Genomic DNA, 57,671 nt, shown 5'->3' with positions numbered 1-57,671 from the left:
CCCTGAAAAATATGGGATATATCAATCGGTAGGGGATACAGTTGGCCCGGGAGGCATTAGCAGGGCGCTAAGAACAATCCCGTTGTATGTAGAAATTGCTGAAAGAATAAAAGAGCATTCACCAGAGGCTTGGGTCATCAATTATACAAATCCGATGAGTCTATGCACAAGGACACTTTACGAAGTCTTTCCAGAAATTAAGGCTTTCGGCTGCTGTCATGAGGTTTTTGAAACACAGCATTTATTGGCAGATATGGTTCGGGAAATGCTTGATATAGAAGTGGTTTGCCGTAAAGACATTAAAGTCAGCGTATCGGGTATTAACCATTTTACATGGATTAGCAAAGCAACTTATAAACAGTTCGATTTAATGCCTTTATATAAGCAATTTGTTGAAAAGTATCAAGATACGGGATTTGAAAAAGAAGCAGGAAATTGGAGAAATAGTGTGTTTAACTCCTGCAATCGGGTTAAATTTGATCTATTCAAGAAATATGGAATGATTGCTGCTGCAGGGGATCGTCACCTAGCCGAGTTCATGCCCCCAATTTATTTAAGTGATCCTGAAACTGTTGAAAAATGGAAGTTTCATTTAACTTCTGTTGATTTTCGAAAAAAAGATCAAGAAAAGAAAAGGGAAGAAAACCAGAAGATCTTTAATGGAGAGCTGGATGTGACAGTAGAACCTTCTGGAGAAGAGGGGGTAGATGTTCTCCTGGCCCTTTTGGGATTAGAGGATTTAGTAACAAACGTTAACATTCCAAATCAAGGACAGATTCCGAACTTGCCGAAAGGCGCGATTGTAGAGACTAACGCTCTTATCCGCAGAGATAGTGTACAGCCAACTTTAACTGATGAACTGCCTCTCGATATCACGAACATGGTTCAAAGGCATGTTCTTAACCAAGAAGCAGTGTTGCAGGCCGCTTTAAATAAAGAAAAGACGTTGGCACTTAATGCTTTTGTCAATGACCCTTTGGTAGCGGCGATTCCTCGTAATAAAGCAGAGGCTTTATTTGAAGAGCTTGTCTTGAGTACAAAAGCATTCCAGTTGGGATGAGTTAGGCGAACCATTCGTTGAAAATATGGGGGGGTTGAAAAATGGTTCAGGAGCAAGTAGTGATCGAAAAAAAGGAAGTTTTAAACTATATTAATCTATTAATGGATAGTCTATCAACTATTAAGGATAACACAGGGGAGTTTTTACTAAACTTCGATGGGTTAATTGTAGATGACAAGAGCTGGAATGTCTGGAACTGGCCCCAAGGTGTTGGTTTATATGGAATCTATAAATATTATCAGCTGACTCGAGATCCAAAGGCAATTGCTATTATTACAGATTGGTTTAAAGCGCGATTTGAAGAGGGAATTCCACCGAAGAATGTAAACACAATGGCCCCTTTATTGACATTGGCTTTCCTGTATGAGGACACGAACGACAGAACCTTTTTGCCTTACCTAGAGGATTGGGCAGAATGGGTCATGCGTGATATGCCGAGAACAAAAGAAGATGGGCTGCAGCACATGACGTACGGGCCTGAAAATAAAGACCAGCTTTGGGACGATACATTGATGATGACTGTACTACCATTAGCTAAAATAGGGAAGCTCTTAAACAAGCATGAGTACTTGGAGGAAGCTAAAAAGCAATTCTTGATCCACATAAACTATTTAAGTGACCGAAAAACAGGCTTGTGGTTCCATGGATGGACGTTTGAGGGAAATCATAACTACGCTGAAGCACTTTGGGGAAGAGGAAATTGTTGGATAACCATTGCAATTCCAGAGATCATTGAAATTCTTGAATTAAAAGAAGGAGATTTCCTTAGAGAATTCCTTATTAACACATTGAATAGGCAGGTTGATGCGTTAGCAAAGTATCAAGATCAAAGTGGGTTATGGCATACGGTGATTAATGATGAAAGCTCATACCTTGAAACTTCAGCCTCCGCAGGGTTTGCATACGGAATCTTAAAGGGTGTCCATAAAGGCTATATATACCAAGAATATAAGGAAGTAGCATACAAAGCGATTCATGGAATTATTAGGGAAATTGACGCAAAAGGGGTACTACAGAAGGTCTCGGTCGGTACAGGTATGGGAGATACAATGGATTTTTATAAGGAAATTAAGCTTACGACGATGCCATATGGTCAGTCCTTGGCAGTTCTCTGCCTAGCTGAATTCTTGCATGACTATAACTAAATAAGGAGAAGGAAAAATGATTAGAAAAGCTTCTGTTATGTATGTGAACAAAGACAGCTATGCTGAGTACAAAAAATGTCATGACGATATTTGGCCTGAAATGATTGAGGAATTAAAAGTGCACGGTGCTAATAACTATTCTATCTTCTTGGAAAAGGAAACGGGGAAACTGTTCTCATATCTTGAGATTGAAAGTGAAGAAAAATGGCAGCAAATGGCTGAAACAGCGATTTGCAAAAAATGGTGGAAGTATATGGAGCCGCTTATGAAGACTAATCCAGATAATAGTCCCGTTTCAATTAAATTGGAAGAAGTGTTTTATATTAAATAGTGGTTTTTTTGTAAGTTATTGAATTTTCCATATAGAAAATCAGTTGGTGTGGGTGGAAATCTTAAAGCTCCTGCTAAAATGGGAAATTACCAGAAGATACCTGAATATGCCCAGTTTACAGACAATGCCCCAGGTAATATTGTGCGCTAGGTGTTTCGTGTGAAAAAATTTAAATTATAAGGGAGAAGTGAAAAATGGAAACTCGCTACGCTCACCATCCAGAAGATATGAAAAAATACACAACAAATGAATTAAGAAGAGAATTTCTCGTCGAAACACTATTTGAACCAGGCCAGGTCCACTTGACCTATACACATGTTGACAGAATGATTTTCGGAGGAGTTACTCCAGCTGAAGAAGAATTAACCATCAAGCTTGATAAGCAATTGGGTGTAGAGTATTTCCTTGAGCGTCGTGAGCTAGGAATTATCAATATTGGCGGAGAAGGTTTGGTAGTCCTTGATGGCACAGAATATAGGATGGAAATGCGAGATGGCCTCTATGTTGGAAGGGGAAATAGGGAAGTTTTATTTCGCTCCAAGGATGCTAGCAATCCAGCCAAGTTTTATATCAATTCCACTCCTGCACACCATACGTATCCAACAGTGAAAATTGATATTAAGAAAATCGACCCTCTTCATATGGGAGCTCCTGGAACATTAAATGAGCGAAAAATTTATCAATATGTCCATCCAAATATTTGCGAGAGCTGCCAGCTACAAATGGGCTTGACCATGCTTGCTCCGGGAAGCGTTTGGAACACGATGCCTTGTCATACTCATGAACGCCGGATGGAAGTCTACCTTTACTTTGATATGGAACCTGAAACCCGAGTTTTCCACTTCATGGGTAAGCCTGACGAAACAAGACATCTAGTCATGAAAAATGAACAAGCAGCTATTTCGCCAAGCTGGTCCATCCACACAGGAACTGCCACAAGCAACTACACTTTTATTTGGGGTATGTGCGGAGAAAACATCACGTATGGTGATATGGACTATATCAAGATGGAAGAATTGCGATAAAAACAACGTTTTTTGGAGGTTTAATGGAATGACCAACGATCTAAACTCATTTTCACTGAATTACTTTAGTTTGGCCGGACAAGTCGCAATCGTTACTGGAGGTAATAAAGGATTGGGGCAAAGCTATGCTGTTGCACTCGCAAAAGCAGGTGCAGACCTCTTTGTTGTAGCAAGAAGCGAGGATTGGGAAGAAACAAGACAATTAATCCAAGAAACGGGACGTAGGGTTGAGTTTTTCCAAGCGGACCTTAGCGATAGAAAAGCAGTTAAACAAGTGGCAGCAGAGTGTCTGAAAGTATACGGAAAAATTAATATACTTGTTAATAATGCAGGCACCATCCGCCGTGCTCCGCTATTGGAATACAAAGAGGAAGACTGGGATGCGGTATTAGAAGTCAATTTAAACTCGCTGTACCTTCTAAGTCAGGAGGTTGCAAAGGTGATGGTTGAACAAAAGAGTGGAAAGATCATCAATATTGCTTCAATGCTCTCTTTTCAGGGCGGGAAATTTGTGCCTTCATACACGGCAAGTAAGCATGCCGTGGCTGGTCTTACAAAAGCCTTCGCAAACGAGCTGGCTGAGCATAATATCCAAATCAATGCAATAGCCCCTGGCTATATTGCAACGGCGAACACTGCGCCTATTCGCGCAGACGAAAAACGTAACGCAGAAATCCTCTCACGCATTCCTGCGGGCCGCTGGGCAGATCCGGCAGACCTAATGGGTGTGGTCGTATTCTTATCAAGTAAAGCCTCAGATTATATGAATGGACATATTTTAGCCATCGATGGCGGTTGGTTAGCAAGATAAACCTACTTGAAAATTTGTTAGTAAAAAAACCGTACCAAGAATGTGATGGTACGGTTTTAACTTTATTAAATAATGGAAGGTGATAAAAGTGAATCTAGGAATAAGAGCGCATGATATTGAAAATCGACCATTGGAAGAGCTCGTGAATGAAATTTCATTTAAAGGACTAACTTCCGTACAGCTCGCTTTAAGTAAATCTTTCCCGACCATTTCTCCTGAGGCAGGAAGTCTCTCTCCTGGATTGGCCTACCATATAGGCAGCGCGTTTCAGAGGAAGGGTATCCAGATTGCAGTATTGGGTTGCTATATTAATATGATTCATCCGGATAAAGCCGAACGGATTAAAGGTTTGGATAGGTTCAAGGAACATATCAGATATGCGAGAGATTTTGGCTGTAGCATAGTTGGAACCGAAACTGGCAACGTGAATGCAGAAATTACTTTTACTGTTGAAAATTTTGAGGAAAAACCTTTTTTCGAAGTAGTGGAAAGTGTGAAGGAGCTTGTCGCCGAAGCAGAAAAATTTGGAGTAATAGTAGGGATTGAGGCCGGTGTGAATCATCCTATCTATTCATCAAAAAGAATGAAAAGGCTCCTAGATAGTGTGGATTCAAACAACCTTCAAGTTATATTTGATCCAGTCAATTTATTGACAGTTGATACTTACAATAATCAAGAAGAAATTTTTAGAGAAGCAATTGAGTTATTCGGTGACAGAATTGTTATCCTCCATGCCAAAGACTTTGTTGTTGAGGATAAAACATTAAAGCCGGTTCCAGTTGGTAAAGGATTGTTAGACTACGATGCACTTCTAGGCTTAATTAAAACAAGAAAACCATTTATTAATATAGTAATGGAGGATACGAGGGAACCTTTTATTGATGAGAGTATTGCTTTTTTGAGAGAGAAATAGTAAAAGTTCTACCAATTCAGCCCTTTATCTAAAGGGCCTTTTTACTGTTATTTGAACAAAGATAACTGTTTTTTAACTAAGTAATTATCAGAATATATTATACAATTGTAAGTGCTTTCATTTTAAAAGGAGGTGAAAAGCTGGGACTGCATCTTAGAACAGACAGAAGAATCATTAAGAAGAAGGGAATGGTACTTATTGGTTACAAAGAGTAAGGGTAAATTTAGAAGAATTAATTCATTACTTCTTAGTTTGTTTTTGGTTATATGCAGTATTCCTATTTCACCACAAGGGGCAAGTGCTGAAGAAGATGCGAATCTAATAAAAAGGTTCGATTTTGGCACAACGGAAAGTTCTGTTATGGAAGGATACACCCAAGTCACTCCTGAAACAGCTTACACAGAGGAGTTGAAGTACGGATTTGCTGATTCAACGAAGGTTACAGCAACTGACAGGAGTACTTCTGATCCTATAAAATCCGACTTTGTCTCGGCTATCGGAACTAGCTTCAATGTTGATCTCGAACCCGGAAACTACTCAATTGCAATAATAGCTGGGGATGATACTGAACAAACAAATATAGGAATTAAGGCTGAAAATATTCAGAAGATTCAGGATATTGTTGTTGCCAAAGGTGAATTCATTGAGCGCACTTTCGATATCGCGTTAGTGGAAGATCAGTTAAAGATCGAACTAACAGGGAGTGCTCCGAAAATTAATGCCCTAGTGATTACTAAACTTCCAGAACAGAATGCTGGAGAAATTTCAAGTGTGTATATTGCAGGTGATTCTACTGTACAAACATATGATGAATATTGGAAGCCTGAAGCTGGCTGGGGACAAATGATTTCTCGCTTTTTCAGTACGGATGTTACATTTGAAAATAACGCAATCGGGGGAAGAAGCACAAAGTCATTTATTAATGAAGGCAGACTGGATGCTATTTTAAGAGAAATCAAACCAAATGATTATCTCCTCGTTCAATTTGGCCACAATGATGCGACCATTAGCAACCCAGATAGATATGCATCGGTTCCAGATTATAAAAATTATTTAAAGACTTATATTAATGGAGTCCGTCAACGAGGCGCAACGCCAATCCTTGTAACGCCAGTCGGAAGACGTGACTTTAACGCGCAGACAGGGAAATTCAATGTTAGTTTCCCAGAGTATGTAAAGGGCATGAAGGAAGTAGCGCAGGAAATGGACGTGGACTTAGTTGATCTAAGCACTCTTAGTGTAGCTTACTATGACTCTATCGGACCAGAGGGGACTCTATCAGTATTCCTCCATACAGCACCAGGTATCTATCAGGCTTTCCCTAATGGATCGCAGGATAATACCCATTTTCAGGAGTATGGTGCGATTCAGCTAGGACGATTAGTATCTGGTGGTATAAAGGATTTGGATATTCCGCTGTCAGCATATGTCCAGGATATTGAAGTACCTTCAAAAGTACCGAGCAAGCCAACTGGCGTCACCGCAAGCGGCATTAGTAATGCAGGTGCTCAATTGAATTGGGAAAAAGAAGAAGGAGCGGATATCTATAAAATCTATAGAAAGCTTTCAACAGACAGTGAGTATTCATTAATAGGAACATCGACTCTGCCAAGTTTCAACATAACTGGTATGGAAGAAGCCCAAACATACCATGTTGTTGTTTCTGCTGTTAACGGAAAAGGTGAATCCGAGTACTCAGAAGTTGTTACGATTACGACAAAAAAGCAACATTGAAGTTCGACTTTGGCCTTGCTGGTAATCCCATTGAAGGAGGGTATACAGGAGTGAACCTTTCTACTCTTTATACACCTGAAAGAGGGCATGGTATCGTCGATGCAACAGGGATGATTGGACGTGACCGTGGAACTGGTGGGAATCTACTCCGTGACTGGCTGGGCTATTTTAATGTTGGTTGGAAATTTAATGTAGATCTACCTAACGGGCTGTACTCAGTTAAAATATATGTAGGTGATTTTACTGGAAGTGCAAGAACGACAATACAGGTTGAAGGCCAGGATTACGGCCAAGTTTCAGCTCCAAGAAACAATTACACATCCAAAGTTGTACCACAGGTTTCAGTGAAGGATGGGCAAATGAATTTTGCATTCGCTGGTTCAACAGGAATCGTAAATGGACTTGAAATTACGCCGATTTTGTCCGCACCTTCAGAACTGAAGGTAACGAACCTGTCACTAGATCCTGATCAACCTGTTGTTTCGATTACATGGAAACCGGTTGAAGAAGCAGTAAACTATAACGTCTATCGTAAAACAGAAGGAGCAGCTGAGTTTGTAAAGGTTGGCAACACAACTTCCAATACTTTTACAGATAAAACTGTTGATGTTGGAATGGAATATGAGTATACAGTCACAACAGTTGATAATGCAAAAGTGGAAACAGTTCCTTCCCTTCCACTTATCGTTTCAATGATTGACCCTGATCAACCTGCTCCGAACGCACCAACGAATTTAGTGGTCGGAAAAGTAAACAAGAATGATCTTACAATCAGCTGGGATAAAACTGAAAGTGTTGTATCGTACAATATATACCGCTCAAAAAAGCAAAATGGTACCTACGATTTTATCGGGAAAACAAAACAGACTTCCTACAAGGATGAAACAGTTTTGACGACGATTCCTTATTTTTATAAAGTGGCAGCGGTAAATGCTGGGGGCGTTTCCACACTTTCAGAAAGTCTGGAAACGCCAGCTGTTACGGTTTTAAAGAAGCAGATGGAGGATATTAACCGTGCGCCAGCTGCTATCAAAACCGCTGGCGGAGTTCTTGTCAGCTGGAGAATGCTTGGAACCGACCCAGAGAACATCAGCTTTAATGTGTATAGAGATGGGATAAAAGCCAATGGTGAACCAGTTACAAAAAGCACCACTTTCGAAGACAAGGATGGAAAAGCAGACTCTGTTTATGAAATTCAGTCAGTGATCGATGGTAAAGAAAAGAAAGTACAAAATAACATTAAAGTGCTTAGCAACAACTACTTGGATATTCCACTCCAAAAACCGAAGGACGGTGTAACGCCACTTGGTGAACCATACTCCTACAGGGCAAATGATGCCAGCGTTGGGGATTTGGACGGTGATGGAGAATACGAATTGATACTGAAGTGGGACCCAACGAATTCAAAGGATAATTCTCAGGCTGGCTATACAGGAAATGTATACGTAGATGCCTATGAAATGGATGGTACGCTCATGTGGCGCATTGACCTTGGGAAAAACATCCGTGCGGGTGCCCATTATTCGCCGTTCTTGGTTTATGATTTTGATGGTGACAGCAAAGCAGAGATTGCCTTTAAAACAGCAGATGGAACGATAGATGGTCAAAGGAATGTCATTGGTAGGGCAGATGCTGATCATCGAAACAGCACCGGTTATGTTCTACAAGGCTCAGAATTTTTAACGGTGTTTGAAGGGGCAACCGGAAAGGAACTTGTTACAACCGAATATGAACCGCAACGTGGGGATGTTTCTTCATGGGGTGATGCATATGGTAACCGGGTAGACCGTTTTCTAGCAACCGTAGCATATTTGGATGGTGAGCATCCAAGCATTGTTATGGCGCGCGGCTATTACACAAGAACAGTACTAACTGCTTTTAACTTTAAAGACGGGAAACTGTCGAAGTTATGGACATTTGATTCAAATCAGGAAGAGTACAGAGATTATGCCGGTCAGGGTTATCATAGTCTAAGCGTGGCAGACGTTGATAAAGATGGTAAAGATGAAATTGTTTATGGCCAAATCGTTATTGACGATGATGGAAAAGGACTTTATAACACGGGATTAGGTCACGGTGATGCCTTGCATGTAAGTGACCTTGTTCCAGACAGACCAGGTCTTGAAGTATTTGCTGTACAAGAACACAAGGATGCTGAATACGGCTACGATATGCGTGATGCAGAAACTGGTGAAATTATTTGGGGAGTTAAAACAGGTCAGGATACTGGCAGAGGACTTGCCGCTGATATTGATCCAAGATATAGCGGAGCTGAAGCCTGGGCCATTTCAGGTGAATGGAACAGTAAAATTGGCGGACTTCATTCCTCTAAAGGTGAAAAAATTTCGGAAAGCATTCCTTCCTCCAATTTCGCGATTTGGTGGGATGGTGACCTACTTCGGGAACTGGTTGACCATAATTGGGAGGCAGAAAAAACAACAGGGGTAGGAACGATAGACAAATGGGATTATAAAAATAATAAATTAGAGAACCTGCTAACAGCAAAAGGTACTCTTTCCAGCAATGGAACAAAAGGAAATCCGGTCTTGCAGGCTGACTTGTTTGGGGATTGGCGTGAAGAAATTATCTGGAGAACAGATGACAGCAATGCATTAAGAGTCTACATGACCACCGAAGATACGGATCATCGCATATATACGCTGATGCACGACCCTCAATACAGAATGTCGATTGCTTGGCAAAATGTCGGCTATAATCAGCCACCGCATCCAAGCTATTTCTTAGGGGAGGGTATGTCAAAACCTTCTGCACCTAGTATTGATGTGGTTAAACGAGCAGATGTTACCGCACCTGAAACGATTCATGAAATTGATGGTGAAAAGAACAACGACTGGTACCGTGAACCCGTCAAGGTTAATTTTACTGCGGATGATAGCAATTCTGGAGTAGAAGCAACGTATTATACGCTAAATAATGAGGAAGTAAAAACAGGTAACTCTGTTACGATTGAGAAGGATGGAAAGCATTCTCTGACCTATTGGAGTAAGGACAAAGTAGGAAATGAAGAGGCGAAAAAGACTATTAAAATCAATCTTGACCAAACAGCTCCTGAGATTACTTTTTCTGTAAAAGATGGAACAGAATTTGGAGTAAATCAGCTTGTAACTATTTCTTCTAAAGCTGAAGATAAACTATCCAGAGTAGATTCCTCAACAAACGTGGAAATCTCAAAACGGGCCTACCAGCTTAGCTTAGGGGCTAATTCTTTTTCCGCCAACGCGGCTGATTTGGCTGGCAACAGTTCCGAGGAAACGATCAGTGTTATGATAACAGTTAATTATGACAGCCTTGGTGAATTAACAGGGCAGTTCCTGAAAGAAAGCGGGGCTGAAGATAAACTACAACCCTTCATTTCCAAACTAACTGCTGCAAAAGACTCAGAGGCGAAAGGAAATATAAAAGTAAGAAATGGACAGCTCGGCGCCTATGTGAACCAAGTAAAAGCTCAAAGTGGCAAAGCTTTAACAGAGGAGCAGGGGCAAGTTTTAATTGAATTGGTACAATCTTTAATGGAATAAAAGTAATTTAGAACGAACTTACCTCATCTATGTTTGGCACAATTAAGGGGAACGTCTCGAAATTACAGTCCGCAATACCACTTATTTCAAGAGAAGATGTTTGCGTATTATGCAAGCATCTTTTTTTGAGATTTCTATTCAAGGTAAATTTCAAGTATGAGGGTGAAAGGTGTACTGAATTTTATAAAGTCGACGATAAACTATTCATTACTTTTGCAGGTGATCGGCAAGCTATGGGTAAGTTGCCCTAACAACTTTGAGACTTGATGAAACAAAATTCCCATTTAAGGCTAATCTATCAATCTTTGTTCTTAAGGATAGGTATAAGACTAACTTACCATTTTGTCTATTTACAAAACTTTCACAATAGCGTTACAAATATTAAATAATTCTTGTCTAACATGTTAGTTGAATACAGAGGAGGGCTAAAAATGAAAGATTCTAACCAAAGTTCAGAAAAGTTTGATCGCAGAAGTTTTTTAAAGAAATCAGGAAAAGGCGTAGGGATTGCGCTTGGTGCTTCAATTATCAATACATTCCCAGTGAATTTCGCATCCGCACAGTCTAACAAGTTATCGTATCCTTTTACTCTAGGAGTAGCATCAGGTGATCCATTGCCAGATGGTGTGGTTTTATGGACAAGGCTTGCACCAGATCCACTAAACGGAGGCGGTATGCCTTCCCATCCTTATCCAGTACAATGGGAAATTTCCATCGATGAAGATTTTAAAAAAGTCGTCAAAAGAGGAACAGAGGTTTCGAAGCCTCAGCTTGGTCATTCTGTGCATGTTGAGGTAGATGGTCTAACACCTTCAACATGGTATTACTATCGTTTTAAGTCACGCTCTGAAATCAGCCCTGTAGGCCGAACTAAGACAACACCTGCCTTTGATAGTCATGTAGATGAACTGGTATTTGCGTTTGCTTCTTGCCAAAATTGGCCAACCGGGTATTACACAGCTTATCAACATATGGCAAAAGATGACCTGGATTTGGTTATCCATTTAGGGGACTATATTTATGAAGGTAGACATAACTCTAGCGGTGTACGGCCAATTGATAAGGATTTTCCTGAAATTTACACGATTGACGATTATCGCAACCGTTATGCTTTATATAAGTTAGACAGTGATCTCCAAGCTGCCCATGCCAATTTCCCATGGCTTGTTACGTTAGATGATCATGAAGTGGATAATAACTGGGCGGGAGATCTTCCCCAAGACCCGAATAAGCAGTCTAAAGAAGATTTCCTAAAGCGAAGAGCTGTTGCTTTTCAAGCATATTACGAACATATGCCGTTACGCCGTTCTTCCTATCCAAATAGTAGCAGTATGCAAATATACAGACGGACAACTTATGGTAATTTAGTTGATTTTAATCTTCTTGACACTCGTCAGTACAGAGATGACCAAGCTGATGGAGATGGTTGGGGACCTCCAACTCCTGAATCTATGGATCCTTCTAGAACTATACTCGGTGAAAAGCAGGAGAATTGGTTATTAGATGGTCTGGTTGCATCCAGTACAAAATGGAAGGTTCTTGCACAACAAGTATTTTTCGCTCGACGAGATTATGGATTTGGTCCCGATGCTGAACGATATGGAATGGATTCGTGGGATGGCTACCCTGCTGCACGCCAACGAATTGTCGATCATATAAGTGAGAACAACATTTCGAATACTGTTGTACTAACAGGTGATGTTCACTCAAGTTGGGCAAATGAAGTAAAAACAAACTTTGATGATAGTAACTCCAAGAATGTTGCAGTTGAGTTTGTCGGAACGTCCATTACCTCTGGTGGTGACGGATCTGACCAAAGAGATGATACAGCACAAATTCTTCAAGAAAATCCACATATTAAATTCTTTAGTAACCAACGTGGTTATGTTCGTTGCAAATTAACCCAACAAAAATGGCAAACGGACTATATGGTTGTTCCATTTGTATCTAAACCAGGTGCACCAATAGAAACACGTACTTCATTCATTGTGGAAGATGGAAAATCAAGTTTGCAGCAAGTAGGGAAAGAGGTAGCTACTCCAGTTTAATAATTGATTTATCAATATCTTTTTAATTACTAGTACTCTGTCATTTTTTATTAATCATTTTTTAAAGTCAGGAATTCCTTAAAATTTACAGATGGGTTTCTTATGAAAATGGTGCAGTTAAATTAATTGAAGGTTTAGGTTTTACACTGAACAACAACAACCTACAATGATTAAAGAGGGAAAATTACTCGATTAACGATGAGCAGCACTGAATAAATGAGTCATAGTTAAAAGGCATTGTTAAAAGTAATAATGCCTTTTTTGCTATTATTATTTTAGAATGGAGCATGACCATGTGGATATTAATAGAAGTTTTGGTACGAATATTACTGGAACAAGTACAGACGCTAAAAACATTACAATAGACATTTTAAAGAAATATTATTTAATAGCAGAGTAAAGGCAGGGAATTTATTTATAAATATAATTTTAAAATATAAGATGGGACCTAAATGAGTGAATAGAACAATATTGATTAGGGAATTCAACGAGTGTATGCTTTTCGAACTTGAAGATTTAAAATCCCTATCTTTCTCTATTGGAACTATCACCTGAAAAACAATTGATTTAGTAAAGTAGGTAATTGAATCTATCCTAACGGCTATATATAGAATACCCGCCAACATTTTCAATCAAGTTTGTAGCATGTTTCCCATCCAAATCAGCGATCCATAAATCACCTGATTCTGATGCGATATCTGTTTTTCTTATCCACGAAATTTTATTAATTTTCGGAAAGTAGTCAGGTTCATAATCACCAACACCTTCTAGCGGTGTCGTTACTTTTGTAGTTTTGTTCTTCGTGATGTCTATTGAATATAAAGAAGGTTTTGGTCGTTTATTCGAATCATTTGACCAATCGCTTTCCTTCACCCTTGAAACAATAACTGACTGATCATTTAGCCAGGTAAATCCCAACTCTGCAAAGTTTGGAGGTGTAAGTTTTAAAGACTTAAAACTAGGCAGTTCTGTAATCTTCATATCCTTATTTTTAAACCCAAATACAATTCTCCCGCCTCCAGCGATATATCCTAAAAGATTTTTTTGAAAGGCCCATTTAGGGTTGTCCAAATGAAGGATAACTTCGTCTACCACTTCAAAATCTTTACCATCCATAGAGATAACACACAATATGTTGCTATCCATCGACCATGAAGCGGTTGGACTAACGATAAAGGATATCCATTTCTGATCAGGTGAAAACTCAAAAGAACTTGCGTAGATAGAAAGAATTTTCACATCCCCTTTTGACAATTCATTTGGGATAACAAAGAATGATTTTGCATTTTTTGTTTTATCGATATGCTTTTTAAAATCGTTTAATGAAATTTTATAAAGGATCGGATTTGTCCAGCCATCTGGCTTTTTGGTCGATCCAGTCGAAGCAATAAAGCCTTTACCATCTGGCATCCAATTATAATCAGCCACCCCTGATGCAGCATCAAAGTAACGGTTCAAGTCTGAAACATGTAATCCGCCTTCCATTTGAAAAGCAAGGATGTTTTCGTTAGGAGACCATTTAGGATTGTTGCCGCTGTAGTTAATCTTTCGATGTTCTTTTGAATCAATGTTATAAACCCATAACCCTAAGTGGACCTGTTCGTCACCTTCTACAAGACCTTCTTTTTGATAAGATATCCACTTGCCATCATAGGACCATTGTGGAGGATAGGAAGCTGCGACATCTGTAATTTTTTCTTCGGTCCCGTTGATCTTTGTCCATAAGAATCCTTCTCTTATGAAAGCTACCTTAAATTGATTATTTATTGCTTCGGCCTTAATTAAAACCGGAAAAGCTAGGATAATAAAAGCTAAAATAATTATTAAATATCTTTTGTGCATTTCTCTCACATCCATTTCTTATGTGTCCTTATTATCGGCAACGGTGAATGTGATTATGAAAACCTTTAAACAACTTGTAGCATAGCAACTCGATATACCCATATACTACTGAAGAACTTAGGAGGATGTAATGTCAAACAAGTCGCTTGTCTTTACAGATGGGGGATCTGCAGGGCATGTTACACCCCCTTTGCATCTGTCCCAGTGATCGTTGCAGCAAATCACTATGTACACCTATTTTTATTCATGAAAGTGATATGACACCAGGATTAGCAAATAGAATCTCGCAGAAATTTGCTACGAAAATTTTCACTTCCTTTGAAGAGGCCGTGAAGAATTTTCATAAAAACAATACGAAAAGACTGCAGGCATTTATGAATACCTGCAGTCTTTTCGTATTGTTTATGATGTTTTTTTCAATGGGAAAATATTATCATCTGATTGATTTTTGATTTTTTTTCGATATACGATTTTGGATAATGTGATACTAAATTCATATAAAACGAATAGTGGTACGATAACCAATATATCTGAAATTATATCAGGTGGAGTTATAAAAATAGCTATAAGGGTCAGTAAAAAATAAGACATCTTTCTAGCTTTTGAAAGAAGCAGCGGATTAATGATACCAATTGAGGTAAGAAACATGACAATTAGTGGAATTTCAAATAATATTCCAAACGGCAGTGTTAAGTTAATCATGAATTTGGAATACTTTTCGGCCGTAAACATGGTTTCAAACTGCCCTTTAGCTAAGGATAATAAAAAGTTAAGTACAATTGGATACACAACAAAATACCCAAATGATAGTCCTGTTATAAACAAAGTAAACAATCCAGGAATGTAGGCTAATGTTGTTTTTCGTTCTTTTTCAGTTAGTGCTGGTTTTACAAATAACCACGCTTGATAAGCAGCAATTGGAATGGTCAGTGCAATCGCAATCACTCCTGAAATCATAAAATATACCCAAAGGATTTCACTCGGTCCTAATAATGCTAAATCACGATTGAGATCACGGATAAGCCACTCGTAAATTTCCTGCACATAAATGAATGATCCAAATAAAAAAATGATAAAAGCGAGTAATGTAAAAATTAGCCGTTTCCTTAATTCCCCAAGGTGATAAACAAAAGTTAACTCTTTATTTTTCATATAAGGTTCTCCCATTATAAATTAAGAGGAAGATGTAAACACGGAGTTCACATCTTCGACACTCTTACTTAGAATGACCATTATCTTCTTTTTCGTCTGACATTAATTCCTTTGCTGAGCTTTTAAATTCTCTTAATGTATTACCAAATGCACGCCCAATTTCAGGTAACTTAGATGGTCCAAATACGATGAGAGCAATGATTAAAATTAGAATTAAACCAGGTACGCCTATATTTTGTAACATGTTGTTTCCTCCATAATTATTGTTTTTTTATCATAGGGATTGGTAAGAAATATAACCTTTATTTTATTAACTTTTTACCAGTTTTTCTTTATTTTCATTATTTAATGGTAAAGGATTCATACTTTGATCATTCGCTGTTAAATCAATTCCATAGTCCTTAGCGAAAACCATATGTGTTTCAACAAGTACACCCTCCTTATTTTCATCTAAATTAAATACTCTCGCTCCACGTAGTCTATTTCTATCAGCACCAGAAAGACCGTACGTACCGAAACCAGTGTTACCAGCATACCCAAGCAGAATTCCATAATAGTTGCCACAATAGGTGTTTATATGATCATGTCCGCAGAAAACTCCTTTAACGTCTCCTCTTTCTAACATAGCTGAAAACAAACCACTGTTTACCGGTCCTGGACATTCATCTTCATTTCGTTCTCCTACTATATTATGCTTTGCAGCTGCAAGATTATGGTTTGTCACTGTTCTACCATCTACACTTCCGTACCACATAAAACGATGTTCCCATAGAGGGATATGAATGAACACGAGTGAAGGTACTTTATAACCGTTTTGCTTCTCCAGTTTTTTTGACTGCTCATAATACCAATTAACTTGATTAAAACGAAGCCAGTCCCAAGTAGGATATCCTTTAAAATCTTGCCCAGCTATTTGTGCTGGAGCATATCTTCCACTATCAAGAAGCCAAAGATTAAACGCTGCTTTTTTGCCTTTTGATTGTCTAATGATGAGGTTCATGTTTCCTGTTCCAGTAAGACCCTTTTCTCCAGGTTCGTTCATATTATATTTGTACTTCATATAGAACTTCAGCATGTCACTCTCATCCATCCCACTCTTGGATGTAGAGTCTTCATCATGATTTCCAAACGTAACCGCCCATTTAATCCCTCTTTTTTCCATTGGTTGAGCTACATTATTTAGGGCTTGTTTCATCTCTAATTCCGTATCACAGCCTCCTGTAATATTGTCACCGTTTAGAACAACAAAATCCGGCTTCTCTGAGTCAAGAACTTTCTCCATAAGTTCAAGTGTTCTACGATCAATTCGTTCATCATCTTGAGTATCATTAAATTGTACGACTTTAAACTTTCCATCTGAGTTGAAGTTAAGCTTAGCATCTTCATTATTTTCAGCATGTACAGTATTAGTAAATAAATCTCCTGGCAATCCAGTAGTCGCAAGCGTTAAAGCGAGTGTACTCATGCCTCCTATTTTTATAAAACTCCTTCTGTCTAACCCTTTGTTTGGATCCTGATTACTCATTAAAAAAACCTCCAATTTTTTATATATAATTGATAGAGCTTAACAATAGATAGGGGTAATAGTAAGGGAGAAAACTTGAAGTTATGCAATGCAAACATTCATTAATTAAAATTGAGATGATGCGACTATTCCCGTTAGCTACATTTTGATCATAGTATAAAAATATTGATAGATTATTAATCATGCGAGAAAGGTAAGTAAAGAAAACAAAGAAATAGCAGAAAACAAAAAAACCAAAGAAAACGACACAAATAGCCTTCCTAAGAGAAAATACTTAGATTTTATAGGAGAAAAGATAGATGAAAAGGTTGTTTTTTGCTTTTGTTTTACTTTTCATTTTTGTTTAATTTACAAAAGTTAATATTTTCGTAGTCTTTATTTTATATTCAGATCTTATACTAGATTGAAACAAAACAAATCAAAACTGTGGATGCTTGGGAGGACTATATGAGTAAGTCTTTAATTACAGAAAGGTATCGAGCAATAATAAGAGAACTTGAGATAAAAAATAAAATTAGTGTAGTAGATTTAGCAACAAAATTAAACGTAACACCTGAAACGATTCGAAAAGATTTAAGTGCGCTTGAAGATAAAAAGAAATTACGGAGAATCCATGGTGGTGCTATTCAATATTTTGGGTTGATTAAAGAGCCTCATTTTAATAAAAAAGTCAGCATTTCTCATAATCAAAAAAAATCGATAGGAGAAGTTGCCGCATCTTTCATTATGAATGGTGAAACAGTTGTACTAGATGTGGGATCTACAACCTTGCATATTGCATATTCGATTAAAAATGTGAAAAATGTCACGATTGTAACCAACTCTTTAGCGGTAGCCGAAATATTAAATAATAAATTAGAAAATCAATTATTTGATGGAAAAGTAATTGTACTTGGAGGTACGACTAATCCGCTGCAGCGTTCAATCAGTGGATCAATAACCAATCTTTTATTAGAACACTTTTATTTTGATAAAGCTTTTATTTCATGTGGAGGAATCAACAGGGATGGAATATGTGATTTCAATATTGATGAAGCAGCTGCATCTACTATTATGATGAAGAGATCGAAACAAGTTTATGTTGTTGCTGACTCTTCCAAAATTAATCAGAGGGCTTTTTTTCATATAGGGTCATTCTCATCAATTGATTGTGTCATTACTGATCAAGAAATGCCCTTAGATTGGTCTAAAGATGCTTTGCTTAGGGGCCTAGATTGGATAAAAGCAGGTGACATGAATGAGAATTGATTACCATGTACATCTTGAAGAAGGTCCTTATTCATTTAGATGGTTAGAAAAAACCTATCATAACCTTCTTCAAGGACAACCATCAACAGAAAATAAGCATTCTAAACAATGGCTCAGTGAATCATTACAAAGGTTGACAGAAAGAGTGACAAAAGGTGCATACAATCCCCTTTGGCTTGATCTATATCTAGAGAATGCGAAAAAGAAAGGAATAAAAGAAATAGGGATTGTTGATCATCTGTATCGCTTTACAGATTGTAGAAAGTACTTCGAAAAAAATATTTTGCTCGATGGAAGTCGGATCGGAACGATACAAAAACAATGGTTAGATCTTGTTATGACAGAAAGTATGGATCACTTTGTAGAAGCGATTTCAAATAGTAAAGAAAAATGGGCAAAGCATGGCGTACAATTAAAAGTAGGAATAGAAGCTGATTATTTTGAAGATGGTGAAGACGAATTATCTGAATTGCTTAGTAAGCATAATTGGGATTTTATTAATGGGTCTGTTCATTTTGTTAATGGATGGGGATTCGATAATCCTCAAACGAAAGATGAATTTGAAAAATATGATTTAAATGCATTATATGAAAACTTCTTTAGAATAGTTGAAAAAGCAACAAGAAGCGGTTTGTTTGATTTTATTTCTCACTTGGATAATTTAAAAGTCTTCAGATACCGTCCTAATGAAGATAAATTGTTACCCCTTTATAAAAAGATAGTAAAAGCTTTAAAAGAAATGGATGTAGCGACAGAGGTTAATGCAGGCTTATATTACCGTTTCCCGGCAAAAGAAATGTGTCCAAGTGAAACATTTCTAAATTTGTTAATTGAGGGAAATGTTCCATTACTGATTTCCTCTGATGCACATTTCCCAGAGGATTTAGGTGCTTTTATAAATGAAAATATAGAGATGTTGTATCAAAAAGGGGTGAGGCAAATAGCTACCTTCGAAAAAAGAAAACGTATAATGATGCCACTGAGGAATTATAGTCTAAATAATTAGTCACTTTGCTTTCAAACATAGATATGAAAATAAAAAGGAGAGTATTAAATGCAAGAAACAACTTCATTAAAAGACCTTTTACAACGCTTAGAGGAAAAGCTATTAAAACCTGAAGTCCGTTCCTCTATCACCGATTTAGAAGAACTACTTTCCGATGAATTTTTGGAATTTGGTAGCTCTGGAAATATCTATACAAAACAAGATTGCCTCAATGGATTGGCTCTTTCTAAAATGACTCTTCATGATTTTGAACTAAAGCAGCTGTCTGAGGACACAGTGTTAACGACGTATCGTATTTTTAACGAAACCAGAGAACTCCATACTTTGAGAAGCTCAATCTGGAAGTTGACTAGTGGAAAGTGGCAAATGTTTTTTCATCAAGGGACACCTACTAAGGGATAAAGTCGCTAACATAAGATCACTTAAATTCTAATAAACTATATACAAATATTAGAAATAAGTGATACTATAAGAAAAATTAAACGCGATGAAGAGAAGAGTAGGTAAGCTAATTATCTCAAAGAGAGCTCCGGTAGCTGAGAAGGAGTGATAATGGTTTATTGAACCAAGCCTCAGAGCAGCACATCGGAACCTTTGGGGGATGGTGTGACAGGAGCTCCTGTTATAGAGCTAATGTATACGCAATGCATTTGTTCTTTCGTACAGGATCAAGTTCTTGTACATGGATAAGCGCTGCGACATCCAGCTACAGCGCCTAGCCCCGACGCACAGGACGTGCTAGTGCAGTCAATGCGACAGGACGTCGCGTTTTTGACTGCCTCGAGGTCATAAGCCAATTATAAATTGAAGGGAAAACCACCTTCTATTTATAATCGTCTTATGCTTGTCGGGTCTGACCAAGGCGCCTCCGCTTTTGAACGTTGCCGTACTTAATAAGGTTAATAGAGTGATCTATTAACAAACTGGGGTGGTACCACGATTTATAAAATCTCGTCCCCAAGACGTTTGTCTTGGGGGTGGGATTTTTTTTATTGGGCAAAAAATTGATGAGGAGGAATTGCAATGGATATAAAAAAAATAGCAGAGTCATGGAAGTATCCTTCTATTTTATTATTTGGTATAGGTATTTCAAATATTGGAGCATGGATCTATTTTATTGCGTTAAATTTAATTGTTTTTAATATGACTGGGTCAGCTTTTGCTGTTGCGCTCCTCTATATAATTCGGCCCTTGGCTACTTTGGTAACAAATTTTTGGGGTGGTAGTGTGATTGACCGCCTCAATAAAAAATATTTTATGATCGTTCTTGATACCATTCAAGCAGTGCTCATAGGTAGTTTAGCTATTGTTTCTTCTTCCTTATCGATGATTTACCTGCTTGTCTTTTTGATCAGCATGGCTACTTCTCTCTATCGTCCTACTTCAATAACATATCTAACAAAATTAATTCCAACTGAACAAAGACAAAGATTTAATTCTTTACGAAGTTTAATTGATTCTGGAGCTTTCTTTATAGGGCCTGCTGTTACCGGGTTACTATTTGTAATCGGTACACCTACAACTGCTATTATAATTAACGCGATCGCTTTTCTCTTTTCAGCACTTGTAACACTGCTGATGCCGAATCTCGAAAAAAATGGGACTTCTGATACACCAATTAAAAAACTATCTTTCAAACTATTAAAGCAAGATTGGAAAGTAGTTCTAAAATTTAGTCGTCAGCATTTGTATGTAATGACCATTTATTTTTTGTTTAGTGCGTTTATTGTCATGCAGACAGCTTTGGATTCACTTGAAGCAGCATTTTCAAAAGAAATACTATCTTTATCTGATAGTGATTACGGTTTTCTCGTAAGTGTTGCGGGTGCAGGGATTTTGGTAGGAGCGATGATTAATACACTGTTTGCGAAAAAGTTATCTATCTCTCATCTAATTGGTTTGGGTTCCGTAATTGTTTCAGTGGGCTACATCATCTATGCTTTTTCAGATGGTTTTTTGATTGCATCAGTTGGATTTTTTGTCCTATCATGTGCTAATGCATTCGCAAACACTGGGTTTACTACCTTTTATCAAAATAACATACCTGTAGAAGTGATGGGGCGGGTAGGAAGTGCTTATGGACTTGTTGAAGCATTTTTAGTAATTGTTGTGACAGCTGTCTTTGGGATATTAGCGCAACTAGTTTCGATTCAGTTTGTTGTGATTGGCGGAGCATTTATTATGCTGGGATTGACGATTGTTTTGTTTACATTCAATTTTCGATCAATAAAACCTATAAATATAGAGGTTAAAGGATTAGAGACATTTGAGTAAAAAAAGATGAGATTTTACTTGAAATGGAGTGAAAATTTGTTGAACTGCCTTGAATAAACAAGGCAGTTAGATTAGTCAGTCTACAGAGTTTTATAATAAAGGACTGTTGTATGTAGTTCCCCATTAGCTGATTTAGCGAAAAAAGGGATTCGCCCAGCTTCCACAAAACCAATTTTTTGGTACAGTAAATTCGATGAGTCACCTTCTCTTGTATCAAGAACTATAAGAGTTCTTTTTTCTTGGTTTGCTCTTTCTTCAATTTTTTCCATTAACGATCGCCCAATCCCATTACGTCTAAAATGAGGATGTGTCATTAATTTTGCTACTTCGGCTCTATGGCTTCCATTCTCTTTGGTGGATAGATGCAGCTGGACACTGCCAACTATCTCGTTGTTTAATTTAGCAATATATAAAATCACTTCGGGTTTTAAAAGTGTGTGCCAATAGTTTTCTGCCTCCGGTAGCTTCATAGGAGGTAGAAATCCAATAGATGCTCCGTCTTCAACGACCCTTACTAATAGTTCTGAAAGTGAAGTTATATGTTCTCCAATTGAGGTTATTTCTTCGACTTTTAGCTCATTTAACAATAAAAACACCATCCATCCTAATATGATCATAAGTATTTCGATTAAAGAGTACTAAATTCCTTTTCTAGTAAAAATTCAACATAAAGTTAGTCGAAAGTATTTACACTAATACTATTTGAGTGTTCTATCGGTTGTTAGAATCCCCTATTAATACAGGGAGTGTGCCACATCAATAAACCGTTTTAACCCAACACTTAGTTGTTTTTCATTAGCATAGGAATAGCTTAAACGAATCCATGATGATCGTTGTTTTAATGGATCACAAACCTGACCTGGCACAAAGGATATAGACTGCTCGATGCTTTTTGTTAATAATAATTCAGTTGAGATTTTTTCAGGGAGCTGTACCCACAAATTTAGGCCGCCTTTTGGGCTGGTCCATTTCCAGTCTGTTACAGCAAGTTCATCTTCCATGATTTCTTTACGAATTTCTAGGGCGATGCGAAGTTTCTCCAAGTGTTGCTGGAGTCTAAGTGATGAAAAGTAATGGAGAAAAATCTTTTGATTGAGAAGTGGTGAGCCATTATCTGTTAAAGATTTCACTGTTATAAGTGAATTCATTAGTGATGATTGACAAATTACAGTCGCAATTCTCAAACCAGGTGAAATATATTTTGAAAAACTCCGGATATAAATGACAGAGCCTGCAGAATCGTATGTGTAAATTGGAGGTGGAGGGTCTTGATCAAAATAAATATCATGATAGGCGTCATCCTCAATTAAAAGACACCGATTTTGCTCAGCTAATTCTACTAATTGTTTGCGCTGCTTGATTGGAACCGTATAGCCGGTAGGGTTATGGAATGTTGGATTGAGATAAAAAAGACGAGGTTTATATTGTTTCATATAGTGCTCTACCTGTTCTAAATCGTACCCGTATGGGTGAATATCTACCGTTACAATATGTGCTCCTTGAGCTCTAAAAATATCAATTGCAGCACTATAGCTTGGTCGTTCAAATAAAACGGTGTCTCTCGGTTTAATGAAAGCTTGAGAGATTAAGTGTATAGCTTGCTGTGAGCCAGAAGTGATTAGCAAGTCATTTGCACTAAGGTGAGTTTTGTAGTGGTTAATAAAGTATTGAGTTAATCGTTCACGAAGCTCTAAATCACCTTGCACAGTTGAGTAGGTTGCAAGCACTTTTGGATAAAGATCAAACACTTTTTTTACGTAATCTGAAAAGTAGTGATTAGGCAACAGGTTTGGATCGAGTAATGCCTGAGAGAAATGATAGGTAACTGGTGCTTGATGAATTTCAGATAAATGGTTTTTTTGAACGTAAGCCGATACAATTGGATTGTCAGGATATTCAAGACTTTTCGTCATATTTGACTGAACATAATAGCCGGATTTGTCCTTTGAATAAACTTTGTCATGCTGTTTCAACAATTGATAAGCCTTTAAAACTGTTAATCGATGAACATTCATTTCAGCTGCTAATTGCCGGATGGAGGGAAGTTTATCTTGCTCTTTCCATTCATTACGCTGAATTCGGTTTAATACATAATCATAAACTTGCTTGAAAAGGTAATCATCTTTCATCGCGTTGCTCACTTCAATCCCCCCTGTTAAAACGATTTTAACACGAGTCTTTCCATTCTGTTCTACCTTTTTTAAACTGTTCTATCTCCTTCCTTTTATGATTGAGAAGAAAAGGAGGAGTACACTTGGTTGTTGTTAATTATTTACTCATGTGTTTGATTTTTGGAACGACATTTCTTGCGATAAAAATTGGTGTTGATGCAGGAGTCCCTCCGTTTTTTTCAGCAGGACTTCGGTTTTTTATTGCAGGTTTGCTGCTGTTTTCTTTCATGGTATGGAGAAGAAAAACGACGATAACACTTTTTTTTTGGAAAGAGATGTTTTTTACAGGTATAGGCTTAACCTTTGGAACTTTTGCCACATTGTACTGGGCAGAACAGTATGTGACCTCAGGGATTGCAGCTATTTTATCTGCAACAGGTCCGATGATGATTATGTTGATTCAGACTTTTGTATTGAAGCAAAGGGGAAGTCGAACAGCTATCATTGGTTGTGTTGTAGGGGTCATTGGTGTGACGTTGCTAATTTTACCTAGTTTTTCAATCGTGATTAATCCCTACTGGATGATTGGTTGTATTGCCATTATTATCGGAGAAGTTTTTTACGCATCTGGGACAATTTATACGAAGCATGTTATTCAAACATTTCAAACAGTCTCACCAATTGCATTAAATGCAGCACAAATGATGCATGGTGGAATTTTATTATTAATCCTATCATTTTTTACTGAGAACATTGAGTTTGAGTCTATTATTACCAAAAGTTCAATTGGCTCCCTTATTTATTTGATTATTTTCGGCTCAATGGTGGGGCATAGTCTATACTATTGGCTTGTCACAAAGACGAATCCTGTATTTCCGTCTACCTGGCTTTACATTTCACCATTAATTGCGGTTGTACTAGGAGTGATCTACTATCATGAATATTTTTCATGGTTAACAGGGATTGGTGCTCTAACAATTATTGTGGGAACTCTTTTAGTCAATTTCGAAACTTTACGAGGTTTGCTAAGGGGAAAGAGTTCTCACATTCAGGATGTGGAAAAATTAGCTGAATAGACTCGATTAGAAATACAAAAGCTATAAAAAAGGAGTTGTGCACTATGGAAGAAAATAATAAAACGAATTACTTAACACCGGTAACTAATAAAAAACAATTTACCATTCAAACGGACGGTACTTCACCAAATCAAAAAAGCATTCCGGGAGATTCAGTTGATGAACATAAAAATTTAGAAGTAGCAAATGCGATTATAAGTGGCGATGAAATAAAACAGCAGAATGAGAATCTTTAGATCAACGGAATAATAACAAAGCAAAAGGAGTTGCTAAGGCAACTCCTTTTTCCTAGCAACAAACTCAAGGTTGGGTTGATATGCTTTTGTGTATGACTCAGGGTGTTTTCATCATAATCCTCCACATAGAAGAATTGATTACATAAACTTGGTACAAAAGGCACTAAAAACAAGCGGTTAGAGCCCTTACATAAAAGCTCTATACTTGTCTTACTAAATATTTTCTTTTAACTATTTATAGAAATATATAATAACACTTAGTATAATAAGTATATGTTATGTTATTAATTGTTAAGGGTGAGCGAAAATTAAAAACGAACCATTGTATCAGCAGATAAAAAATAAAATAAAAGAACAAATTCAAACAGGGAAATTACGTGTGGGAGATCGTGTGCCCTCTGAAAAAGAATTAACCGAGCAATTTCATGTTAGCCAAATTACCACTAAAAATGCTTTAGGAGGTCTTGCTGAAGAGGGAATTGTTGTAAGGAAAAAGGGGAAAGGCACGTTTGTATGTGAGAGTAACCTAACGAATACAAACGGTGTGAAACTAGCTAAACTTAAAGGGCTGATTGGTTTAATTCTTCCTAGTATGAAGACGAAAATTGAACAGGAATTTGTTAATCATATTGAAAAATATGTATCTAAAAATGGGTTTAACTTATTGATAAAAATAACGAGGGAATCACAATTTGAAGAGGCAGATGCTATTGAGATGTTTCGAAAAATAGGTGTCGTGGGAATGATCATTTTTCCTACAGAAAAAGAAACATATAACGAAGCAGTTCTTAGACTAACTTTAGAAAAATTCCCATTTGTTTTAATTGATAGGTATATGAATAATATAAGAACCTATAGTGTATCTTCTGAAAATGAAAAAGGAACCTATGAGGCAATTTCTTATTTACTAGATAAAGGTCACAAAGATATTGGACTTGTTACACCAATCATAACGAACACAGTAACTGAAGAACGACTCCGTGGTTTTGAAGATGCATTTTCGAAGCGAAATATAACTATTAATAAAAATTTAAGGTCTGTATTGAATTTTAGAGATATATCAGAATATGAAACACCAGTAATAATTAAGGATTTCATAGAGTCTAAACAAGAAATTACTGCAGTTTTTACAATGAATGCAGAACTAGCGATGTATACAAATCTAGCAATAAGAGAAATTAGGAAAAAGACTGCACGTAACATAGAACTTGTTTCTTTTGATTTTTCCGGAATAACGGGTGTGTCATATGTTCAACAAAACATTAATGAATGTAGTAAACAAACAGTGAGATTAATAAAAGAACAAATAGAAAGTGAATATGACCCGAAAAGAATATTTGTGCCAGTAAAATTAATTATAAAAGCAGATGAGGAAAGTTTAGAAGTAGTAAATTGATATCTTGAATTTGATAATATCCCTATGCATGAGACAGGAAATTCCTGTCAGATACATGGGTTTTTTTATTTTAAGAAATTTGTACTCTTCTATTTAATGTAAATAAAAGAACCGCTAATCACTTAATATAAAAAGTATAATTTATACTAAATTTAGTATACTATTTCAGGTTTGTTTATTGTAAAATTCAGAATGTAAGCACTTTCTTTTAATGAATCTATCTGAAATTAAATAAGTACCTAATATTTTAATAAAGTTAGACAAAGGAGACATATGAAATGAAAAGTATAAAAATCCCAAGAAGCGAATATCCACGCCCGCAATTTGAAAGAGCAGAGTGGATGAATCTAAACGGTGAGTGGAATTTCAAATTTGATAAAGAAGCTAAAGGTGAAAAGGAACAATGGTACAAAGAAACAAATTTTGATAAAAAAATAGTTGTTCCTTTCACATATGAAACAAAATTAAGTGGAATTGGAGAGGAAACATTCTGTCCGAATATATGGTACCAAAGATCCATAACAATACCTAGTGAGTATGAAGATAAAGACGTCGTACTTCATTTTCAAGCAGCTGATTACATAACAAAGTTATGGGTGAACGGAATATTTGTTGGTGAGCATAAAGGAGGTCAGATTGCATTCTCTTTTAATATTACTGATTATACAAAAAAATCTGATTCCCTAAACATTGTGGTAAAGATTGAAGATAGCCAGAGCTGTTTTCAACCACGTGGAAAACAAAGGTGGTTAGATAGTAGTTATGAATGCTGGTATGTCCAAACAACTGGGATTTGGCAAACTGTATGGCTTGAGTTTTTAAATGAAGTAAATGTTCAAGCTGTTAAAATAACGCCTGATATTGATACCGAATCAGTTGAATTTACCTATGAAGTTTCAGGGGATATTAATCAACCATTAGTCATAAGAACTTCGATAACTTTTGAAGGGCAGCCGATAAAAGCATTTGATCTAACAGTTAACCGCCCAAATCATACAATCAAGACGAATATTGCAAGTGAGTTTCACCATTGGAGAGTTGTCCAATGGAGTCCTCAAGCACCTAATTTGTATGATGTAGAATTTACTTTATACAGGGATGGAAAGGCTATAGATAAAGTACAGTCATACTTTGGTATGAGAAAGATTTCTGTAGAAAACGGTAATGTACTACTTAACAATATTCCTCTATACCAAAAGCTTATTCTGGACCAAGGATATTGGGAAGAGTCACATTTAACCCCACCTACTGATAAAGCAATCATTGATGATATTGAGAAAACATTAGAAATGGGCTTTAACGGGGTTAGAAAACATATGAAGGTTGAAGATCAACGATTCCTTTATTGGGCTGATAAAAAAGGACTCCTCGTTTGGTCTGAAATGGCTGCAACTTACGAGTTTTCTGATGAGGCTGTTCAAAACTTTACAGAAGAGTGGATTGAGGTAGTTAAACAACACTATAACCACCCAAGTATCATTACATGGACCCCATTTAATGAATCTTGGGGTGTGAAAAATATTTATACAGATCGTAAGCAACAAAATTTTACAGAGGGAATTTATCATCTTACAAAAGCAATAGATAGCATGAGACCGGTTATTGTGAACGATGGTTGGGAGCATACAGTATCAGACATTATCACTTTACATGACTATGTAGAATATGGTGATGAATTCTTGACTCGCTATGCAAGTAAAGACAAGGTTGTTAGCAATGATATTGCCTTTAATAATTTTAAACATGCGATGGCACAAGGCTATGAATATAAAGGACAGCCAATCATCATAAGTGAATATGGCGGTATTGCATTTAATTCAGAAAAAGGATGGGGATATGGGAATCAGGTAAAGAGTGAGGAAGATTTCCTACATCGCTATGAATCTATTACTCAAGCAATTAAAGATACTCCATATATAAGCGGATTCTGTTACACACAAATTACAGATGTACAGCAAGAGGTGAATGGACTACTGAATGAAGATAGAACCCCTAAGGTTGAATTAAAGAAGATTAAGGACATTAATTGTAAATAATTGATTGTAACGAAAAGGAGAATTATATGACGTTTCGACAAGAGTATCCTCGCCCACAATTAAAGAGAAAAGACTGGTTAAATTTAAATGGTGAATGGGATTTTGAATTTGATGATTTGAATATAGGATTAGAAGAAAAATGGTTTAAAAAAAACAGAGAGTTCAAACAAAAAATAAATGTTCCTTTTGCATATCAAACAAAACTTAGCGGAATTGACGATCCTACTTTTCACGATTGGGTGTGGTATAGTCGTGAATTCGAAGTTCCAGAGTCGATGAATGGCAAGCAAATCGTATTGCATTTTGGTGCTGTAGACTATCGGGCAATGGTGTACATCAATGAAAAGCTAGTGGGTTCTCATGAAGGTGGTCACACATCCTTTTCATTCGATATATCAAACTATCTACAAGATGGAAAGCAATCACTTGTAGTAAGAGTTGAAGATCCTTCTACAGATGAAACCATTCCTAGAGGAAAGCAATACTGGATTGAAGAATCAGCAGCGATTTGGTATACAAGGACTACTGGTATTTGGCAAACTGTATGGTTGGAAGCAGTGAACAAAACTCATATAAATAAGGTTAGGTTCACACCAGATATAGACAAAGGTGATATTCATATTGATTTTGAAATTTCAGGAGACTATCTAAATAAAGATGTAGAATTTGATATCACCTTTAATGGAGAAAGTGTAGCAAGTGAAACGTTAAAAGTACATGAAGTTTATACGAAACGTTCTATTAATCTCTATAATCAAAAAATTTTTAGAACGGGCTTCCACCATGTCGGATGGAATTGGACACCGGAAAATCCGAATTTATTCGACGTTGTGATTCGTTTAAAAGAAGAAGATAGGCTTATTGATGAAATTAATTCTTATTTTGGTATGAGAAAAATTCATACAGAAAACGGAATGGTTTATTTAAACAACAAACCTTATTATCAAAAATTAGTCCTGGATCAAGGGTATTGGCCGGAAGGCTTGTTAACGGCTCCTACTGATCTAGATTTAAAGAAAGATATCGAATTGTCTAAAGAAATGGGCTTTAATGGTTGTCGAAAACATCAGAAGGTTGAAGATCCTCGCTTTCTTTATTGGGCAGATCAACTAGGGTTCTTAGTATGGGGGGAATGTGCTGCATCTCCATCGTATAGTGAAGACGCTGTTGCCCGTTTAACAAAGGAATGGATTGAGATCATTGATCGTGACTACAATCATCCATGTATTGTGACATGGGTACCCATAAACGAAAGTTGGGGTGTTCCATTAATTTGCAATAATGATCAACAAAAGCACCATTCGTTAGCAATGTATCATTTAATCCATTCACTTGATACAACACGATTAGTTATATCAAATGATGGTTGGGAATTAACGAAGACAGATATCTGTGCAATTCATAACTATAATCATGGACAAAAAGATGAAGTTGAAAAATACAACGCCTTTCGGATTGATCTATCAACTACTGAAGAATTACTATATTCACGACCAAACGGTAAAAGGATTTATACTGAAGGATTCTCACATGAGGGTGAACCTATTCTTTTAACGGAGTTTGGGGGTATTGGCTTTAAAGTAGGGGATGAAAGTGGGTGGGGCTATACATCTGTTACAAATGAAGAAGATTATCTAAGCGATTATGAACGAGTAATGAAAGCAGTATATGAATCTAGTTCATTACATGGTTTCTGTTATACACAATTAACAGATGTAGAACAGGAAATTAACGGTATTTTGACGTATGATCGTAAACCGAAATGTGATTTGAATAAAATAAAGGACATTAATAATAGGTGGCATGCACAAGTTGTAAAGTAAAAACTATTTATATTCTTGTAATTAAAGAAAATTAATAGCAAATTGAATACAGTCGTATGTACCCATTCAGTTATAAACACATTATTCCTTTAGTTAGTAGAAGCAATAAATAAGTGTGTGATCTCTTTTGACTGGAACTCTATTGTTTTTCAGTCAAGGGATTCAAATATAGTAGGATAGTTTTAGAGAGATAGGTAGAAAAATGAAAACGCTTTAACTATTGAGAGGAGGAATTAGAAGTTTAAACGGTTTATGTCAAATAACATTGAAAATCGGGGGTATAAAAATGAAGAAAAAAACAGCTTTAATGTTCTCATTACTATTTATATTCATCTTTGCATTAGCAGGGTGTAGCTCATCAGGTTCATCAAAAAATGAAATTGTCTATTGGAATCCTTTTACAGGGCCAGATGGTGAAAATATGAAGCAAATAGTGGATGCATATAATAAGACAGACCCAGAAATGAAGATTAAAAACGTATCAATTGGTGCGGATGATATGTACACAAAAATCCCGACCGTTGTAAATTCAGGAAAAGGTATTCCTGATTTAACAGTAGTCCATGCTGAAAGAATTAAAATGTTTAAGGAAAATGATATGCTTTCTACTTTTGATGATCAGCTAGATAGTCACCCTGAGATTAAGGCAGGAAATTATGTGCCAGCTGGATGGAATATTGGTGAATTAGATGGAAGTAGATACAGCGTTCCTTTAGATGTACACAGTTTTGTTATGTATTATAATAAAGAACTTGTTGAAAAATATGGTCCAAATGCTCTAGAAGATAATGTCATAACATTTGATGAAATGAGAGAAATGGGTGAATTATCGACTAAAGATGGTATTAAGCCTATGGGTATAACTTGGACTAGACCGATTTTCTTATCTATATACCATCAATTAGGCGGCGACATCACAAACGATGGTGAGACACCAACACTTAATACACCTGAAGCAGTTGAAACGTTAGAATTATTAAAGTCATTTGTAGACGATAAGCTTACACAAAAAGATGGTGAAGATCCAGGTCAGCTATTTAGAACAGGAAAAGCAATCTTCTATCCAGAAGGGATTTGGATGCAGAATAGCTTGAATGAATCTAAAGATTTAAATTGGGGATTAACTAACTTTCCTCAAGTTTCACCTGATAAAATTGTCAACTGGACCTCCTCTCACCAATTCGTTATGTTAAAAAGCGAAGAGAGATCTGAAGAGAAAACAGAAGGCATTATGAAATTTCTTGATTATGTAAGAGAGAATTCTTTACCTTGGGCTGAAGCTGGACAAAATCCAGCAGCATTAGAAACACTGGATGATCCAAAATATCAAGATCTACCACAATCGTTTTTACTTAAAGATCCAGAACTACAAAAATCACTAAAAATCTTTGATTATAAATACAATGGATTTGTAGTTGATGAAATTGATAAGCTTGTTGGTGATGCAATTTTCGGTAAATTAGAAATTGAAAAAGGACTAGAAGCAGCTCAAAAAGCAGTTGAAGATAAAGTGAATACTAAAGCCAAAGAATAATAAACTACTAGTTCGTAAATAGGAGTTTAGCTACCCTGATATAAATGAAACTATGGAGGATTCCTATTATTATGAAAAATAGGAGTTCTCTCTCTATTCGATAAAAAGAGAATAGGAGTTAACTAGTATGAATAATTTAGGTGTGAATAAAAAAGCTAATTTGTCTCCATCGTTAATAAATAGTCCAAGTTCAGGAAAAGGATTTAATATATCTCCCTATATATACATTGGTCCTCATTTAGTGTTGTTTTTAATATTTTTCTTGATGCCCACTTTATATGGTGTTTACATTTCATTTACTAACTGGGATCTAATTAGTGAACCCGAATTTGTAGGGTTAGCCAACTATAAAGAGTTATTATTTAATCAAGAATCTTTATTTTACGATCAACTTCGTACAGGTTTGTTTAATACATTTAAATTTGTACTTTTTACTGTACCTGCTTGTATTGCTGTTCCTTTACTCTTAGCTGCGGGTCTTAATGCGAAACCAAAAGGAATGAAATTTTTCCAGGCATTATTTTATGCGCCAACATTGTTTTCAGTTTCAGCAGTTATGATTATCTTTACGATGCTATTTCATGTTTCATACGGACCAATTAATCATTTTTTTGATACTGATACAAACTGGGTAGCTACTCAGCCTTACGCTTGGTTTACATTAGTTATTGTAACGGTGTGGTGGAGTATAGGAGCGAATATGATCATATACCAGGCTGCACTTAACGGGATATCTAAAGATTTATATGAAGCAGCCTCAATAGATGGAGCAGGAAGTATTCAAAAGTTCTTTAAAATCACTCTTCCAAGCATAAAGGCTCAATTATTATATACAGTAGTTATCACTACAATCGCTCAGTTTAACGTATATGGACAACCGCTAATGTTAACTAAAGGCGGACCAAGTAGTTCTACCTCAGTTTTATTAATGTATATCCAAGAGAATGCATTTGGTTCTGGAATATCTATTGCGGGAATTGCTTCTGCGATGGCTGTTATATTAGGGTTATGTATTATGGTCGTATCTGCAATCCAATTCTTCTTATTAAGACAACGTAATTAGGAGGTGCTTTTCGTTGAATAAAAAACCAGTTACAAAGATTGTTTCGTTACTATTTTTACTTTTTATGGCTTTTATTTGGATCGTTCCATTAGCATATTCATTTTTAACATCATTTAAGGTAGAGGCCGATCTGCAATCAAGTGGTTTTACTATTTTACCAATCCATTGGGTTATCACGAACTACCAGGAAGTTCTATTTAATAATACAAGTGCTCCATTAGCTAAGTGGTTTATGAATTCATTGATTATATCAGTATCACAAACGGTTTTAGTATTAGTCATTGTTTCATTGGCGGGTTATGGATACTCAAGAATGAAATTTAAAGGGAGAGACGCTATATTTGTCTTTTTAATGGCGACAATGATGTTTCCAGCTGTTGTAAACCTTATTCCTTTATATAAGATTATCGATACATTCGGATGGGTAAATAGTTATCTTGCAGCAATTGTTCCAGGTGCTGCTGGGGTGTTCAACATTTTTTTAATTAGACAATTTATGGCGGGTATCCCTAAAGAATTTGATGAATCTGCTAGAGTTGATGGGGCATCTGATTTTCAAATCTTCACCAAATTAATACTACCTCTCATTAGACCTGTACTAACTGTAGTTGCATTATTTACGTTTACTGCGTCGTGGAATGACTTTCTATGGCCATCTATTGTGTTTAATGATATAGAGAAAATGCCAATTACTCCAGGGTTACAGCTAGCCCAAGGGATGTATGTACTTGATATCTCACTTTCATTAACGGTTGCATTAATAGCGATCATTCCAACATTTATTTTGTATCTGTTTACACAAAAGTATTTTATGGAATCTCTTTCTTTATCTTCTGGTGTAAAAGGATAAGGAACAGGCTGTTTCTTCATTATTATTTTGAAGAAACACGATGTTTCTTAAGTTAAGGAGGTGTCTTATTGTGAATAGAAAGCTTGAAAGAAGACTAATAACAATCGGTTCTATATGGCAAATGGGTTCAGGTCTCCTTACTATTTTCTTCTATGCTTCTCTAATAAAGAAAGAAGGGTTAAGATCAACAGAAAACACATTTGCAAAATTAGAAGCTACACAATCAATCTTTGGTAGTTTATATATGTTTACTGTAACATTTGGTATGTTATTTGTTGTTATGGGAGTAGTTAACTTATATTTAGCAAAAACTTTAAAGGATGATGAGGTAGAATATAAAAAACCAATTTGGTTTATCTTGTTGGGATTAGTTACTTATTTCCTAATGGATATTGTAGGATCTTTGATGTTTCTATCATCTGGAATATTAGCATTAGCTAAAAACAAATCGATTTCAAAGATGGGGAATTATCATACACAAATTTCTTTGAAATAGACCTTATAAGGAAACTAATGAAGTAGTACAAGTCAGGGTACCTATTCGTTAGCACTCTGATTTCTATATCCATTTTCAATAGTTTGCTTTTGCTGTAAATGTGAAAAATAAATACTATGAATAAACTAAAGACCTAATATAGTATTAAATTTAGTATACTAATAAACTATTATTAAATGTTAACGTTTACATAAATAGAAGGAGGTAATGAAAAGTTTGATGAAATTTGTATGTTATAGAAGTAAGTAGAAAATTTCACAATTGTAAAATGGGATTTTTATCGGTTTCATTAGTAGTACGTATTATAGCTATATGAAAAGGAGAGGATTTTCCTGAAAAAGTTTGTATCAATTATTATAATTGTTTGCTTTATACTTTCTGTTCCTTACTCATCTTTTGCTTATAGTAACCCATTAAAGTTAACTGATTCTTGGAAATGGGATGGTGGAGCCTTTTACGGTGAAGGCGATCCTTATATTTTAAATCATAATGGAACCTATTATCTTTATGTTAGTACAGTAGATGATAAGAGTGGAGTAAAAGTATGGTTGTCAGAGGATTTGGTTAATTGGGATTATGGAGGTATTGTTACTGAGGAACCGACCACGAAAGCTGCTTATGCACCAGAGGTAGTTTATTGGAATGGAGAATTTTACATGTACACATCCCCAGGTGGGAATGGACATTATGTGTATAAAAGCTCTAGCCCTCTTGGACCATTTGTCAAACAAACGACCAATTTAGGAATGGGTATTGACGGGCATGTTTTCATTGATGATGATGGCAAATGGTATTTTTATAGTACAGGATCTAATAGAATTGATGCACGGCCAATGACTAATCCGTATACATTCGGAAAAGTGTCAGATACTGGAGCCGAAATGAGTGGTTGGACTGAGGGTGCAACGGTCATTAAAAGAAATAATAAGTATCATATGACGTATACTGGAAATCACGTCTGGAACAAAGCGTATCGAGTTGATTATGCAAGTAGTGATTCTCCAATTTCAGGTTTCTCTAATATTCTAGAACAAAACCCTATCTTAATTAATACAGAAGGATCAAATGTAGGATTAGGTCATAATTCAATCGTACGTGGACCAGATCTTGACTCTGAGTATATGGTTTATCATAGTCATGCAAATCCTGGTCGTAGGATGAACATGGATCGTATTGCTTGGAATGGAGATAAGATGCTAGTTCTTGGGCCAACCACTTCTTCACAGCCTAACCCCGATTTACCCGTCTTCAGTGATCGCTTTAATCGATCATCGATTGGAGAGGATTGGGCGAAAATAAATGGAGGAAATTGGAGTATTTCTCCTGACAAGCCTGATTGGCTGCAACAAGAAAAAATTGGCGATACGACCTGGTACCGACAAATAACTACAGATACCACTGAATCAGAATATACAGCGGAATTCAATATGAAAAAAATCGAACAAGGTACTAGTAGTAATCCTCGATTAGGTGTGGTTTTCTCATATACGGATGAAGATAACTATGGAGTTGCAGTATTGAGTCCAAAAAATAATCAACTTGAAACATCATTCCGAGTAGATGGAGTTGATCAAGCGTGGGAGACGTCAGATCTTCCGGATGGTTATGACTTTTCTAAATTACATCAAATTAGAGTTGAGAAATCAGACACAACATTTAAGATTTTTGTTGATGGTATGCTAAAGCAAACCCGCGAAGTTAATCATATTAACGGTGGAAAAATAGGGTACACTACCTCAGATGTCCATGCGGAATTTAGTTATACTGCTTTTAGTAATAAAGTAGATGGAAGTAATGTATTTGATGCATTTAAACCTTTGCCAGGTAAAATCGAAGCAGTCCATTATAATACTGGTGGTGAAGGTGTTGGTTATCATGACAAGACAAATGATAACAACGGTAAACAATATAGGCATGACGATGTAGATATTAAAATAAATCCTGAAGGTGGATTCAATATTGGATCTAATGAACAGGGAGAATGGCTTAAATACAATGTGAATATAGAAGAAAATGGATTGTACAACGTAGATTTAAGAGTAGCGTCATCAACCGAAGACTCACAAGTGAGACTATGGTTAGATGATTCTAAAGATTTGACAGGGGTAGTAAATATTCCTCATACAGAAACTAAGGAAACATTTTCTCTTGAAGAGCTCGATCTACCCAAAGGTAAGCACACAATTAAGGTTGAAGTAGTAAAAGGAGAATTCGATTTTTCTAGTATGAAATTTCAAAAGAATAAAGAAGTTGATGTTCTTTTTGATAATTTTAATGACAGTGATTCTAATAATTGGAATGAAATTGAAGGGCATTGGACAGTTGATACAGACGAGCCTAGTACATTTGATGCGTACAAGCTTATTCCTGGTTCAATAGATGCTGCCTATTATATTACTGGTGGAGAAGGAGTAGCCTATCATGAAACAACACTTGAAAATATAGGTGGAGTATTAAGAGGAGATTCAGTTGATATACGTAATAAGCCCCAAGGTGGCACAGCTGTTGGCTGGAACCAGACAGGAGAATGGTTTAAGTACAATGTTTCTGTAAAAGAAACAGGTATGTATAATGTTCAGCTTGATGCGGCAACAACCTTTAATGATGCAAAAGTAAGGTTATGGTTAGATGACGATACAGATTTGACTGGCATAATGGATGTACCTAACACTGGTGATTGGAATAATTGGCAACCTGTTGGTAAGAGAGGGGTCACCTTACCAGAAGGAAATCACACAATCAAAGTGGAAATCGTAGAAGGAGAATTTGACTTTTCTAGGATACGATTTAATTCTTTTGATATTCATAAACCTTTGCCTGGAATTATAGAAGCTGAAGATTATAATCTTGGCGGCGAAGGAGTTGCTTATCACGATAAAACTGAAGAAAACATTGGAGGGAAATATCGAGATGATTCAGTAGATATTCGTTCTAATCCAGAAGGTGGCTTTGCCGTTGGCTGGAATGAGACTGGAGAATGGATAAAGTATGATGTAGATATTCTTAAAGAGGGTAAATACGGTCTTGATATGGTTGTTTCATCCATACAAGAAGGTTCCAAAGTAAAAGTCATCTTAGATGATGAGATTGATTTAACAGGCGATATCGACATTCTGAATACTGGAGATTTAAATAATTGGCAAAATGTTTCATTACAGGATATTTCACTACCTGCTGGAAAACATACAATAAAAGTGGAAGTCGTTCAAGGAGATTTTGATTTATCAAGACTTATGTTTCACACTTTTGATCAACATAAGAAACTACCAAGTAAAATAATGGCAGTAGATTATATTACCGGTGGTGAAGGTGTTGCTTACCACGACAACTCAGTCGAAAACATTGGAGGCGAGTATCGGCTAGACAACGTGGATGTTAGAGTAAATCCGGAATATGGTTATAATGTTGGTTGGAACCAAGCAGGAGAATGGTTAAAGTATAATGTTGATATAGAGAATAGTGACAATTATAAATTAGATATAAAAGTCGCAACCGATTTAGAAGGAAGCCAAATTAGATTATGGCTTGATGATAAGGTAGATCTTACAGGTATTATTGATGTTCCGCGAACAGGTGGTTGGGATAACTGGTCTAGTGTTATAAAGAATAATATCTCTCTTCCTGCTGGAAAGCATACAATTAAAGTAGAAATGGTAAAAGGAGAATTTGACTTTTATAGTCTCGATTTCTCATTAGACAGTGAAGAAGAAAAGCCTGATATAGAAGGAGAATACAGTTCAAGTGCAGGAACGTTTGCAAAATCTGTCATTGGCGATCAAGAGTGGAAAGACTACATTGTGGAAGCAGATATCAACGCTGGTGCTGGAACAGGAGACAGTGGGTTAATCTTTAGAGTGAATAATCCAGCTAATGGTATAGAACTTGGTCAAAATAATCCTGATTTTATGCAAGGGTATGTTGCTTATATGAATAAGGATGGCGTTCACTTAGGGAAATTTAATTATAATTGGACATATCTAAAGGGTGCAGAAATAACGGATCCATTAAATACATGGCAGCATATGAAAGTGGTTGTGAATGGAACAAACATAAAAGTATTTGTTGGAGATATGAATACTCCAAAGATAGATTATACAGACAGCAGTAATACGGCAATTACTCAAGGAAAAGTAGGGTTTAGATCTCACTATAATCATACGGAATATGATAATTTCCTCGTTAGACCGTTTGTACCAAGTCATGCATCTATACAGCAATTACTAGATATGTATAGAGAATCTGGTGACGTTGGTCACAGTGTTTATAAAAAATTGAATAATAAATTAAAACAGTCCAACCATCACATGGACAAAGGAAAGCTAGATCAATCAGCAAAACATCTTACTGATTTTATGAAATTTCTTAAAAAGGAAAGAGAAGACAATTTGTCTAAAAATGCAAAAGAAATATTGTCTGCTGATAGTGAAAGATTATTAAGTGTTTTAGAGAAACGATAAACAGTAAATTATAATAGGTATCTAAAAAATAGGTGGAACATAAGTGTCTACCTATTTTTTGTCCATATTTCCTACTAATATCACACTCTTGTAGTTTTTTATTAATATTTGTCAAAATTGAGATGAAAAAGAATGAGGTTGAGTAGGAATTTAAATAGTTTTTCGATTTTTTTCATTACTTAGAACAAACATGGAGGTATGAATAATGGAAACAACAATGAATACCGTAGATACTGAGAGAAAAGAAGCTGTGTTTATGAACCCAATACTTGAAAGCGGTCCCGATCCTTATATTCATAAGCATACAGATGGAAACTATTATTTCACGATTACCAAGTCTGATCGTATTGTTCTTTGGAAAAGTTCAACGATAACGGGAGTTGCGACAGCAAATAAAAGAACAATATGGACTCCTCCTACAGAAGGTCCATATAGTCGTAATATTTGGGCCCCGGAAATACATGATATTGATGGAAAATGGTTCATTTATTTTACTGCCAACGATGGTGGAGGAGATGACACTCGTCGTATATATGTGCTGGAAAATTCTTCACCAGACCCATTGGTAGGTGAATGGATTTTTAAGGGTGCTGTGAATACTGAACTTCCTGGATTAGATGGAACAGTACTTCAACATAAAAATGAGTTGTATTTTCTTTATTCAGGATATGGACATTTTCCTGATTACGGATCAGCACTTTATATAGCAAAAATGGAAAATCCGTGGACGCTTACAGGAGAAAACGTATTAATATCTGCCCCAACAGATGAATGGGAGAAAAAAGGTGGAATGGCAATTAATGAGGGACCTATTTTTCTAAAGAGAAATGGAAAACTTTTTCTGATTTTTTCTGCAAGTGCAACATGGTCAGATGATTATTGTTTAGGAATGCTAACAGCAAGTGGCACAGATAATTTAATGAATCCTATTTCTTGGGTAAAGCATCCGGGACCAGTTTTTTCAAAGAACGAAAAGAACCGTGTATTTTCCCCAGGTCATAACAGCTTTACCCAATCTCCAGATGAAACGGAGGATTGGATCGTCTACCACGCATTTTCGTTTTCCGAGACTGAAGGAAATCATAAATTGGGACATCTTCGCAATCCTAGGATTCAAAAAATCCATTGGAATCAAGATGGAATACCGAATTTTGGAACACCACTACCAGCTTATACACCGATGCTCAAACCTTCTGGTGAAGTGTAATACCTTGAAGAAGTAATATGCAGTACATGCAGATTCAAAAGTAGCAAGATTGAGAGCTTGAGTGAACAGGATGAGAAAAGAATATCAATATAAGATTAGATAGGATGTGGGTAATTTTGAAAACAATTCAGAAACAAAAAATTGGAGTTATCAATGGTAAAGAGGTGTCCCGATTTACTCTAGATAATGGATATATAAAATTCTCTGCTCTAAATTATGGGTGCGTGATTACAGAAATTAACACGCCAAATCGTTATGGAGCTTTTGAAAATGTGGTGCTGGGGTTCGGGGATGATCTCGAAAAATATCAAACAGATTCTCCTTACTTCGGTTCAATTGTGGGTCGTTGTGCTGGACGAATTAGTAAGTCTTCTTTTGAATTGGGCGGGAAAACGTATGTATTACCCGCAAATGAGAGGCACAACCATTTGCATGGTGGCCCACTAGGTTTTAGTGAAGTTGTGTGGAATGGAGATGTGATTGATGAAGCAATCGTTTTTACATACCACAGCAAAGCGATGGAGATGGGTTATCCAGGAAATGTAGATGTAACAGTAAGTTATCGTTTAATAAAAAACGAGTTAATTGCTGAATATGAAGCAACAGTTGATGAAAGAACACCAATTAACATGACAAATCATAGCTACTTTAATTTATCTGGAAACGCAAAGGAAACCGTTCATAACCATAAACTGACTGTACCGAGTAAACGGGTGTTAGAACTAAATAAAGAATCTTTGCCGACAGGTGAGTTTATTGATGTTGATGGAACAGTATTTGACCTTCAAGCTGGGCGATACTTAAATGAAGCATTTGAATCAACTGAAGAACAAATTCAAATCGTTGAACAGGGGTTTGATCATCCATTTGAGCTTGAAGAAGGTTTAATTCGCCTAGAAGATGAGAAGAGTGGGAGAATTTTAACAATTGAGACGAGCCAACCAGCAGTTGTTGTTTATACTGGTAATCAGCTTGTGGAAGGACAGTTTGAAGTAAATGGTTGTCCAGTAAAACGCTATCATGGGGTTTGTCTTGAGACACAAGGATTACCGGATGCAGTAAATCATGAAGAATTTCCTTCTTGCATAGTCGTGCCTGAGAAGTCTTATTTTTCAAAAACTACCTATCGATTTGATACCATGTAATCTTATTCGAGATTTTAATAGATTAGCTTATATCTAGGTTACAGCTGTTTGATTAAAAATAAGACAAGGCTTGTTTAAATACAAATTGGAGATGTTTTTAAAAAATGAATTTACTAACAGAAAGTACCGTAACGATTGTTGCATTTCTTAAAGTTGGTAATTCAAACATTATAAAATAAGGAGGTAATCCCTATAAAAAAATGTGAGCATCAATTACAGACGACAGTTAAACAGCTAGGAGGCCCCACTTTGATTATGTGTAAAGAATGTAATAAAATTCTTAAGGTAGCTAAAGGATAGTATTAAAATGCAATTTGTATAAAAAATCAAGAATGTTATTGCATAGCACCTTCAGAATGAAAATCTATAGAGATTAGTATTTTTGGTTTACTTAAGGTGTAATTATATAAATGAAATCCCTAGGAAATTAAGGAGTTGTTTTTAGCAACCCCTTTTTCCTAAGGATTTTTTGTGTTCGATTTAAGAAGGGAATCTTATTGTGAAAGAAGAAAATAACAAAGAGACAAGAATTATGAATAGGCCGTTAGAACTGTAATAGTTCAAGTCCGTTTCTTCCAAATCAACTAAGGTTGCCAATACTTCAATAAAACGCAGAAAAGGACCTGGAATTGGCCCTTTTCTTTTTGTTCATTCTAAACAACTCTACTCAGCACAAAAAACAGGAATGCTAAATAACCGGATAATACTGCTCATATCTTGGATTATAGTAATATGGTGGTCTAGGACCTATTTTAGGCATTTGCCAAGTAGTAGGATTATCATTGTAAAGCATCTCTACTTTTTCATTTGAATGATCAATTAACAATAACTTTACTTCAGGACTATATTCATAGTCTTGCACAGCGAAACCTCCTTAACATTCTTCCTCTCACCTTATTCAATTGTCTAAAGAACTGAGCCCGTACTGAAGGGAATTACCATCAATTAATCGTTGTAACTCAATTATCAATCACAAGAAACATTCACTTTATGGGAACTTCGACATAAAGTAACCTGAATATTGTTTTTTCTAGGAGGGTGTACCATGTCTCGAGATACTAATAATCAAAATAAACCAACCGAGCAAGACTATCCGATGTATCCTAATTACGGAAAAATAACACGATACGAGGATGTACCTGTCACTGTTCCGGAACAACGTCAGCTTCGCCAGCCTGGTTTAGAAAGATTGATGGTTCCGCGGCCAATCATTGAAAATCCGAACTATATAGGGAGCGGAAAACTAACAGGAAAAGTCGCACTCATTACAGGAGGAGACAGTGGAATTGGTGCAGCAGTAGCCATCGCTTTTGCAAAGGAAGGCGCGGATATTGCCATTTCCTATCTAGATGAACACGAGGATGCGGAGCGAACAGAAAGAAGAATTGAAGAACTCGGACAACGCTGTTTATTAATGCCAGGTGATTTAAGAATCAAGCAGCAATGCATTGACATTGTAGAAAAAACGATCGAAACATTCGGGAAACTCGATATTCTTTGTAACCACGTTGGTATTCAGTTTCAGCAATTAAGTTTGCTTGATATCACCGATGAACAATTCGATGATACCTTTAAGGTGAATATCTATTCACATTTCTACACAACCCGAGCAGCACTTCCATACTTAAAAGCTGGCAGTTCCATCATTAATACAGCTTCAGTTGTGACGTATGTTGGAAATAAGCAATTGATTGATTACACAGCAACAAAAGGGGCTAACGTCGGATTCACACGAGCTTTGGCTAACAATGTAATAAAGGATGGAATCCGAGTTAACGCTGTTGCTCCGGGTAGAGTGTGGACACCACTTATTCCGTCGAGCTTCTCTGCAGATCAAGTCCCATTGGTCGATAATCCGATGGAGCGGCAAGGCCAACCATTTGAACTTGCTCCAACCTTTGTTTATCTGGCTTCAGACGATTCACGATATGTAACGGGACAAACGCTTCATGTTAATGGGGGCGAATGGACGTCGTCTTAAAAAAAACTAGTGATCTTAAGTAAGTGTAAAATATTCCCCAGCTATAAACGGGCTGGGGAATTAGTATGATAATATAATTATCAGAATACACTGTTATGTAATCCATTACATTAATCAAATTATATAAATTAAACGATTAAATCAATCGTTTAATTTGAAGAAAATTATGTATTGACAGATATTTCAGGCTATATTATTATAAAAATGTAATCGTTTTCATTAAAAACTGCAGTTAAGTTAAAGAAGGTAGGACACACGAGATGGCAAATATCCAACAAGTTGCTAAACAAGCGGGAGTTTCTGTAGCAACAGTATCTAGGGTATTAAACGGGCAAAATACAGTAGCCTCAAAAACAAGAATTAAAGTAGAAGATGCAATAAAAAAATTAAGTTATGAACCTAGTATGCTGGGTAGAAACTTAAGGAATTCAGAAAGTAGGATTCTATTAGTATTAATTCCAACGATTTCAAACCCCTTCTATTTAGAAATAATCAAAGGGATTGAAAATGTAGCGATCAGTCAAAATTACAATATCCTTTTATGTGAAACGGATTCGAATCCTGAAAGGGAGAATATATATTTTGATTTAGTTAGGACTAAGATGGTGGATGGAATTATTTCGATGGACCCTGCTGTCAATGTAGAAACATTAATAAAACTAGCAGAAAAGCATTCAATCATTCAGTGTAGTGAATATGCAATCGATAGCGGTATTCCATACGTAACCATCGATAACGAAGAAGCTTCTTACCTCGCAGTCAAACATTTGATTAAAATTGGTCACGAAAAAATTGCTTTGATTAATTCGGATGAGAAATATTTATACGCGAGACAACGTAGAATTGGTTATCAAAGGGCATTAGAAGAACAGGGTATACTAGTAAACAATGACTATATCATCCACACCCAACATCTAGGGTTTGAGAATGGCAAGCAGGCAATGAAAAAAATATTGAATCTTGAGGACCGGCCGACAGCGGTATTTGCTGTATCTGATCTATTAGCAATAGGAGCATTAAAGGAAATAAGTACTAATGGATTACACGTTCCTAATGATATTGCAGTAGTAGGTTTTGATAAAATTGATTTTTCCAATATGACAAATCCGACTTTAACAACAATCGCTCAGCCAATGTATAAAATGGGAACAATTGCTGCGAAAATGTTGATCAGTCAGATAAAAGGTGAAGAGGTTGAAAGTATTATTTTAGATCATGAATTGGTTATACGCGGGTCCACTTTAGGGTAATTAAACACCTGAGGTCAGCGCTCTATGTTTAAACCGTTTTAATCCTAGAGCGCTGACCTTAGATGTAAATGTAATCGATTACATATAGGGAGAGCTTTTGAACAAAAAACTAAGGGGTGAATTATTTTGAAGAAATTTCTAGTTTTATGTTTGTCTTTGGTGACAGTATTTGGTTTGGTAGCTTGTAGTGAAGAGGGAAGTAGTAGTGATGGTGGAACAAAAGATTCTGCGCTTAAAATTGGTATTTCTTTGCCTTCTGCAACACATGGTTGGATGGGTGCGCTTATTGAAAGTGCTGAAAATCAAGCAAAGGCACTTAAAGAAAGTGATGGTATTGAGTATGTGATGACCAATGCCACTGATCCAAACAAGCAAGCAAACGATGTAGATGATTTGATCGCTCAAGATGTGGATGTTATTGTTATGCTTCCAATCGAGTCAGCAGCGCTAACTCCTGTTGGACAAAAAGTTAAAGACGCTGGTATTCCATTAGTAATTGTTGACCGTGAATTAGAAAATGATGCGGCTACTGTCGTTGTAAAAGGTGACAATGAAGGCATCGGAGTCAATGCTGGAAAATACTTCATTGAGCAGTTAGAAGGAAAAGGAAAAGTTGTGGAAATTACAGGACCACCAAGTTCCGTAACTGAGCAACGTGGTGCAGGGTTTAAAGCAGCGATGGAAGCAGAAGAAGGAATTGAAGTAATCGCTTCACAAAGTGGGGATTTCTCAACTGAAAAATCATTAGAAGTTATGCAAAACATATTACAAGCACATTCTCAGATTGACGCTGTTTTCACACAAGATGATGGAATGGCTTTAGGTGTAATCCAAGCAATTAAAGAATCAGGTCGAACAGATATTAAATTCGTAACGGGTGCTGGTGGCGGCAAGGCTGTATTTGACAATATCAAAGAAGACGGGATCATTTCAGCAACATTCTTATACTCACCAACTATGGTTGAAGATGCAGTGGAAATTGCAGCAGAAATCGCACAAGGTGAAGATCCAGAAGAATCAGTAGTGGTAAAAGAAGCAACTCAAGTTACAAAAGAGAACGTTGAAGACCACTACGATCCAGATTCTAAATTTTAAATAAAATATTAGGAAATACAATGGTGTCGAAAACAGTTATTGTATTTCCTCTTTTCCTATAAAGGAGGGGGTAAAGACATGTCCACGAATCCTTTCATGACAATGAACAACATTGAAAAATCGTTTAACGGTGTGCCTGTATTAAAAGGTGTTACTTTGCAGGTTGATCATGGCGAAATTCATGCATTGCTAGGTGAAAATGGTGCCGGAAAGTCCACGTTAATGAACATTTTAGGTGGCGTTCATCAACCGGATAATGGGTCAATTCACATCAATGGTAAAGTTGTGAAAATGACCAATCCAAGAATATCACAGGAGCATGGGATAAGCTTTATACATCAAGAACTCAATGTGGTTCCTGATCTCAGAGTCTATGAAAATATGTTTTTAGGTTCAGAGCTTCGAAATACAATTGGTTTTTTAAAAGTAGAAGAGATGTGTAACAAAACAAGTGAAATTTTAGCTAAGCTTGGTGTCGACATCAATCCAAAAGAATATGTTCGAAATCTAGATACCTCATATAAACAATTGATCGAAATTTCAAAGGCGTTACTACGCAAATCCACACTTATTATTATGGACGAACCAACATCATCGTTAGCTGAACATGAAGTTGATCGTTTATTCGAATTAATGAATTCCCTAAAGAAATCAGGTGTTTCAATCATTTATATCTCCCATAAACTGAAGGAGATCAAGGAAATTTGTGATTGTTATACCGTGTTACGTGACGGAGAAGTTGTTGGGACTGGCAGTATCAAAAATGAAAGCCTAGACACAATCACCAAGCTAATGGTGGGGAAATCAATTTCTGAAGAACGGTTCGTACAAAAGCATGAGTTTGGCCCTGTATTATTAGAAGTGAACAATTTAACAAGTCAGGGGTTTTTTAAAAACATTAATTTCACCGTTAAAAAAGGTGAAGTTTTAGGCTTTACTGGCTTAGCTGGTGACGGTAGAACAGAGCTTTTTGAGAGCTTATTTGGTTATCGAAACAAGTACAATGGTGAGATAAAAATTAATGACAAGATAGTTAAAATAGATCATCCAAGTAAAGCTGTAAAAGCTGGAGTGGGACTCGTTCCAAAGGATCGAAAAGAGAATGCGATCATTAAAGATTTAAGCGTCATTCATAATATGAGCTTATCTTCCATGGGACATTTTGAAAAGTCTGGCTTTATCCAAGAAAAGGCGGAAAAACAGAAATTCAACTATTATAAGGAAAAACTTAACATTAAAGTACACAACCCCCGTATTACAATCGACAAGTTAAGTGGTGGAAATCAACAAAAAGTGATTATTGCAAAATGGCTTGAAGTGAATACCGATATCATTATTTTTGATAATCCAACACAGGGAATAGATGTTGGCGCCAAACAAGAGATTTATCAGCATATTGTCTCATTAACTGAACAAGGAAAAGCTGTGATTATCTTATCCTCAGAGGCTTCAGAGGTACTAAAGATTTGTCATAACATCAATGTGATGTATCAAGGAGAAATAACAGCCCGATTTAGGGCAGAGGAAGCAACGGAGGATAAAATTATGAGTTATGCAACTGGCTCAAAAAGGGAGGCCGATAAAATTGGCTAATACAGAATTAAAAGAATACAATCAACAAACTTCAACTACAAAAAGTCGCCTCGCTTGGCTATGGTCAGAATATAGCGTCATTATTGCATTCTTAATTATTTTTATCGCAGCTTCAATTATGAGTCCTAGATTTCTAGATATCAATAACCAACTTAATATCTTAATGCAAGTTTCGATTATAGGGATTGTTGCCTTAGGTATGACAGTAGTTATGATTTCAGGTGGTATCGATTTATCGGTTGGTTCAGTTCTCGTATTAGTTGGTGTCATGACGGTTCTAGCCTTAAATGCTTCAGGTAGCATTCTAGTAGCAATTTTAACTGCATTATTAGTAGGTTCATTTGCTGGACTCTTAAATGGGTTAATGGTCGCAAAGGGTAGGATCGCTTCATTTATTGCCACGTTAGGGATGATGGCCGCGGCGCGTTCCATCGCGTTATATATTGCGGAAGGTGGAAGCGTTTCAGGAGAAGTATCCGGATTCACGGCCATTGCAAACAGTGATTTATGGTTGATTGATTATCCGATCATTATTTTCTTAATTATGACGGCACTTGTTTATTTGTTAATGCATAAAACGAGATTTGGTCGATATGTATATGCGCTTGGAAGTAATGAAAAAGCTGCTCTATTATCAGCGATTCGAGTAGATCGCGTAAAGCTTGGAGTATATAGCTTAGCAGGGTTGTTAGTAAGTGTTGCAGCAATTATTGAAACATCTCGCCTGAATTCTATTTCGTCTTCTAGTTCAGGGGTGCAATATGAATTAGATGCTATCGCTGCAGTAATCATTGGTGGTACAAGAATGACTGGGGGTAAAGGTAAGATTATCGGTACACTTTTTGGAGTGCTTATTTTAGGTATTCTGAATAACATGATGAACTTAATGAATGTTTCTCCACACCTACAAGGATTTGTAAAAGGATTAATTATCATCGTGGCAGTTGTATTCCAAAAGAGAGAGTAGGGGGAGATCATTTGAGTATTAAAGTAGGTATTATTGGATGTGGCTCGATCGCTAAACTACGCCATGCACCAGAATATAAAGCAAATCCATATGTTGACAAAATAGTCTTTTTTGACAGGAACCTAGAACGAGCTGAAGAGTTAGCTCACATGTTTGGTGGTAGTGTAGCCAATTCTGTTGAAGAACTATTGACGGACCCTACGATAGAGATTATTAGCGATTGCTCATCTAATGAATTTCATCATATCTTTTCAGCGAAAGCATTACAAAGTGGTAAACATGTATTATGTGAAAAGCCAATATCATTAACGATTGAGCATGCAACCGAGGTAGTCGAAGCTCAAAAGAAATCAGGGAAAAAATTAATGGTCGATCATAACCAACGTTTTACCCGTGCACATCAAAAGGCAAAAGAAATAATTGAAAACGAAGAGCTTGGTAAAGTACTTACATTTAGAACTACTTTTGGACACGCAGGACCTGAACATTGGGGAGTAAATAAAACAAACTCAACCTGGTTCTTTAAGAAAAATCGCTCTGCCCTTGGTGTAGCTGGTGATTTGGGTATTCATAAAATTGATTTAGTGCATTACTTATTAGGGGATGAAATTGAGCAAGTTAGCGCCTTTCAAGGAGCTCTCGACAAAGTCGATGAACATGGCGATCCTATTAAAGTAAGCGATAACATCGTATGTAGTCTAAAGACGAAACGAGGACGTATAGGTACAGCTTCTTTCTCATGGACTTATTATGGAGAAGAAGACAATAGTACGATTATCTATTGTGAAAGGGGTATTTTGAAAATATATCATCGTGATGAATACCAAATAGAAGTGATTACAAAAGAAGGAGAGAGAGTAAATTATCAACTAGAATCCATCCAAACGAACGATAACCAGACAAACAGTGGTGTGATCGACGCGTTTATTGAATGTGTACGCCTCGACAAAAATCCACTCGTGTCAGGTGATGATGCACTATCTTCTCTAAAAGTAATCCTAGGTATATTAGAAGCAGCCGAAACAAGTAGGGTTGTAACGATATAAATAAAAGTCTCTCCATACAGTCAAATGACTAAAAGGAGAGACTTATTTTGTGCTTGTGTTCTTTAAAATAAAATGGTTTATTTGCTTGATAAAGGGAGGTTTAGACCTTGAGGAAATCACTTGGATATTCTTCCTGATCCAATTTGCGGACACTTTGAGCACTTACAAATTAACCGCCCCATCCATTTAATTACCTAAAATCAAACAAATCACCCGACAAATAACGCTCACCCGTATCACACATAATGCAAACAACTATATCATCAGGTGTTAAACGTTTAGCAACTTGAATTGCCGCATAACAAGCGGCACCAGAAGATGGTCCGACTAGGATACCTTCTTTGCTTGCAAGATTTCTGGCAACCTCATAGGCGTCTTCGTCTTCTATTTTAAAAATTTCGTCGTAGACGCTCGTATTAAGTATTGATGGAATGAATCCTGGGCTCGTCCCAACTAATTTATGCTTTCCTGGTTTTCCACCGGAAAGAACGGGTGAACCTGCTGGCTCAACAACATGAACCGTTAAATCCTTGTAATGATCTTTGAGAGCTTCGCCTGTTCCAGTGATTGTGCCCCCAGTTCCTGCAGTAGCAACAAAAGCTGATAATGGCTTGCCTATTTCATCCATGGCTTCAACAATTTCTTTTGCTGTTGTATGACGGTGAGCATCAGGGTTTGCTTCATTTTCAAATTGCATCGGCAAGAAGCTGTTTGGTGTTTCCTTAACTAGTTCCTCAGCTTTTTGAATTGCTCCTGGCATTTTTTCATCCCCAGGTGTTAACACAACCTCTGCCCCGTAAGCTTTTAGAATATTAATTCGTTCTTGTGTCATTGTGTCAGGCATAACAATAATCGCTTTATAGCCTTTTGCGGCAGCATTCATTGCAAGGCCTATTCCAGTGTTTCCGCTTGTTGGTTCGATAATTGTTGAATTCGGTTTTAAAAGACCTTGTTTTTCAGCTTCAACAATCATGTTATAAGCAGCACGATCTTTTACACTACCACTTGGATTCATAAATTCTAACTTTAAATAAATATCTGCTCCACCCTCTGGTTTAAGGTGATTAAGTTTAACAAGAGGTGTATCTCCAATGAGTTCTGCCATACTGTTTACTACACGCATTTTTCGACACTTCCTTTCATTTTTTCTTTTCCAAAATCATATCATATTAGACCCCATATTCCTATGATGATACTATGCTTTAAGAAGACAGTCTCAACTGTATAAGTAGTTATTCAAGTATTATCAATAAAAAAGTAGAGTTTTTACATGTAAACAGCGTTTTTTTGTTAAAATAAGCTAAATATAGAGAAGTAATCTAAAATTGACGCAGGAGTGAATGAATTATGACACTTAAAACTCATTACTTTATTGCAGTAACTCTTCCAGAAACAACGTCAATCTTTTTTAAGAATTGGAGAGAAGAAAACAAAGACAAATATTCCTTTAGAAACTGGGTACATCATGAGGATTTACATATCACCCTCGCGTTTCTCGGACACCCAGATTCGAATGAGCAGATAGATCGCTTAAAAGAAGAACTTGAGAGTAAACTAGAAGAGATAAAGAGTTTTCAGTTAAACCTACAAGGTTTAGGAACATTTGGTAACAGTGAATCTCCGCGGATTTTTTGGGCGGGCGTGAAGCAATCTTTTGCTCTAACTGAGTTAAGAAACTGGGTTTATGAATGCTGTGAAAATGTGGGTTTTGAGTTGGATAAAAAACCTTTTCGACCTCATATTACGTTAGCAAGAAAGTGGGCGGAGAAAACTCAGTTTAAGATGACTTCAGAGCTCGAAGAAGCGTTTAAAGAAGAGAGTTTTATTGTACCTGTTACTGCCGTACATCTAGTGCGCACACATCTTGATCGTGTTCCAAAATATGAATCTGTTTATATAAAATCACTTAAATAGAAGAAAAGCAGGGATTGTATGTACGTTGTAAAAGTAATTCTTCAAATTTCATGTTTATATGGATTTTACAAGCTGGGTGAAATGCTTCAGTCATTATTGAGCCTCCCAATACCTGGAAGTATCATTGGGATGCTTCTGCTCTTCGGACTTTTATCAACGAAACTAGTTAAAAGCGAATGGTTTTTTATAGGAAGCTCATTGTTGCTTGCACACTTGCCACTTTTATTTATTCCTGCAACAGTCGGAGTGATAGATTATCTCAATTTATTCAATGGCAGTGGGCTGATAACTCTACTTATTGTTATCTTAAGTACAATCCTTGTGATGATTTCATCAGCAGGTGTAAGTCAGTTCTTTTCAAAAAGGCAGCAGCATTCTGTTCAAAATTGCGAACCAAACAGGGAGCTGGAGTTATGAATATAGGAATAGCTCTTTTGTTTATCGTGTTGATAGTTGGTGTATATGTGGTAGTAAGGCTTCTTTACAAACGCTACCCAAAGCCATTGCTTGTTCCAATCGCAACTTCAACTTTCTTCATCGTATGTATGCTCTATTTCTTTAAAATCCCTTATGAGATGTTTATGCAAGGCGGTAGGTGGATTGACGAGCTTCTTGGACCTGCTGTGGTAGCTTTGGCAATTCCGTTATATCAGCACCGAAAAACGCTCAAAAAACATATTGTCAGCATTTTTTCTAGTGTGTTTGTTGGTATGATTGTTGGTTTAGGAAGTGGTATTTTGTTAAGTCTATGGTTTGATGTTGAAGAAGTGATTATTCTATCGCTTGCACCTAAATCTGTGACGTCTCCTGTCGCGATGGACTTATCACAGCTAATCGAAGGAATTCCAGCTCTTGCCGCTGTATATGTAATGGTTGCCGGAATATCGGGTGCGGTTTTAGGGCCATATCTTTTGAAATGGTTTAAAATTCATCATCCAGTTGCTGTCGGAGTAGGTTATGGTTCGGCAGCACATGGTGTGGGGATCTCCATGGCGCTGGAAATTGGTGAAGAGCAGGGAGCAGTTAGTTCAATTGCAATGACGTTAAGTGCTATTTTTACAAGCATTCTCTGTCCGTTTTTCATCGCATTTCTCCTTTAATTATAGATGTAAAAAATAGACGAACAAGAACGGTTGGTAGTCGAGGAGGAACTAAAGTGGCGCAGTTAATCAAGCTATATGACTATATCTCGCGTTATGAATTGGATACATATCGGTATCCTAGTCAATTTATTCGCTTAAAAAAACAGCAATGGCAAAAGGTTCACACGGCTTGGGAAGGAAATACATTTGTTTCGGTTATGAAGAAAACGGATGAACTAGAGGTCCCAGAGCTTGAACAAGAGTCGTTCCTAGGCAGAATAAAAAATAAATTTAGCAAATCTAAAGATGAAGTAGAGTCCACTGAAATTAAACCATTACTAGTTGAACAAGCAACAGAAGATGAACAACTTCAAATCGAGTTTACGTCAGTACCTAAGTCTCTAGAGGAACTTAAATACCTATTCTTAGATCACATTTTTAAATTTCAGTTACGCTGGGCAAGTTCAACGATTCGTGACAAATCCTTCGTAGATAAAGCGATTTCTCGAGACGTCGACCTAAAATATTTTCTGCAACGTTTGCCCGATCATTTTCTCTTTTTGTATCACCCTGTCTTCCAGCTGAAAAATGCACCGGTAGAACTTGATATGATCATGGTGGGCCCTTCTGAAATCTATTGTATGACCCTTCTTGAAAACAACAATGAAGCGGTCTATACGGGATCAAAAGAGAGATTTTGGACCGAGATGGACGGAAATCAAGAAAAGAAGGTATTAAATCCATTAATTAGCTTAAACCGGACTAGTTCCGTTGTTCAGCAGCTCATTACAGCGAATAAATTGGACATTCCTGTAAAAAAAATCGTTGTTAGTCGAAACGGATACATTGATTTTCCTTTTGCGCCATATGATATTGACTTGCTTGATAAAAGAGCTTACGATGATTGGTTTCAGCGCATGAGAAAATCGTCATCACCAATAAAACATGTTCAACTAAAGGCAGCCCATGTGCTTCTATCTCATTGCTCGTCAAATTCCTATAAACGAACCGAGTGGAATGACCTTACCAATTAAAATAAGCGCCAAAAAGGCGTTTTTTTTGATATTACCAAAAAATTGAATAAAAATTCATTCTATCTGGTTGTTTTAAAGGTTATAATTTTAAAGAAATGAACATTTTAGTTCATTATTCATAAACTAGTATCATAATGGGGCCTATATGATGAATGGACTATTTTTTATTATAAATCCTGTTGCTGGTAATGGAAGATCAAGTAAAGTTTGGGGAAAAGTAAAGCGTGAATTAGACAAGAGAAAAATCATTTATCTCTCTTTTTTTACAGAGTGTCCTGGTCACGCTGAAGTATTGGCTAGACAAATCGCCACGATCCAAGATTATCATCTAAAAAACAATCATTGGCGTCGGTGGAGACGGAACAATTCACGAAATTGTAAACGGTTTAAATTCATTTAAACATGTGCAATTAGGGTTTTATTTCTGCCGGGACTGGGAATGATTTTGCAAGAGGCTATCAAATTCCTACTAATCCACTTAAAGCTGTTAGGAAATTACTTAATTCTAGATCGAAATCATCTAAACAATATGATATGGGCAAATTTTCATTAGGTGGAAAAGTGACTTCGAGCTATTTTGTTAACAACCTAGGTGTTGGATTCGATGCTGAGGTTGCAAAAATGGCTAGTGAGCTTTCATGGAAAAAAATCCTGAATGGTTTAAATATACAATCTCTTACTTATGTTATTGCATTAATAAAATCAATTTTCACCTATTCTCCAAGTTCAATTACCCTTACTGTTGATGAAGAGATTCATGAATTCACGAACGTCTGGTTTGTGGCTGTTTCAAATCACCCATATTATGGTGGTGGAATGAAAATTGCCCCAACAGCTAATCCGACTGATGGTAAATTAACGATTACAACTGTTCACAATCTTTCCCGGATGAAGCTGCTCTTATTGTTCGTAACTGTGTTCTTTGGAAAGCATATTGGTTTGCGTAAGGTGAAGTGTGTAGTGGTGAAAAAATAAGTATCACAAGTGAGCATGCACTTCTAATTCATGCTGATGGTGAAATTGTTGGAGAGAGTCCTGTTGTGATCGAAGTAAAAAAGGCAAGTTGGAGTCTTTCTGCATAAGGTAATTAATTTTCAATAGGTGTGGAAAGCTTTTTTGTCAATTGTTCGAGGACTCTCTTCAAGGGGGTGAGTGTTGTTGATAAATGTGAGTCGTCATTACGAAGCCTATTTGGATCATATGAGTGAAATTACCATTCTTATTGATAAAGATCAATTTAAGGGTGAGAAAAAATCCTTTAAACTTAAAAGTCCAAATCGTGAAGAAAAGCTAGTGATTAAAAAGCAGTATGAAATCGAAAAGCACGTTAAATTCATCTGTCATCTTCAGCGATATATTGATTTTTCAATCACCTATAAAATTGTAGATGAAAAAGAGGCGACTACAGATCTTCAAATTGGTGCCGTTATTCGCACGAAGGAATTTGACGATCACTTTTATTACGAAGCGAACGATTTGGGTGCTACTTATTCGAAAACAAGCACGCTCTTAAAACTATGGGCTCCGACTGCAACGGGTGTAAATATACGCTTGTATGATCAAAGTGGTTCAGAAATTAAAACGGTAAAGATGGAGAGACAAGAACGAGGCGTGTGGTTTGTTGAGTTACTAGGAGATTATCAGGGGCTGTTTTACACTTTTATCGTTTGTGTAAATTTAGTTTGGCGAGAAGCCGTTGATCCTTATGTGCAAGCCGTTTCAGCAAACGGAAAGTTGGGAGCAATTGTTGATTTAGAGAAAACAAGGATTGAAACACATACACCAAAACCGCTTGTCAATTTAACAGATGCAATTCTTTACGAAGTTCACATTCGAGACTTTTCATCACACCCTAATAGTGGCATTGATGCAAAAGGGTTGTATGGGGGGTGGTTAGAATTTCCGACGAGCCACGTAAGCGGTGTTTCGACAGGCCTTTCTTATCTAAAAGAATTAGGTGTTACACATGTGGAAATGCTACCTTTTAATGACTATGAAGGTGTCGATGAAATAAACCCAAGGGAATCCTACAATTGGGGCTATAATCCGCTTCATTTTAATGCACCGGAGGGAAGCTATTCAAAAGAGCCAAGAAATCCTTATAAACGAATTCAAGAGCTCAAAAAGGTGATACAAACTCTGCACCAAAACGGTCTTAGAGTTATCATGGACGTTGTATATAACCATGTGTATATAAAAGAAACTTCATCCTTTGAGAAAACGGTTCCTGGATATTACTTTAGGTACGACGAACATGGACTTCCTTCCAACGGAACAGGCGTAGGAAATGATCTTGCCTCAGAACGCTTGATGGTAAAAAAGTTCATTCTAGATTCTGTTCGTTTTTGGCTGAGCGAATATGATGTAGATGGCTTCCGTTTTGATTTAATGGGGATTTTAGATATAGAAACGATGAATGCGGTTGATCAAGAAGTTCGTCAATTAAAACAAGATGCGCTTATTTTAGGAGAAGGCTGGGACTTGCAAACTCCCCTAGCATATGAAAGGAAAGCCATCATCGCAAATGCGAATGCTATGCCAGCAATTGCATTTTTTAACGATCAATTTCGAGACCATATAAAGGGTAGTACTTTTCATTTGGAAGATGTGGGGTTTGCTTTAGGAAGCATTCATAAGCAAGTAGAAACAAAAAAAGCAATCGCTGGATCCATCTCGTTTCCAGGGCATTTTGAAGGCATTTTCAGGCAACCACATCAAACCATTAACTATGTTGAGTCTCACGACAATCACACAATGTGGGATAAATTAGAGATTAGTGTTAACCATGAAACAGAAGAAATAAGAAGGGCAAGACAAAGACTAGCCACAAGCATTGTTCTGCTCTCTCAAGGGATTCCTTTTCTCCATAGTGGTCAGGAATTTTACCGAACGAAAAAAGGAACTGAGAATAGCTACAAATGCCCTGACCAGGTCAATTGGTTGGATTGGGATCTACGCTATCACTATCGAAAAGATGTTGAGTACATCGCGAATTTGATAAAACTCAGAAAAAATCACCCAGCGTTTCGTCTTCCATCAGCAGAGCTAATTCATAGACACCTCTCGTTCTTAGATTCAGAACCTACTCTCCTGATTTATCAGCTAAAAGATGTAGGAAAGCATGACCAATGGCGAAACATTTTAGTCATTCACCATAATCAACAAAAACACCAAACTATTTCACTTCCAAATGAAGGAAGCTGGTTTGTTGCATGTACACCCGATTCATTGTTTGAGGAAAATAAGAGAATAATGGTACACACATCAACCTTTCCAATTGATGCTATTGGGACATACGTCTTGTATCAATGGTAGAATGAATTAGTTTTTCTTGACTAGTATAATAAAAAGACGATAATATTTAGAAGGATGGCTATCAGTGAACATCACGTAGCTGTCCTTTTTATTTCTAATTGCATGTTTAAAATAATGATTAGTTTCTTATTAATTTAGAGAATTAAAGAATTTCTGAATCCAGCTCCAGCGCCTAGCCCCTCGAGGTCATAAGTCAATTCTAAATTGAAGGCAAAGAACGCCTTCTATTTAGAATCGTTTTATGCTATGCCTGAGGCTGACCAAGGCGCTTGCGCTTTTTTACAAGCACGTCAAAACTTTTATGAAATGTTGGGTTGAAATTGAAGGTGAACTGGTTGGAACACTTATTAGGTAGTGAGTGGGAGGTATCTCCTGCAGGCGGAGCAACAGGGGATGCGTTTTTCGCCAAATGTGAAGGTCAAGAACTCTTTTTAAAACGTAACAGTTCTCCATTTTTAGCTGTGCTATCTGCTGAAGGCATTGTGCCCAAACTTTTATGGACAAAAAGAATGGAAAATGGTGATGTCATTACTGCTCAGCATTGGCATAGTGGACATGAGTTGAAGCCAAATGATATGAGTGGCAAAAATGTGGCCGAGCTACTTCATAAAATTCACCACTCGAAAGAATTATTAGATATGCTAAAACGTTTGGGGAAGCAACCGCTTACTCCAACTTCTATTTTAGAAGATATAAAGCAAGCAGTTGAATTAGAAGGATTAAATCAACTTATTATTAAACAAGCGCTTGCCCTACTTGAAAAACAACTAGCTGATGTCGTTTTTGAAGACCATGTTGTTTGTCATTGTGACGTGAATCACAATAACTGGCTTTTAACAGATACAAATCACCTTTACCTCATTGATTGGGACGGCGCAATGATTGCTGACCCAGCCATTGATATCGGCATTTTATTATATTGGTACATTGATGAAAATCAGTGGGAAGAATGGCTAGCTGCGTATGGTTTACAGCTAGATGATCAAATGGTAACCCGCATTTATTGGTATGTTCTTGCCCAAGCTATTACATCCGTCCTTTGGTATCACACAAAGAATGATCAAAAGGATTTAGGAAATTGGCTAAATCGCCTACAAACGATCGTAACTAAAATTTCTTCATTATGAAAAAGAGTCAATATCATTGATCCACCTGGATAAATGACCTTGATGTGATTGAATGTGATCATTCAATTCAGAAGAGTTTACTCCTGACTGACTATATGTGTAAATATCTTGAAGAACACTTTTTACATTCTGATCTAGCTGTGTGTTAACCATTAACGATTTAATGACTCGTTCAAGCTGCTCA

At 36.6% G+C, this 57,671-nt stretch carries 49 protein-coding genes and 1 pseudogene (2 of these 50 running past the window's edge); 41 read left to right on the top strand and 9 right to left on the bottom strand.

Features of this window, described 5'->3' with window-relative positions; translation table 11 throughout:
* The 9 genes from ACFFIX_RS02840 to ACFFIX_RS02800 form a co-directional block, all read left to right on the top strand.
* Positions 1 to 1,060, top strand: the 3' portion of a protein-coding gene (locus tag ACFFIX_RS02840; RefSeq protein WP_378930271.1) for a family 4 glycosyl hydrolase. It extends 320 nt beyond the left edge of the window; 1,060 of the gene's 1,380 nt are visible here — the last part of the coding sequence; its start codon lies beyond the left edge, outside the window; it ends in the stop codon at positions 1,058 to 1,060.
* Positions 1,061 to 1,101: 41 nt separating this feature from the next.
* On the top strand, positions 1,102 to 2,205 hold the full coding sequence (bglB, locus tag ACFFIX_RS02835; protein WP_378930269.1) for a beta-galactosidase BglB: 1,104 nt from the start codon (positions 1,102 to 1,104) through the stop codon (positions 2,203 to 2,205).
* Between the two features lie 16 nt (positions 2,206 to 2,221).
* Positions 2,222 to 2,536, top strand: coding sequence for an L-rhamnose mutarotase (rhaM, locus tag ACFFIX_RS02830; protein WP_378930267.1), 315 nt, complete (start codon positions 2,222 to 2,224; stop codon positions 2,534 to 2,536).
* 194 nt (positions 2,537 to 2,730) lie between these two features.
* The gene (kduI, locus tag ACFFIX_RS02825; RefSeq protein ID WP_378930265.1) at positions 2,731 to 3,561 is read left to right on the top strand and encodes a 5-dehydro-4-deoxy-D-glucuronate isomerase; all 831 of its coding nucleotides are present in this window, start codon (positions 2,731 to 2,733) and stop codon (positions 3,559 to 3,561) included.
* A 28-nt stretch (positions 3,562 to 3,589) separates the two neighbouring features.
* Positions 3,590 to 4,372: a 2-dehydro-3-deoxy-D-gluconate 5-dehydrogenase KduD gene (gene kduD, locus ACFFIX_RS02820; protein ID WP_378930262.1), complete on the top strand. Its 783-nt coding sequence runs from the start codon at positions 3,590 to 3,592 to the stop codon at positions 4,370 to 4,372.
* Positions 4,373 to 4,454: 82 nt separating this feature from the next.
* Positions 4,455 to 5,285 (top strand): sugar phosphate isomerase/epimerase family protein, encoded by an 831-nt coding sequence (locus ACFFIX_RS02815; RefSeq protein ID WP_378930378.1) that lies wholly within the window; start codon positions 4,455 to 4,457, stop codon positions 5,283 to 5,285.
* Between the two features lie 252 nt (positions 5,286 to 5,537).
* Entirely contained in the window at positions 5,538 to 7,019 is a 1,482-nt protein-coding gene (locus tag ACFFIX_RS02810) for a rhamnogalacturonan acetylesterase (RefSeq protein WP_378930260.1), read from the top strand.
* Between the two features lie 50 nt (positions 7,020 to 7,069).
* A complete protein-coding gene (locus tag ACFFIX_RS02805) occupies positions 7,070 to 10,558 on the top strand; it encodes a rhamnogalacturonan lyase family protein (RefSeq protein WP_378930258.1) in 3,489 nt (1,162 codons plus the stop codon).
* A 431-nt stretch (positions 10,559 to 10,989) separates the two neighbouring features.
* Entirely contained in the window at positions 10,990 to 12,606 is a 1,617-nt protein-coding gene (locus ACFFIX_RS02800) for an alkaline phosphatase D family protein (protein ID WP_378930256.1), read from the top strand.
* A 594-nt stretch (positions 12,607 to 13,200) separates the two neighbouring features.
* On the opposite strand, the gene ACFFIX_RS02795 is transcribed toward ACFFIX_RS02800, so the two are convergent.
* The 4 genes from ACFFIX_RS02795 to ACFFIX_RS02780 form a co-directional block, all read right to left on the bottom strand.
* Entirely contained in the window at positions 13,201 to 14,448 is a 1,248-nt protein-coding gene (locus ACFFIX_RS02795; protein WP_378930254.1) for a TolB family protein, read from the bottom strand.
* 402 nt (positions 14,449 to 14,850) lie between these two features.
* Complete coding sequence (gene tatC, locus ACFFIX_RS02790; RefSeq protein WP_378930252.1) at positions 14,851 to 15,600, bottom strand: twin-arginine translocase subunit TatC; 750 nt, start codon at positions 15,598 to 15,600, stop codon at positions 14,851 to 14,853.
* 64 nt (positions 15,601 to 15,664) lie between these two features.
* Positions 15,665 to 15,844: a twin-arginine translocase TatA/TatE family subunit gene (locus ACFFIX_RS02785; RefSeq protein ID WP_378930250.1), complete on the bottom strand. Its 180-nt coding sequence runs from the start codon at positions 15,842 to 15,844 to the stop codon at positions 15,665 to 15,667.
* Between the two features lie 66 nt (positions 15,845 to 15,910).
* On the bottom strand, positions 15,911 to 17,125 hold the full coding sequence (locus ACFFIX_RS02780; protein ID WP_378930248.1) for a metallophosphoesterase family protein: 1,215 nt from the start codon (positions 17,123 to 17,125) through the stop codon (positions 15,911 to 15,913).
* A 447-nt stretch (positions 17,126 to 17,572) separates the two neighbouring features.
* Here ACFFIX_RS02780 and ACFFIX_RS02775 point away from each other — a divergent pair, with 447 nt between their 5' ends.
* The 4 genes from ACFFIX_RS02775 to ACFFIX_RS02760 all read left to right on the top strand — a co-directional run bounded on the left by ACFFIX_RS02775 (position 17,573) and on the right by ACFFIX_RS02760 (position 21,653).
* Positions 17,573 to 18,373: a DeoR/GlpR family DNA-binding transcription regulator gene (locus ACFFIX_RS02775; RefSeq protein WP_378930246.1), complete on the top strand. Its 801-nt coding sequence runs from the start codon at positions 17,573 to 17,575 to the stop codon at positions 18,371 to 18,373.
* Positions 18,363 to 19,379: a histidinol phosphate phosphatase domain-containing protein gene (locus tag ACFFIX_RS02770; RefSeq protein ID WP_378930244.1), complete on the top strand. Its 1,017-nt coding sequence runs from the start codon at positions 18,363 to 18,365 to the stop codon at positions 19,377 to 19,379. The genes ACFFIX_RS02775 and ACFFIX_RS02770 overlap by 11 nt, the downstream gene beginning before the upstream one ends.
* 48 nt (positions 19,380 to 19,427) lie before the next feature.
* Complete coding sequence (locus tag ACFFIX_RS02765) at positions 19,428 to 19,781, top strand: nuclear transport factor 2 family protein (RefSeq protein WP_378930242.1); 354 nt, start codon at positions 19,428 to 19,430, stop codon at positions 19,779 to 19,781.
* A 627-nt stretch (positions 19,782 to 20,408) separates the two neighbouring features.
* Complete coding sequence (locus tag ACFFIX_RS02760; protein WP_378930376.1) at positions 20,409 to 21,653, top strand: MFS transporter; 1,245 nt, start codon at positions 20,409 to 20,411, stop codon at positions 21,651 to 21,653.
* A gap of 80 nt (positions 21,654 to 21,733) precedes the next feature.
* Here the strand turns inward: ACFFIX_RS02760 and ACFFIX_RS02755 are convergent, their stop codons facing one another.
* Together ACFFIX_RS02755 and ACFFIX_RS02750 are read right to left on the bottom strand one after the other, a co-directional pair.
* On the bottom strand, positions 21,734 to 22,252 hold the full coding sequence (locus ACFFIX_RS02755) for a GNAT family N-acetyltransferase (RefSeq protein WP_378930374.1): 519 nt from the start codon (positions 22,250 to 22,252) through the stop codon (positions 21,734 to 21,736).
* A gap of 135 nt (positions 22,253 to 22,387) precedes the next feature.
* Positions 22,388 to 23,782, bottom strand: a complete 1,395-nt coding sequence (locus ACFFIX_RS02750; protein ID WP_378930372.1) for an aminotransferase-like domain-containing protein — start codon at positions 23,780 to 23,782, stop codon at positions 22,388 to 22,390.
* Positions 23,783 to 23,907: 125 nt separating this feature from the next.
* On the opposite strand from ACFFIX_RS02750, the gene ACFFIX_RS02745 reads away from it, so the two are divergent.
* The 13 genes and pseudogenes from ACFFIX_RS02745 to ACFFIX_RS02685 all read left to right on the top strand — a co-directional run bounded on the left by ACFFIX_RS02745 (position 23,908) and on the right by ACFFIX_RS02685 (position 41,083).
* Positions 23,908 to 24,840 (top strand): DMT family transporter, encoded by a 933-nt coding sequence (locus ACFFIX_RS02745; protein WP_378930240.1) that lies wholly within the window; start codon positions 23,908 to 23,910, stop codon positions 24,838 to 24,840.
* 44 nt (positions 24,841 to 24,884) lie between these two features.
* Complete coding sequence (locus tag ACFFIX_RS02740) at positions 24,885 to 25,076, top strand: hypothetical protein (RefSeq protein ID WP_378930238.1); 192 nt, start codon at positions 24,885 to 24,887, stop codon at positions 25,074 to 25,076.
* A 79-nt stretch (positions 25,077 to 25,155) separates the two neighbouring features.
* Positions 25,156 to 25,254: pseudogene (locus ACFFIX_RS02735) on the top strand (SAM-dependent methyltransferase); the annotation flags it as partial.
* A 144-nt stretch (positions 25,255 to 25,398) separates the two neighbouring features.
* A complete protein-coding gene (locus ACFFIX_RS02730; RefSeq protein WP_378930236.1) occupies positions 25,399 to 26,472 on the top strand; it encodes a GntR family transcriptional regulator in 1,074 nt (357 codons plus the stop codon).
* A 278-nt stretch (positions 26,473 to 26,750) separates the two neighbouring features.
* Positions 26,751 to 28,508, top strand: coding sequence for a glycoside hydrolase family 2 protein (locus ACFFIX_RS02725; RefSeq protein ID WP_378930234.1), 1,758 nt, complete (start codon positions 26,751 to 26,753; stop codon positions 28,506 to 28,508).
* 26 nt (positions 28,509 to 28,534) lie between these two features.
* Complete coding sequence (locus ACFFIX_RS02720; protein ID WP_378930232.1) at positions 28,535 to 30,331, top strand: glycoside hydrolase family 2 protein; 1,797 nt, start codon at positions 28,535 to 28,537, stop codon at positions 30,329 to 30,331.
* Positions 30,332 to 30,617: 286 nt separating this feature from the next.
* Entirely contained in the window at positions 30,618 to 31,865 is a 1,248-nt protein-coding gene (locus ACFFIX_RS02715; protein WP_378930227.1) for an extracellular solute-binding protein, read from the top strand.
* 127 nt (positions 31,866 to 31,992) lie between these two features.
* The gene (locus ACFFIX_RS02710) at positions 31,993 to 32,928 is read left to right on the top strand and encodes a carbohydrate ABC transporter permease (protein ID WP_378930225.1); all 936 of its coding nucleotides are present in this window, start codon (positions 31,993 to 31,995) and stop codon (positions 32,926 to 32,928) included.
* A 13-nt stretch (positions 32,929 to 32,941) separates the two neighbouring features.
* Entirely contained in the window at positions 32,942 to 33,778 is an 837-nt protein-coding gene (locus tag ACFFIX_RS02705) for a carbohydrate ABC transporter permease (protein ID WP_378930223.1), read from the top strand.
* Between the two features lie 70 nt (positions 33,779 to 33,848).
* Entirely contained in the window at positions 33,849 to 34,274 is a 426-nt protein-coding gene (locus tag ACFFIX_RS02700) for a hypothetical protein (protein WP_378930221.1), read from the top strand.
* 326 nt (positions 34,275 to 34,600) lie between these two features.
* The gene (locus ACFFIX_RS02695) at positions 34,601 to 38,731 is read left to right on the top strand and encodes a carbohydrate-binding protein (protein ID WP_378930370.1); all 4,131 of its coding nucleotides are present in this window, start codon (positions 34,601 to 34,603) and stop codon (positions 38,729 to 38,731) included.
* Between the two features lie 205 nt (positions 38,732 to 38,936).
* Positions 38,937 to 39,938: a glycoside hydrolase family 43 protein gene (locus ACFFIX_RS02690; RefSeq protein ID WP_378930219.1), complete on the top strand. Its 1,002-nt coding sequence runs from the start codon at positions 38,937 to 38,939 to the stop codon at positions 39,936 to 39,938.
* 116 nt (positions 39,939 to 40,054) lie between these two features.
* Positions 40,055 to 41,083, top strand: coding sequence for an aldose epimerase family protein (locus ACFFIX_RS02685; protein WP_378930217.1), 1,029 nt, complete (start codon positions 40,055 to 40,057; stop codon positions 41,081 to 41,083).
* A gap of 688 nt (positions 41,084 to 41,771) precedes the next feature.
* On the opposite strand, the gene ACFFIX_RS02680 is transcribed toward ACFFIX_RS02685, so the two are convergent.
* Positions 41,772 to 41,945, bottom strand: coding sequence for a hypothetical protein (locus ACFFIX_RS02680; protein ID WP_378930215.1), 174 nt, complete (start codon positions 41,943 to 41,945; stop codon positions 41,772 to 41,774).
* A gap of 183 nt (positions 41,946 to 42,128) precedes the next feature.
* On the opposite strand from ACFFIX_RS02680, the gene ACFFIX_RS02675 reads away from it, so the two are divergent.
* The 6 genes from ACFFIX_RS02675 (at position 42,129) to ACFFIX_RS02650 (ending at position 49,015) form a co-directional block, all read left to right on the top strand.
* The gene (locus ACFFIX_RS02675) at positions 42,129 to 43,064 is read left to right on the top strand and encodes an SDR family oxidoreductase (RefSeq protein WP_378930213.1); all 936 of its coding nucleotides are present in this window, start codon (positions 42,129 to 42,131) and stop codon (positions 43,062 to 43,064) included.
* Positions 43,065 to 43,324: 260 nt separating this feature from the next.
* Positions 43,325 to 44,314, top strand: a complete 990-nt coding sequence (locus ACFFIX_RS02670) for a LacI family DNA-binding transcriptional regulator (protein WP_378930211.1) — start codon at positions 43,325 to 43,327, stop codon at positions 44,312 to 44,314.
* Positions 44,315 to 44,440: 126 nt separating this feature from the next.
* Complete coding sequence (locus ACFFIX_RS02665; protein ID WP_378930209.1) at positions 44,441 to 45,409, top strand: substrate-binding domain-containing protein; 969 nt, start codon at positions 44,441 to 44,443, stop codon at positions 45,407 to 45,409.
* Between the two features lie 78 nt (positions 45,410 to 45,487).
* On the top strand, positions 45,488 to 47,002 hold the full coding sequence (locus ACFFIX_RS02660) for a sugar ABC transporter ATP-binding protein (RefSeq protein WP_378930207.1): 1,515 nt from the start codon (positions 45,488 to 45,490) through the stop codon (positions 47,000 to 47,002).
* A complete protein-coding gene (locus ACFFIX_RS02655) occupies positions 46,995 to 47,969 on the top strand; it encodes an ABC transporter permease (protein WP_378930205.1) in 975 nt (324 codons plus the stop codon). The genes ACFFIX_RS02660 and ACFFIX_RS02655 overlap by 8 nt, the downstream gene beginning before the upstream one ends.
* 11 nt (positions 47,970 to 47,980) lie before the next feature.
* Entirely contained in the window at positions 47,981 to 49,015 is a 1,035-nt protein-coding gene (locus ACFFIX_RS02650) for a Gfo/Idh/MocA family protein (RefSeq protein WP_378930203.1), read from the top strand.
* Between the two features lie 190 nt (positions 49,016 to 49,205).
* On the opposite strand, the gene cysK is transcribed toward ACFFIX_RS02650, so the two are convergent.
* Positions 49,206 to 50,138: a cysteine synthase A gene (cysK, locus tag ACFFIX_RS02645; RefSeq protein WP_378930201.1), complete on the bottom strand. Its 933-nt coding sequence runs from the start codon at positions 50,136 to 50,138 to the stop codon at positions 49,206 to 49,208.
* A 224-nt stretch (positions 50,139 to 50,362) separates the two neighbouring features.
* Here cysK and thpR point away from each other — a divergent pair, with 224 nt between their 5' ends.
* The 9 genes from thpR (at position 50,363) to ACFFIX_RS02600 (ending at position 57,487) form a co-directional block, all read left to right on the top strand.
* Positions 50,363 to 50,929: an RNA 2',3'-cyclic phosphodiesterase gene (gene thpR / locus ACFFIX_RS02640; RefSeq protein WP_378930199.1), complete on the top strand. Its 567-nt coding sequence runs from the start codon at positions 50,363 to 50,365 to the stop codon at positions 50,927 to 50,929.
* An 18-nt stretch (positions 50,930 to 50,947) separates the two neighbouring features.
* Positions 50,948 to 51,346: a CidA/LrgA family protein gene (locus ACFFIX_RS02635; protein ID WP_378930197.1), complete on the top strand. Its 399-nt coding sequence runs from the start codon at positions 50,948 to 50,950 to the stop codon at positions 51,344 to 51,346.
* Positions 51,343 to 52,029, top strand: coding sequence for an LrgB family protein (locus ACFFIX_RS02630; protein WP_378930195.1), 687 nt, complete (start codon positions 51,343 to 51,345; stop codon positions 52,027 to 52,029). Before ACFFIX_RS02635 ends, ACFFIX_RS02630 begins: the two co-directional genes overlap by 4 nt.
* Before the next feature lie 56 nt (positions 52,030 to 52,085).
* Positions 52,086 to 53,045: a nuclease-related domain-containing protein gene (locus tag ACFFIX_RS02625; RefSeq protein ID WP_378930193.1), complete on the top strand. Its 960-nt coding sequence runs from the start codon at positions 52,086 to 52,088 to the stop codon at positions 53,043 to 53,045.
* Between the two features lie 145 nt (positions 53,046 to 53,190).
* A complete protein-coding gene (locus ACFFIX_RS02620; RefSeq protein ID WP_512700164.1) occupies positions 53,191 to 53,445 on the top strand; it encodes a diacylglycerol kinase family protein in 255 nt (84 codons plus the stop codon).
* Positions 53,411 to 53,488, top strand: a complete 78-nt coding sequence (locus ACFFIX_RS02615) for a hypothetical protein (protein WP_378930367.1) — start codon at positions 53,411 to 53,413, stop codon at positions 53,486 to 53,488. Before ACFFIX_RS02620 ends, ACFFIX_RS02615 begins: the two co-directional genes overlap by 35 nt.
* Positions 53,489 to 53,579: 91 nt before the next feature.
* On the top strand, positions 53,580 to 54,020 hold the full coding sequence (locus ACFFIX_RS02610; RefSeq protein WP_378930189.1) for a diacylglycerol/lipid kinase family protein: 441 nt from the start codon (positions 53,580 to 53,582) through the stop codon (positions 54,018 to 54,020).
* A 183-nt stretch (positions 54,021 to 54,203) separates the two neighbouring features.
* Positions 54,204 to 56,360: a type I pullulanase gene (gene pulA, locus ACFFIX_RS02605; RefSeq protein ID WP_378930187.1), complete on the top strand. Its 2,157-nt coding sequence runs from the start codon at positions 54,204 to 54,206 to the stop codon at positions 56,358 to 56,360.
* Positions 56,361 to 56,686: 326 nt separating this feature from the next.
* Complete coding sequence (locus ACFFIX_RS02600; protein WP_378930185.1) at positions 56,687 to 57,487, top strand: phosphotransferase family protein; 801 nt, start codon at positions 56,687 to 56,689, stop codon at positions 57,485 to 57,487.
* On the opposite strand, the gene ACFFIX_RS02595 is transcribed toward ACFFIX_RS02600, so the two are convergent.
* Positions 57,482 to 57,671: the 3' portion of a YtzH-like family protein gene (locus ACFFIX_RS02595; protein WP_378930183.1), read on the bottom strand. It continues 89 nt past the right edge of the window; only the last 190 of its 279 coding nucleotides appear in the window; its start codon lies beyond the right edge, outside the window; it ends in the stop codon at positions 57,482 to 57,484. The two genes, ACFFIX_RS02600 and ACFFIX_RS02595, sit on opposite strands and share 6 nt — an antisense overlap.

Source organism: Metabacillus herbersteinensis (assembly GCF_042433335.1).
GTDB classification, from domain to species: domain Bacteria; phylum Bacillota; class Bacilli; order Bacillales; family Bacillaceae; genus Metabacillus; species Metabacillus herbersteinensis.
Note: the sequence above shows the minus strand (reverse complement) of the source record. Positions and strands in the feature narration are given on the sequence as shown.

Bases quoted from the DNA above. Each gene is read 5' to 3' on its own strand.
- bglB (WP_378930269.1), top strand. From the start codon at position 1,102: ATGGTTCAGGAGCAAGTAGTGATCGAAAAAAAGGAAGTTTTAAACTAT.
- kduD (WP_378930262.1), top strand. From the start codon at position 3,590: ATGACCAACGATCTAAACTCATTTTCACTGAATTACTTTAGTTTGGCC.
- cysK (WP_378930201.1), bottom strand. From the start codon at position 50,138: ATGCGTGTAGTAAACAGTATGGCAGAACTCATTGGAGATACACCTCTT.
- ACFFIX_RS02720 (WP_378930232.1), top strand. From the start codon at position 28,535: ATGACGTTTCGACAAGAGTATCCTCGCCCACAATTAAAGAGAAAAGAC.
- ACFFIX_RS02635 (WP_378930197.1), top strand. From the start codon at position 50,948: ATGTACGTTGTAAAAGTAATTCTTCAAATTTCATGTTTATATGGATTT.
- ACFFIX_RS02725 (WP_378930234.1), top strand. From the start codon at position 26,751: ATGAAAAGTATAAAAATCCCAAGAAGCGAATATCCACGCCCGCAATTT.
- thpR (WP_378930199.1), top strand. From the start codon at position 50,363: ATGACACTTAAAACTCATTACTTTATTGCAGTAACTCTTCCAGAAACA.
- ACFFIX_RS02740 (WP_378930238.1), top strand. From the start codon at position 24,885: ATGGAAGAAAATAATAAAACGAATTACTTAACACCGGTAACTAATAAA.
- ACFFIX_RS02750 (WP_378930372.1), bottom strand. From the start codon at position 23,782: ATGAAAGATGATTACCTTTTCAAGCAAGTTTATGATTATGTATTAAAC.
- ACFFIX_RS02780 (WP_378930248.1), bottom strand. From the start codon at position 17,125: ATGAGTAATCAGGATCCAAACAAAGGGTTAGACAGAAGGAGTTTTATA.
- ACFFIX_RS02670 (WP_378930211.1), top strand. From the start codon at position 43,325: ATGGCAAATATCCAACAAGTTGCTAAACAAGCGGGAGTTTCTGTAGCA.
- ACFFIX_RS02620 (WP_512700164.1), top strand. From the start codon at position 53,191: ATGATGAATGGACTATTTTTTATTATAAATCCTGTTGCTGGTAATGGA.
- tatC (WP_378930252.1), bottom strand. From the start codon at position 15,600: ATGAAAAATAAAGAGTTAACTTTTGTTTATCACCTTGGGGAATTAAGG.
- ACFFIX_RS02610 (WP_378930189.1), top strand. From the start codon at position 53,580: ATGGGCAAATTTTCATTAGGTGGAAAAGTGACTTCGAGCTATTTTGTT.
- ACFFIX_RS02770 (WP_378930244.1), top strand. From the start codon at position 18,363: ATGAGAATTGATTACCATGTACATCTTGAAGAAGGTCCTTATTCATTT.
- rhaM (WP_378930267.1), top strand. From the start codon at position 2,222: ATGATTAGAAAAGCTTCTGTTATGTATGTGAACAAAGACAGCTATGCT.
- ACFFIX_RS02795 (WP_378930254.1), bottom strand. From the start codon at position 14,448: ATGCACAAAAGATATTTAATAATTATTTTAGCTTTTATTATCCTAGCT.
- ACFFIX_RS02775 (WP_378930246.1), top strand. From the start codon at position 17,573: ATGAGTAAGTCTTTAATTACAGAAAGGTATCGAGCAATAATAAGAGAA.
- ACFFIX_RS02710 (WP_378930225.1), top strand. From the start codon at position 31,993: ATGAATAATTTAGGTGTGAATAAAAAAGCTAATTTGTCTCCATCGTTA.
- ACFFIX_RS02660 (WP_378930207.1), top strand. From the start codon at position 45,488: ATGTCCACGAATCCTTTCATGACAATGAACAACATTGAAAAATCGTTT.
- ACFFIX_RS02715 (WP_378930227.1), top strand. From the start codon at position 30,618: ATGAAGAAAAAAACAGCTTTAATGTTCTCATTACTATTTATATTCATC.
- ACFFIX_RS02630 (WP_378930195.1), top strand. From the start codon at position 51,343: ATGAATATAGGAATAGCTCTTTTGTTTATCGTGTTGATAGTTGGTGTA.
- kduI (WP_378930265.1), top strand. From the start codon at position 2,731: ATGGAAACTCGCTACGCTCACCATCCAGAAGATATGAAAAAATACACA.
- ACFFIX_RS02690 (WP_378930219.1), top strand. From the start codon at position 38,937: ATGGAAACAACAATGAATACCGTAGATACTGAGAGAAAAGAAGCTGTG.
- ACFFIX_RS02755 (WP_378930374.1), bottom strand. From the start codon at position 22,252: ATGGTGTTTTTATTGTTAAATGAGCTAAAAGTCGAAGAAATAACCTCA.
- ACFFIX_RS02765 (WP_378930242.1), top strand. From the start codon at position 19,428: ATGCAAGAAACAACTTCATTAAAAGACCTTTTACAACGCTTAGAGGAA.
- ACFFIX_RS02785 (WP_378930250.1), bottom strand. From the start codon at position 15,844: ATGTTACAAAATATAGGCGTACCTGGTTTAATTCTAATTTTAATCATT.
- ACFFIX_RS02800 (WP_378930256.1), top strand. From the start codon at position 10,990: ATGAAAGATTCTAACCAAAGTTCAGAAAAGTTTGATCGCAGAAGTTTT.
- ACFFIX_RS02675 (WP_378930213.1), top strand. From the start codon at position 42,129: ATGTCTCGAGATACTAATAATCAAAATAAACCAACCGAGCAAGACTAT.